The organism is Phycisphaeraceae bacterium, from assembly GCA_020851465.1.
Lineage (GTDB): Bacteria > Planctomycetota > Phycisphaerae > Phycisphaerales > Phycisphaeraceae > JADZCR01.
The window spans coordinates 115,344-173,014 of the sequence record JADZCR010000006.1 but is presented as its reverse complement, the minus strand read 5'-3'; the positions used below and the strand labels follow the sequence as shown (position 1 = coordinate 173,014).

The following is a 57,671-nucleotide window of genomic DNA, read 5'->3' as shown; positions in this document are numbered from 1 at the left end:
GTCCGACTCTCTGAGTCAGCTTTGACCGGCGACGCAGACCGTTATACTCACAGTGACGAACCCATCGGAAGGGCTGGCTCGCCCTGCCGCGTGACCTCGGCTGTTGTTGCGTATCGGAATCCACACAGACGGAGGCAGTCATGGCCAAAGTGAATGACAAGCGTCCCTTCGTCGGTATAGATCTAGGCGGGACCAATATCCAGGTCGGCGTTCTGGGAAAAAACCACAAACTCCTGGCCACCACGCGCAGCAAGACAAAAGCGGATGAAGGCTCCGAATCTGTCGTCAAACGCATCGCCAGAACGGCACGTGATGCGCTGGATGAAGCGGGAGTAAAAACGAATGAAGTCGGCGGCATCGGCATCGGTGCTCCGGGTGTCGTGGACATACGCAAAGGTGTGGTCCTTACGGCTGTCAACCTGCGATGGAATGAGTTCCCGCTCGCCAAACTCTTGAGTCGTGAACTCGATCAGTTGCCGGTCACTCTGGACAACGATGTGAATGTTGGCACTTGGGGTGAATACAAAGCTGGAGCTGCGAAAGGATATGACGACGTGCTGGGCGTCTTCGTCGGCACAGGTATCGGCGGAGGACTCGTGCTGGACGGCAAGCTCTACCACGGCCACTTTCTGACTGCGGGGGAAATTGGACACACGGTGCTGATCGCTGACGGACAGCGCGGACGGAGAACGCTTGAAAACCTCGCGAGTCGGACAGCGATCACTTCGTTAATTGTTCAACTAATCCAGTCCAACCACGCGAGCAAAGTACCCCAGATCGCAGGAGGCGACTTGGCCAACGTCCGATCAAAGGTTCTTGCGGAGGCGATGTCCAAGGATGACAAGCTGACCGTCGAAGTGATCCAGAAAGCGGCGCATTATGTGGGAGTGGCAATCGCTAACCTTGTAACGGTCATGAGCTTACCCTGTGTCGTCCTGGGGGGCGGGGTCACCGAAGCATTGGACAAACGATGGGTGGAATGGGTCCGGCAGAGCTTCGAGGCGACAGTTTTTCCACCGGATTTAACTCAATGCCGGATTTTACCCAGCAAACTCGGAGATCATGCTGGTTGCATCGGAGCAGCGTTATTAGCACGGGAAAGGCTGGCTTAAACGACCTCGGAATGCACCGGTATCAAAAAAAATGTTAACTTAGTGAAAAAAGGACTTGAAACCTTGCCTAGAATGGTCAGAATAATTGGAGTTTTTAAGTCGAGGATTCCGATTCTCTAACTACTACCTTGCTTTCTCCCCTCCGCCCCGTTGTCGCTTCGGCGGCAGCGGGGTTTTTTATTTTGCCTAAACCTCCCACTCGTTGCCATTATCGCAACCGGCTAAGTCGGTTTACATTCGTATTGCTTCCACAGTCTGGCCGGCACGCAGCGAGATAATCCAGTCACTTCCCTGGCGAGCTACGCCGCGCTGACTCCATTTCACTTTGTTTCCCACAAACGGATCACGAAGCCGCAGCGTCGTATCTGCGTGTGCTGTTACTCGCACCGAGGAAGTCTTACCATCGCGTCGTACGGCTGACACTCGCATGGCACCTTCCGCGCAAAGATTGTCGAATGAAACATCACGCCAACTTTCCGAGACACACGGAAATACGCGAACCGTTCCACCCCAGCTTTGAAGCAGCATCTCATGAACCGCCTGCGCTGCAGCAAAGTTTCCTTCCAGCGTGAATGGGCGATACTTGAACGCGGACACGCCGAGATTTTTGTAATCACCGTTGAGATGAAACCCATTCCTCGAAGTGCAGGCCTTGAGGTAGGTTTCCAGCATGGTTCGTGACTTTTCCGCTTGTTCGGCACGGGCGGCGATACATGACATCCACGAAAAGCTGTAACCGCACCAGTAGCCGCTGCCGAGCCTGTCGATCTGCGTGAGTGACCCCTTGATGACCGCGCGGTCGTGATCGCTGCCCTCGATGTGCAACGTCCCCAGCGGATGAATCGGCATGAGTTGCGAGAAGTGCCGATGCGACTCAGTCAGGGACTCATCAACTGCCAACCGCAGGGCCGGCCCGCCCCAATCCTCAGCCACAGCAAAGTCATCTAACTGCGCAAGCAGGTTGCTCCAGTGTGTCGCAGCAGCATCGTCCTCAATCTCCCGCGCCATTTCCACCAAGGCTCCAAAAAGCCAGCGCAGCAGGGACAAGTCATACGTGGTGTTAGGTGTCATCCATGCCTTGAGCGTGTTGTCGTGTACTTCCGGTGAAGCGGAGAGCGGTAGTTTGAGTTTTTCGTTTGCGTCGGGTTCGAGCATGGCAGCCAGTGCGGTACCAACCTCCGCACACCATGGATAAGCACGGCTGCGGAGAAACTCCTGGTCCATCGTGTAACGCCAGTGCAGATAAAAGGCGTGCGCCAGCCATGCGGAGTTGATCGGGACCACCGTGTACTGCGCCCAGCCACCCAGCGGCTGTCCGTCCAGAGCTGCGACCCCGGGCAAAATAGCTCCGGGGGTGCCGTAAAATTCCTTCGCAAACTTTCGGCCTCGCGGCAAGAGATCCCACAGAAAATCGAGGAAGCACAACCCCTCCTCCCAGTGCCCGGATTGCAGATACGCCCAATAGGTCAATTGCGTGTTGAGATCGTGGTGATAATCCCCCTTCCAAGGCGGGAGCTTGCCTTCGTCGGCAGTCCACACACCTTGCAGCGGCATCGGTGGAGCACCACGACGCGACGCACTGCCATAGAAATACTGCACGATCTCGTAGTGCTGCTGGATCGCCTTGTCAGGAAGCTTGACGCGGGATTGCGACCAGAATTTTTTCCACCACGCAACGTGAGGACGGAGCATTTTCGAGAAGCCGGCTGCAACTGCGTCCGCTACGCGCGCCTTGCCGATGGCGACGGGATCAGGTCCGTCATTTGTGCAGGTAACGGTGTACGCCACAAGAAGGCCGCCGACAACATTGCGCGTTGCGACCACGATGGCGAACGCGAACGAATCCACGCTGCGCTGAAGTGACCACTGAACGGTCCCTGAGCGACCGACAACCGGCGGCGGGTATCCGAGTACCGCCAGATCGCCGGTCTGTAGCGAACTTTTCTGTGCCACGGTGACATTGCCGCCAAAGGCAGCCGGTACCACCCGCACTTTCGCGGCTGCAGCACCCTTTCCCGTCAGCAACACCATCCCTACCGAGGCGGTTGCGCTGCAAAAAACTTGCGCAGCACCACCCTTCCATCTCGATGATCCGATTGCCCGTGCCAAATCCAGGTTGAAGGATTCCAGCCCAACGCCTCTGCCGAGTGTAATCTCGATTCGGCCCGCGGGAATCTTCGTCGGATAGGGACCGTTGTAAGGCTCATCGAACCGGCGCACGATCTCCGCGTGATTTTTCTCCTTGACGAGCCGCTTGAGCGTCGCCCAGTTCCAATCCGGCTCCTCAAACGTGGGGATTGGACGCAGATCCCACATATCGCCGCGGTCGAGCGAAAGTTTGATTTGATTTTTCGCTCCCCAGAGCAGCGTGCCCATCAGACCGTTACCCAGCGGAATCGCTTCATCCCACCGATCGATCGGAGCAGTCAGGTGCAGGTCTAGCATGTGCTTTCCTTAATCGCGATTTGCCGTGACAAATGACTAAGTTTACCGAATCGACGATCACGATTTGAAGATGCAGCTCAATCGTAAAGTCGGCAATGTCAGGCGAGGACAGGCTTCGTATTTCAATGTCACAGCTGAAATTTGCACTGTACCATGACGCCGCCGCTGGGACTCGGTAAGATTTCTCACCTTTAGAGGAGTCTCTCATGAAAGTAGCCACCTTCGACACCGCCAAGGGAAAAATCCGCGTCAAGCTTCACGCTGACAAGGTTCCCAAGACCGTCGCCAACTTTGAAAAACTAGCTGGCGAGGGTTTTTACGATGACTTGGTCTTCCACCGCGTCATCGCGAACTTCATGATTCAAGGCGGTTGCCCCGAAGGTACGGGACGAGGCGGGCCGGGTTATAAGTTTGCGGATGAGTTCCATCCATCGCTCAAGCATGACAAACCCGGCATCCTTTCGATGGCCAATGCCGGCCCCAACACCAACGGCAGCCAGTTTTTCATCACGCACGAACCAACGCCGTGGCTGGATAATAAACACAGCGTGTTTGGTGAAGTGATCGAAGGTCAGGACGTGGTCAATAAAATCAAACAGGGTGACAAGATCAACAGCATTCAGATCAGCGACGAAAAGTAGCGTCAGCCACGGATGACGGGAGTCACCCTTGCCTCGCGGCTGACTCGTGGCATAGACGTGTTGTTGATCTGAATGAGCGTTCCACGTTCCGCGGTGGCCAGCAACTCATTGTTCGGCGTGCGATCCCTATCCAACAGACGCAGCGGCACTAACCGCCCCCCGCTGTCGCAGAGGGTGCGTTCCATTTTGCCCTTGCTGTTAAGCGCATCACTCACGAGACGACCTGACAGCTCTTCCCACGGATGGAGCGGAGGGGAATTCTGACGGGGCACCATCACGATGAAGGAGTATTTGGTTCGTTCATCGCGCCGTCGTGTGAGAGCCTGAACCTTGGCCACGCGAGGCGTTGGATTCCATTGTCGCATCTCGTGGCACCAGTCACGGTCACCCGCTGCGAGCATCGGGCAACGTTCCTGATGAAGACACGGAGCCAGAACGACAGCACGGCCATCGGCGAGAATCCTGTCGCGTGCGGCGTGAAGTTTCCTCGTAGTCTCTCGGAGGGCTGGCTCAATCACGATGGTCGGGCCTCGTGTCGCCCAATTCAGTATCCAGTCCGTTCGAAGCCGATCCGCCTCCGCTGCGGCGAACGGCAACTCATTGACCACAGCCTGAGCCAGACACAGATCAAATGACCATGTTGTTGAAACTTCCGAGGATTGGGTCAAGTCTGTCACCTGCGATTCACTCTCCAGAGCGATACCGGCTAATTTCGCAACTTCACGAACGATCACCTTCCACATTCGCAAAGCCCGCTCGTCGGCATCGAATCCATGAAGACGAACTGCCTGAACCTTCGTAGGGTCCAGAGAGAGAAGCAGCCCTGCCGACGTAGCTCCTACACCCGCGCCAACATCGACAACACGCAGTAAGTCGTAAGGTTTGCTGCCGTAGCGTTCGTAAAGCTCGCGCAGAATCAGAAACACTTTCGACGCGTCAGAAATCAGGAAATACATGACCTTGGCTACGAGGTGGGCGGGATCATCTATCGCGCCAAGCATGGTGTCGCGGCCGGTTGTGTAAAGATCGGATAAGGCCTCTACCCGCTCAGCGACTCTCTGAGGTGTGGGTTCCGCCCGCGCCAGGCCGAGCTTGCTCGCCCCTTCACACCAGAGCCACTCCTCCAGCAATATGAGTCGATGACGAAATTGATCGAGTGATACCACCGGCAGCATGTGTGGTTCCGTCAGCGCGCTGTTGAAAAATCAACGGGTGTCCTTGTCGGTCCGAACCCATACCTCGCGCGTGCGTGGGCCATCGAACTCGCAGAACCAGATACCCTGCCAGCGGCCGAGTTGAAGTCGGCCTGCTTCGATCAATACCGTCACGCTTGACCCCATCATCGACGCCTTCACGTGAGCTGCACTGTTTCCTTCACCATGACGATAAAAAGGCTGCTCCCAGGGCACCATCGCATCCAGTTGCTTCAGGAAATCATGGACGACATCTGGATCAGCATTTTCGTTGATGGTGATGCCCGCGGTGGTGTGCGGGACGTACACAGTTGCTAAGCCGGTATGTAGCTGGGTGCCGGACACCAGCGACTGCACGCTCTGGGTGATCTCGACCATCTGGCTGCGCGATTGTGTTTTGACTTCGAGACGGTGCATGGCCAAATGACCGGAAAAGTAACGGGATCGTCAATGGAAAACCGTCGAATGCGGTTCTGATGGACCGCCGCAACTGGAAAATATCTTTGGCTCAGGGCGATTGTCGTCACATCCCGCATGAGCCGCGAGGGTCTCCGCATCTGCCGCAACCCGGTCCCGTATGGACATGCTCTCCTGAACCGCCGACCGTGGTGGCGACGAGACTTTTGGCACGCTTGGTTTTTTCGCTGCCGCAGTGTTCGCATGCCTGCGGTTTATCCGCATCACGCATGGCGCGGATGACCTCAGTGACCTTCTTGCAATTCTGACATTCGTATTCGTAAACAGGCATGGGAATCTCCTCGATTACCAATGGCGGCGTGTATGGGTAAAGCTTGCAACTTCCTCATCGGCAAACAATGCTAGATTCTATGTCCCACACCCTCAACGAGAAAACTATGCCTCATCGCACCTCTCCCTCGCGCTTCGATACCTCCAAGTTTGAGTACGTCCACCAGATCGGCGGAATACGTACCGCGACACTCGACGGCCCCGGCGTCGGTTCGCCGCATGGCGGACGGGTTGCCCTTGTGGACACTGGCAGCGGATTGCGCTTCACTGTGGCACTCGACCGAGGCGGAGATATTGTCGATGCCAAATTCAACCAGCACAGCCTCGTCTATCTCTCGCCTAATGGACTGGTCGCGCCGAATCACGCATATCACTTCGGCTTGGCATGGTTGCGAGGTTGGGCAGGCGGACTGGTCACGACTTGCGGTCCGGAGCACATGGGCGGCCCGCGAGTGGAAGACGGGATCGAGACCACGTTGCACGGTCGATTTTCCAACATGCCCGCTGCCATCGAAATGATGATTAATCCCGACCCGCATCGAGGCATCGAGGACATGATGCTTTCGCTCATCATCCGTGATGCACAGGTATTTGGGCCGGTATTGGAAATACGGCGACTCATCCGCGCCCGTCTCGGCGAGTCGGAGATCTTCATTGACGATGAAGTGCTCAACCGCGGTGATGTGCGCACCGCTCACCACTACCTCTATCACTGCAACTTCGGCTATCCGCTGCTGGATCGCGGTACGCGCCTGATTTTTGCCGGGAAAGGTGAATACTGGCAGGTGCCCGGCAGCGGGGATTCCATCATCCGCAAAATCAGCGATGCTCAGATGAATGCCCTCAAACGTGTGCCCGATGTATTACCCGAACACGCGGGAAGCGGCGAACGTGGTGTTATTCTCGATGTTAAACCGCAGCGCGGAGGTGCAGCCCGGATCGGCTTGATCAATGAAAATCTGGGATTGGGTGTTGAGCTCCAATTCCCGACCAAGGCTATGCCTCGTCTGGCCTGCTGGCAGCATTACGGGCCGGCTGGAGCGTATGTCTGCGGCCTCGAACCTTTTTCAGGGTCTCTCTTAGGTAAAGCCAAGGATAACCACCCGACGGCAGAGCAGTACCTCGAGCCGGGAGAGTCGAGAAAATACAGCTTGCGAATCCGTGCCCTGACGACCTCTCAGGAGTTGAAAAGCCTCGCTGCCGCGGACGGCCCGGTGGGTAATCGATAAACACAGAGGTGACCGCTGACCAACAGAGCGGCTGATTGCTTTCCGCTGTCCTACTTTTGCAGATTGCCTTTGTCGTGAGTCAGCGTCCACATGGTCAGCAGGATGTAGTTCGCGCCGCGATAGGTTGTCACTTCACCTGAAGCAACGAAGGGGGTATTGTCGCCTCGCTCCTGAAGCACGTCTTCAAGGTTTTCAAGAGTTTGGCTGGGCAAGACGATCAGCGGGCTTTCGGGTGAGCTTTTGTTTTCCGATTCAAAAACAATCGTGACCTGCGACCCGTTCGCTGCGCGGACGAGCCTTGCTGTACGGTTGACGATGAACTCCCCTTCTCGACGGAGCTTCGCGGTTGAACCGCCTGCACCCGACAAGCTCGGCGCTACACCGACAACGGCCGGATCGAGATTAACCTTGGTACTGGGTGGTGTGCCCTCACCCGAACGATTATCCCGCGCACGGCGAGTCGGTTCGATGATCGGATTGCTCTTGAGCTGAGCATCCAGCTCATTCTTCACATCATCCGCTGAACGAGAGTCACTGGATGAGGAATTTTCGGGTTGTGTGGCCGCATCATTGTCGGCGGGAGCCGTGTCCTGCGCAACAAAGGCCAGCGGTGAAAGGGCTGTTACGGAGAGAGCGAACATCAAAACAAACCGAGACGGCAACGGTTTCATGGGCAAACTCCCTGATCGAACGAGTAACGCACGAGTCCCCATATTATCGAACACTTGCCTGGAGCGACTGAAGAAGGCATAAGCCGTTTCCCGACGGAAGTCAGCCCTAATCATCGCCGCGTAGCTGCTGGAGAATTAAACAACCGGTGCTTTAATCTGCCCAAGGATCAGCTTGGCTGCCTCCGCGGCCAGGTTCCAGACATCGGCAGGAGTCATTTCGGAATATTTGCGATTAGCCTGACCGCTTGGGCCGGTGGCTATGACCGCTGCGGAATGCTGAAGATGCGGCTCAAGGCTGAGCGGTCCATGCCATTGACGCGAAAGCGCATCGGCCAGAATTTCGCGCACTCGCCCCACGCCTGCTCCAACCGGAACATGCTGGCCGCTTACATCGCTGTCTTTCAAGTGGAATGCGTCCGTGTAGTCACGCAGCTCCTGCCAGATTGTCCATGCATCCTTACCCGTACGGTTGAAGTTATCGAAATCGAAAATCATCCGAAATGCGCCAGCCTCGCCGGGCTTTGCATCTCCGCGAATTTCACGGGCGATGACTCGGACATTTTTCGACGTGTCACCAAAGATGTGGCTTTCATTCTCGTGATAGAGCACCAAACCGAGTTCTTCCGCAAGCTCTCGCAACATTTTGAGCCGCGTCAAACTTTCACTCTGCCATTCGGCTAACGGCCGGTTGGTTTTATTGAAGTAGCTGAATATCCGTACCGCTTTACAGCTGAATATCTCGGAAAGCTTTCCCAGATGGGTGAGCTTTGCAAGATCCATTTGCATGTCATCCGTGATGTCGATTTTTCCAATCGGAGAGCCAAACATCGCCACACTGATATTGGCAGCGGCGAGTTTCCGTTGAATATCTTCCGCCTTGTTCAGCGGAAGCTGTGAGATGTTGTGGCCATCGATCCCGCGGAGATCAATATGCCTGAACCCCGCCCGCTTGATAACAGTGATCTGGACATCCGAAGCTTCTCCTGCCTCGTCCGCAAAGCCGCTGAGCGGCCAGGATGTCGTGCAGGATTTGAGTGCTATGGTGGTCATAAAGAAAGATCAATGACTATTTCCGTCAAAAATCCCAGTGCTTTGGGCACATCCGCTGATGACAGGGATTGATGAGTAAGACGAGTTCTAGCGTTGAATTTCGACAGGTCCGTTCGGGCGTTTCTGCAACGCCTTCTCCACGCTTGTATGCCACGACACCACGCGCTTGACCTGCCACTTAGATACCGGATCCCACCCCATATCTACGGTCATGAGTTGGCGTCCCGACTCCGGCACCTTGTAATCCCATGGCCGAATGACATCTACCGCAGCCTGCGACCCGCGAATGCGGATTTCCTTTACTTCCACGACGGTCATGCCCTCGGATATACCACGGCTTGACCACATGGCTGACGGGCTGATGCGCGGCAAAATCGTGTCATAGGTGAGAGGTAACGTACCCGGTGGAAGGACGATCTGAACATCCTGATCGGCAGGCTTATCCGCCAGCGCAGCACGAAGAGCGGCAACTTCAACATGACGCACAGTTTCTTCATTTGGATCGTGGATTGCTGCATCACCCGCATGAGGCGGGATATTCACCCACGTGGCGCAACCAGACAACGAGGTCGCAGTAAATAGACCGATCAACAACACGACAACGCGATGTAGCATGACGATTCCCCTGTGTGCTGTGGCATTGTAACAGCGGGTTTGAGGGAAGGATGAAATATCCGCCGTGTTTGCAAAGTAAAAATAAGTGAACTGTCGGTCGCGGATATTTTGAGCCACAGACGAGCAGTGAATCATTCGACCGTAACGCTCTTGGCCAGGTTGCGCGGTTTATCCACGTCGTGACCGCGCAAAACTGCCGCGTGGTAAGCGACCAGTTGCAACGGTATCACACTGACAAGAGGCTGAAGTGCTTCGGGTACTGCGGGGATGTGAACCACTGAATCCGCATACCTCTCGATGTGTGTGTCACCCTCGGTTGCGACGGCAATCACTTTCCCGCCACGGGCGCGAACCTCTTCGATATTCGACACAACCTTGTCGTACTGGCTACCCTGCGGAGCGATAAAGACCACCGGCATGCCGTCGTCGATTAGTGCAATCGGGCCATGTTTCATCTCGGCGGCAGGCATCCCCTCGGCATGGATGTAGGAGATCTCCTTGAGTTTAAGCGCGCCTTCGAGAGCTACGGGATAGTTGTAGCCGCGACCAAGGAACAGCCAGTTGTCACGGTGGACATGACGCTCGACGCACTTTTTGATGTGGTCACTCTGCTCCAATACACGCGAGATATGTTCCGGGAGTTTTTCAAGATCAGCGAGATAGGTTTTGACCACCTCATCGGCCAGATATCGCCTCTTGCCAATATACAACGCCAGCAGCGTCAGAACGGCAACCTGTCCTACGAAAGCCTTGGTGGATGCGACGCCGATTTCCGGCCCGACGTGCAGGTACACGCCTGCATCTGTTTCGCGTGAGATCGTCGAGCCAACGACATTTACCGCGCCCAGTGCCAGCGCTCCGCGTTCCTTGGCTTCACGAAGGGCAGCCAATGTGTCGGCAGTTTCGCCGGACTGACTTACCGCAATCACAACGGAGCCGTCTTCGATGATCGGGTTGCGATAACGAAACTCGCTGGCATATTCCGCACGGGCGGGAACCTTTGCGAGGTCTTCAAACAAATACTCTCCGATCCGGGCAGCGTGATAGGCGGTGCCCTGACCGGTGAGGAGAAACCGCTTGGCGCGAACGAGATCGCGCGTGAACTTGTTCAACCCACCGAGCACCACACGCGATTCACGTCGGTCAATCCTGCCGCGCAGACAGTTGCGCATTGATTCCGGCTGCTCCATGATTTCCTTGAGCATGTAGTGCGGGTAAATGCCCAATTCGATCTGCTGGAGATCAAGCTCAAGCTCCTGAATCTGTCGGGTAACCCTTACATTGTCGATCGTTGTTGTCTTGAACTCGACTGACCAAGGCCCTCCACTGGGACTGTGTTTGTCCGTCGGGCCGGCGCAGAGTTTCGCTACCTGGTAATCATCGAGCGTAATGACCTGCGTCGTGTGTGAAACGATGGCTGAAGCATCGGAAGCCACGACATAGCTCTGCTCTGCGATGCCGATAATCAATGGTGAACCTTTGCGTGCGCAGATCAGCGTATGTGGTTCGTTATCAGTGATTACCGCTATCGCGTAAGCGCCTGTAATCTCCCGCAGTGCCGCTTGTGTCGCTTTTTCCAGATCACCTTCGTAAAGCTCAGCGATGAGTTTTGATATGACTTCGGTATCGGTCTGCGAGGTGAATACGTGCCCCTTCTCGGTGAGATACTTTTTCAGGGTTGCGTAGTTTTCGATGATGCCGTTGTGAACGACCGCGACCGTGTGATTTTGTTTAGTACGGCCGGTGTGGGGATGGGCGTTCGCCTCTGTTGGCGGGCCATGCGTCGCCCAGCGAGTGTGGGCGATGCCAAGGTGTCCCGCAAATGTCGATTCCCCGCCAGTGCGTTCGAGCAACTCTTCAAGGACACTGACCCGCCCTACCGCTTTACCAATCTGGATGCCGTCCCTGGTCATGATCGCCACACCTGACGAGTCATACCCGCGGTATTCCAGTCGCTTCAAACCTTCAATCAAAAGTGGACCGACATTCCGATTACCGACGTATGCCACAATGCCGCACATGTGATTGTCCCTCCGGCCTGTCTATCCGTCCCTGTTCCGAGTCGAGTTTACGTACCTCCTAGTTATCGACCAGATCGAATAGTGATTTGACCCCCAAAATTCCATGTGCTTTCGACTCCGGCGGAGTCAGCGCGGCCTCCAATCGGCTCGACGGGTACCGTATCCCACAAAATCGGCGGCAAGGGATCACTGCTCACATATCTCGACTCAGGTGATACCCGCTCCGGCGGCTGTGGGATGTGATGAATGAATGTCACTCCGTCGGCTCGTGTCGATGGCGATACCAGATTAATTTCCCAGAAGCCCTGACCGAACGGGAATTCACTGCCGACCTGACACGGTGCTCCAGCATTGAGGTCCATCACATGTCTCAGCAATGGCTCAAGCCGGTGCCAGAGCCAGGGACGATGAACGTGACCATGGACAAAAATTATGCGACTGGGACACTCCGCGAGAATGTTGAGCAATTCCTCCTCATCTTCCAGCCGGTGCCTGCTGGGAGATTCCGGCAGTCCCGGAGGCTTCCCCAGTGTGTAGTGACACAGGATGAGTAAACCATCCAGCGGATCGATTGCGGCGAATATCTCTCGCACCTTCCGCAACTGGCGCGTCCCGACACGCCCCCGTGAGTTAACCACGCGAGGAACGGCAGAATCAATGCAGAGCAGTTTCCATCGGTCGGTAAGCGGGCGCAGATCGGGAAAGGCCGCGGGAACAAGTCCGGGGAAAACGCGCTCCATCCGACGAGTCAACATCGCGGTGAACGTGTACCGATCGTGGTTACCGGGGATGCCGATGACTCGGTAGCGATCCCGTAATGGTTTCAAAAACGTCGCAACGTGTTCAAACTCGCGGCGTGATGCGATCGACGTAAGATCTCCGCTGAGCAGAATGAGATCCGGCTGTATCTGCTCAATCCGCTCGGTCACCGGTCCCATGAGACGAAGATCGAAAACCCGACGGCGTCGCAGCCAGACGTTTGTTTGTCCCGCGATCGCTTTCCCAGCCAAATCCCATGGAGCGTGCATGAGGCGGAACGCGTGGATGTCGCCGATGAGCACGATCCTCATGCGCGCATTGTAGGATCAGCGGCATGGCAGGAAAGAAAGTGATCAAAGTCGCACTCAATCCGATAGACTCAAATCATGGATGAACCCTCGCGAAACATTCTGTGTATCCTCGCGGGCGGCCAAAGCAGCCGGTTTGGCTCATCAAAACTCCGCATTCACATCGACGGGGAACCGATTCTGGCGTGGCAGGTTCGCAGGCTCATTGGTGCGGTGGGCAGGGTAATTCCCGGCAAGGCGGAAGCGTGGATCAGCCTTTCGCCGGATGAGCGTATTCTGCTTCCCGGCATCGCGTGTTTTGATCACCGCATCGTAGATCCTGTCAGGCATCTTGGACCTCTCAACGGAATGTATGCCGTTCTGAGCCGTGCCCGTCCGCAGGACATCGTCACCTTTGTCCCTGCGGACATGCCCCTGCTTGAACCACAGCACCTGCAAGGTTATGCCGCCTTGTTAGCGGAAGATAAGGATCGCACCGCGGTAATGGGCGAATGGACCAGCGGGCCATCGGATGGCTACGTCGAGCCGCTCCCTTCCATTTGGCGCGGCTGGCCGGGCAAACTTCTGATCGAAGCGGCTGTTCGTGCGGGACTCGGACCGCGTGCGCTATCCGACAGGCCGGGAGTGGTTTGTGCCAATCTGAATCATGAAACCCACGCTAAGGCATGGACGAGCATCAACCGTCGCGAAGACATGCTGATCGTCGAACGTGAACTGGGCCTAACGGTAGAGCCGGATGCTCCCGCAGCGTGAGGTGATGGAACACCTTACCTACAAGGTTCTATTACAGAACACCTTTGGTGCTGGGAATGTCAGTACCCGTCACCGCGACCGCCTGACGCAAGGCACGTCCCAACGCCTTAAAGATCGCTTCCGCGACATGGTGGAGATTGCTGCCGTATGGGACTTCGACATGGCAATTGAACTTGCCGCTGTTGGACAAAGCAGTGAGGAACTCACGCACAAGCTGCACATCAAACGTGCCGATTTTTCCACTGCCGGTCAATCCATCGAAAACCAACGCGGCGCGGCCTGACAGATCGATGGTGACGCGAGCCAGCGTTTCGTCCATAGGTACGCTGGCGAATCCGTAGCGTTCAATGCCTTTCTTATCTCCCAGAGCTTGATCCAATGCCTGTCCCAGTGCGATGCCGACATCTTCCACCGTGTGATGGTCGTCGATGTGGTAATCCCCTTTGGCTGTGATTTTCAAACCCAATCGCCCGTGACGGGCGATGTGGTCAAGCATGTGGTCGAAGAAGCCCACACCCGTCTTGTTGGAATAATCTCCCGCGGACTTGGGATCGAGGTTAAGCGAGACTGAGATTTCCGTCTCTTTGGTCTTGCGTGAGATTTCGGCAGTACGGGGCATGAGATAATCGAAAGTTAAGGTTTCGAGGTCGAATACAAATCAAGACGCATTTACATTGAGTCCAACGCCTTCAGCAGAGCGTCATTCTCCGCGGGCGTACCGATGGTAACCCGCAATTTGTCTTGCAAACGGTCCTGGTCAAAATATCGCACTAAGATCGCTCTGCGCTTGAGGGATTCGTAGGTGTCACCAGCTCTGAGATGCGCTGGAGGGACGACAAGGATGAAATTCGACTCGCTTGGATAGACCCGATAACCACGCCGAGTCAGCTCCCCAGTCATCCGAGAGCGTTCCGAGATTACAGCCTGCCACGTTTTTTTCGCCGCAGCCTGCTCGCCTAAAGCTGCGACAGCAGCCGCCTGAGCTAACACATCGGTTGGATAGCTGTCTTTGACCTTGTTGATCGCAGCGACGAGCTTTGCGGAACCAAGTCCATAGCCGAATCGCAACCCCGCCAAGGAGTAACCCTTGCTCAGCGTACGCAGCAGCAGGACGTTATCCAAGCCGCGAGCCGGGTCGAGCAAAGGCAGCGCATCGCGTGTCGAAAAGTTTACATACGCTTCATCGACCAGCAGTACACCCTGAAACGTTCTGGCGATGGATTCGATTTTTTCAAGTGGCTCGAGATATCCCGATGGCGCGTGCGGGTTCACTACCATCGCCAATCGGCAACCTGCTGCATTAAGTCGATCTGCGAAATCCGCAGACAGTGACCAGTCATCGTTGAGCGGCACACGTGTCAACGGCGTGTCTTGAATCGCTGCAAGCACCTGATATAGCGAGTAACTCGGCTCTGCAACACCGACACCTCCACGTGAAGCAGCCGCGTTTCCCTGTCGTGAAGGCGATACCTCCGTGTCGCGGACGGAAGCGGGTACTCCTTCGCTTTCTCCTTTTGGAACACAGAACGCAGTCACCATGAGACGCAGTAGTTCATCGCCGCCGTTGGTAGCGACGACTTGCTCCTCGCTGACTCCGTGGAGCGATGCCGCTGCTTTACGGAAGCGATCCGCATTCGGCGGCGGATAGCGTCGCAGCGATTCCCCGGTGACAGATCGGATAGCCTCCAGCACAGCCGGCGCAGGAGGATAGGGGTTCTCGTTGGTGTTGAGCTTCACCACGTGAAGATCGGTCGGCTGCTCGCCGGGGGTGTACGCAGCCAAGCGGTGGATATTGGTACGTTCGTAAGGCATCGAGCCGAGTATGGTCGCATCCATGAGGCTGAGGGTCAAAACGTCAACACATGAGTACGTCTCATCAGTACGGGTAATGCTGCAGCGACCATCATTTGCTGATCGAAACTTATTCTCCATTAAAACCCTGAGATTTATGTCACCAAGACTCAACACCTCTGGTAAACTGCGCTTCTTATGAGAACTAAATTTCCGCGGTTTTCTCTCCTACTGCTCACGCTGATCTTTCCGCTCTTGAACGGAAATGTTTTTGCTGACACATCTAAGACCGAGGCGGCTGAGACACTTGATTCCGCCGTCTTTTTGCTCAAAGAAAGCATGATGGTCACACGCGACGGCCGACACAACGATTTACTCCGTGCATTGCGCCAACTGGCTGATCCCGAACTCGAACCATTCTTCAGTGAACTGAGTCAATCCGAACATCCCACGCTGAAAATCCACGGGTTACTCGGCCTCGCTGAATGCAGTGAAAATAAGGAACTCGACCTGGTCCGCGTATCAGACATTAAAAATCCGGCGCTTCAGGCTGAGGTCATCAGTGCTGCGATGGACAGCGAAATCCTGTCTGACGAGCAGGCGAAAAAACTCGTTGAGTGGCCCGGCCTCGATAACGGCGTGAAGGTCGTCGTCGCCCAACAACTCGTACAGAAAAAGCTGATCAGCAACACCGACTTTCTCCAGGAAGCAGCTAAGTCCGACAATATCGGCCGCAAAGGAATGGCGCTGCTGCTGCTCACGCAGTTGGGTGATACAAATGCTGCCAACGAGCTGATGAATATTGACAGCTCAACTGATTCTCGCCGTGATGCGGTACGCGAGATGCTTCTCCAGGCAGCCTTGCGGTATGAGTATGACCGCATCGCGCCTTGGGCGATGCGTGTAGCCAACGAACCCAATGTCGGCGCTAAGCTTGGGCTTATTGCCCTCCGAACCGCGATGCGATTCAAATCACCGGGTGCGGACGATCTATGGCGACGACAGTTTCAATCAACCGATAGCGCCGCTCAAAAAGTCCGACTCGCTGTCATTGCCCTGCAACTTTCCACGTGGATTGATGCCTCTGTATTCAACACGCTGACCACCAGTGATGATGTACTCATCAAACAGATGGGTTTGGTCGGACGTGCAATCGCAAGTAAGCAGTCGGTCGTCGAGCCGACTATTGCACTGATAAAACTGGGGCATTCATTAAGCAATATCTGGATCATTTCTCATCTGCGCCGGTTCGCCAGCAAGGAAGACGCTCTGGCAATTCTGCCCGCAATCGTGCAGGCTGCGGGGCCGGAGCCGGCACGCGGTCGAGCGGAGCGGCTGGATGAAGCCGTCATGGCGACACGCCTTCTCGTCGAGTTGGACACTCCAGCAGCGGTAAAAGCACTACGGCCAATCCTTGAAGATCCTCATACCGACTCCGTTCTGGCACAGGTCATTCTGGTGGGGTTGGTTCGCTCGGATAAAGGCACGCCGGCTGACGTCATCGCGGGGCTGCCGCCGTTTTCCGATCTCAACACCAACAATCTTGCTCTGGTGGTACTGGCTAAAGGCGGGGCCAAACTCACACCCGATCAATTACAAGGCCTCTCGCTGGTCGTGCGCGGCGGCGGGATCCGGCAGGATTCCGTACGGCTCCAGGCTGCATGGACGTACCTCAAGATCACTAAACAGACGCGAACCGCCTTGGCGTCAATTAAATCCTGAGCCAGTGAGCGGCATTTCCCAAGTCGTTTTACCGGGCTGGCCGAAAATGATCATGGAAGATCACGAATCGCATTGCCCGCGGAGTACTCACGGATGAGCTCGATTCCCCTTAGTCAGCCCGATATCACCAGCACCGAAATCGATGCAGTGGTTAATACTTTACGTTCAGGTCGGTTGAGCATCGGCCCACGGCAGGCTCGTTTTGAGGAACTGCTGGCTGACCGAACCAAACGCCGCCACGCTATCGCTGTCAGTTCGGGTACTGCGGGCCTCCACCTGGCGTTGCTGTCTCTGGGAATCGGACCCGGTGACGAAGTCATCACCACGCCGTTCTCCTTCGTTGCCTCTGCCAACTGCATCCTCTTCGTTGGCGCCAAGCCGGTATTTGTTGATATCGACCCGCGCAGCCTGAACATGGATCCCACCAAGGTTGAAGCAGCCATCACGCCTCAGACTAAGGCCATCATCGGGGTCGAAGTCTTCGGCAATCCAACACACATGGACCGACTGGCGCAGATTGCGGGCAAACACGAGATTCCGTTAATCGAAGACTGCTGCGAAGGACTTGGCGGGATGCACATGGGCCGTCCGATCGGATCATTCGGCCGTGTGGGAGTGTTTGGCTTTTACCCCAACAAGCAAATCACCACCGGTGAAGGTGGCATGATCGTCACTGATGATGACAAGATTGCCGACCTCTGCCGCAGCTACCGCAATCAGGGGCGAGGAGACATGCTTGGGCCGAGTAAATCTACAAGCGCTAATCCGCATGACACCCGCACGGGGTCATGGCTTGCCCATGAACGACTGGGTTACAACTATCGCCTGAGCGAGATCAACTGTGCACTGGGTATCGCACAGATGGAGCGTCTCGATCAGATGCTTGCTGCGCGTTGCCGTGTCGCGGGGCTTTATATGCAGCGGCTCATGGATTTTCCTGAGCTGATACTGCCGAATATGGGTATCGACCCTAATTGCGAGGGATCAAGCTGGTTTGTGTTTGTTGTGCGGCTGTTTGATTTGTACGGCCAGGTTGAGCGGGATCGCATTATCGACGGACTTCGACGTCACGACATCGGCGCAGCTAATTACTTCCCCTGCATCCACCTCCAACCGTTCTACCGTCAGCAGTTTGGTTTTACTCCCGGCATGTTCCCCATTGCTGAGTCGATCAGCCAGCGAACGATCGCATTGCCTTTTTACAACAACCTTGATGAAACGCAGATCGAACTAATCACACTGACTCTCAAGGTCATGCTGGACCGGGAAAAACTACTCAAACGGTGATTGCTTTCAAAAAATAAAGCAGCAACGTCGCATCACGTCAGACGTTAAACAGGAAGTGACATACATCACCATCGCGCATGACATAAGCCTTACCTTCCACCCGCAGCTTGCCCGCAGCTTTGATTGCTGCCTCACTCTTGTATTGTTCCAGATCACTGACGCTATAAATTTCCGCACGGATAAATCCCCGCTCAAAGTCGGTGTGAATCACACCCGCAGCCTGCGGAGCTGTCGCGCCGACGGGGATCGTCCACGCCCGAATCTCTTTTGGTCCTGCGGTGAAATAACTTTGAAGACCCAGCAGCTTGTATGCTTCGCGGGCCAGCGACGATAGAGCAGGCTCCGTCAATCCCACGCTTTCAAGCATTTCCTGACGGTCTTTGGCGTCCAACTCCGCCAGCTCACTTTCGAGTTTCGCACAAACGGGAACCACGTGGCCGCCCTCGGCTTTGGCGCGTTCACGAACCTTCATGACCAGGGGGCCTTCGCCATGCAGATCGGTCTCATCCACATTTGCAACATAGAGCACCGATTTACTCGTAATTAAGCCCAGGGATTTGAGCATTTTTGCCGCGTCATCATCTTTGCCTTTTTCGACAATGGTGCGGATTGGTTTTCCTTCGGAAAGAGTCGTGAAGCATCGTTCCAGAACGTCCGCTCGTAGCTTCGCCTCTTTATCACCCGACTTCGCAAGTCGTTTGGCTTTATCAAGAGAACCCTCAACACTCTGAAGGTCCGCGAGCATCAATTCGATATCAATCGTTTCGATATCACGGATCGGATCAACACTGCCTTCAACATGGGTGATATCACCCGCGGCGGTACCTGGAGCACCCTCAAAACAGCGGACCACGTGAAGGATTGCGTCCACATTACGAATATGCGAGAGGAACTTGTTTCCCAAGCCTTCACCCTTGCTTGCACCGCGGACGATACCTGCGATGTCAATGAGCCGCAGCGCAGCAGGAATCACCTTTTCGGTTGCCATCAAACTGTTAATCGTGGCCAGCCGTGCATCGGGTACCGGCACGACGCCGACATTCGGCTCGATCGTGGCAAAGGGATAGTTCGCAGCCAGCGCCCCTGCCGCGGTCAGCGCGTTAAAGAGCGTGGACTTACCGACGTTTGGGAGACCGACGATGCCTGCTTCCATGGTTCCACTTCAGAATTAGAGTTAAGGCGTGGGTGTGGGGGAAGCATGATATCGACGCGGCGGCCACCCTGCTCAAGACCCCACACTGATACCCCCAAATGCCGGAGAAATTCGAGGTTTTACGGTTCCAGAACATCTCGCTTACAGACGGTAAATCAGCTATAATTTACGACTCAAAACCCCCTGTTGAAAACCTTGAAATTCCGGCGGCAGGAGGCCGCATTCGCTATGGCTGAAAATACATCTGATAACGCTCCCGTGCCTCCAGCAGGTGATTCAAAAAATCCTTCCGCAGCGGTCAACGGCGACGATGCCCTGCCGCCTGTCGGTCGCATTGTGGATCTGGCTATCGATCAGGAACTCGCTGAGAGTTACCTCACTTATGCCATGAGCACGATCGTGGATCGTGCCCTACCCGACGCTCGCGACGGATTAAAGCCTTCACAGCGACGCATCCTCGTTGCGATGAACGATCTCAACCTTCGCCCCGGTCGCAAGCACATCAAGTGTGCCAAAATCTGTGGCGATACTTCGGGTAACTATCACCCACACGGTGAAGCTGTCATCTATCCCACGCTTGTCGGCATGGCGCAGCCATGGAAAATGCGCCACCCGCTTATTGACCCGCAAGGCAACTTCGGCTCAATCGATCCTGATCCGCCCGCCGCGATGCGTTACACCGAGGCACGCATGGCCGGTCCCGCGGCCGACATGCTCGACGACCTTGATCTCGACACCGTTGACTTCAAGGAAAACTATGACGGCCGGCTTCAGGAGCCAACCGTACTGCCGAGTAAGTTTCCTAACCTGCTGGTTAACGGCGGCATGGGCATTGCCGTCGGTATGGCTGCGAGTCTGCCTCCGCACAACCTTGGCGAAATCTGCGATGCCATCGTCGCCGTGATTGATAACCCCGAAATTCATCTTGCCGACTTGATCAAAATCGTACCCGGCCCGGATTTCCCCACCGGCGGCACGATACACGGTCGGCGCGGAATCATCGAGGCATACGACACCGGACGAGGCCGTGTCACCATCCGAGCCAAAATCCATCACGAAGAATCTCGAAACGGACGCAATCTCATCGTCGTCACACAGCTTCCCTACCAGGTAAGCAAAAACGATGCGGTTATCCAGAAGATCAAGGAGTGTGTCCGTGAAGATCGCATCACCGACATCGCCAACGTGGTGGATGAGTCATCCAATCGCAGTGGTATGCGGCTGGTCATCGAGCTGAAAAAGGGAGCGGATCCCATCGTCGTTGAAAACCAGCTTTATGAACTTACTCCGCTCCAAAGCAATTTCAGCATCATCAATATCGCACTGGTTCGCGGCCAGCCACGCACACTGGGACTCAAAGCCCTCATCCAGCTCTACATCGACCACCGCATTGAGATTATTCGGAGACGGACAGCCTATCGTCTGCGACAGGCGCAGCAGGAGGCACACCGCATCGAAGGGTTGATCTACGCGGTGTGTGATATCGACGCTGTCATTAAACTGATCCGCGAAAGTCGGACTCGCGATGAAGCCATTGAAAAACTGATGGCGCGAGGATTTCGTATTCCTCCCAATCATGCGTATGCCCCGCAGATCCCTGAGCGGTTCAAGGCACTTTCCGCCTCACAGGATGCACGGCTCTCGCGTGTGCAGGCGGAAGGTATCGGTCGCCTCCAGCTCATCCAACTCGTCGGGCTGGCGATCGAAACGCTGGTCGCTGACTATACGAAATTACTGGCCCAGATTGAGGAGTACGAATCCATCCTCGCCGATCCCGCCAAGGTGCTCGCGATCATTCGTCAGGAGGTCACCGATCTGCGTGCCAAATATGCCGACCCTCGCCGCACACAATTCGGCGAGGAGATCGAAGAGTTCGATATGGCTGCCCTCACGCCTGTCGAGCGTGTCGTCGTAACGATTACCCACCAGGGCTATGTGAAGCGACTGCCCGCCGACCAGTACCGCACGCAAGGACGCGGCGGTAAAGGGGTCATCGGTGCAGATGCGAAAGATGGAGACTTCACCGAACAAGTCTTCGTTGCTTCAACACACGACGATCTCCTCTGCTTCACCGACACCGGCAGAGTTTTCAAAATCAAGGTGTATGACATTCCGGAGGGTGCTCGGACCAGTCGCGGCCGCTCTATCGTCAACCTGCTGGAAATCAAGGAAGGCGAACAAGTCCGGAAATTCATGCCTATCGAGGATTTTGAGCGGGAGGAAAGCTTCCTGCTCTTTGCCACAGCCAACGGCACGGTCAAACGAACCGCCCTGAAGGATTACCGTAACGTCAATCGCAGCGGCATCATTGCCATCACCCTGCGCGAGGGCGACTCCATCGTCGGGGTCACGCACACCAGCGGACAGGACCACATTCTTCTGGGTACCAGACACGGGGTGGCGATTCGGTTTCATGAGGATGACGCACGAGCGATGGGCCGCAGTGCCAGCGGCGTAAGAGGTATTGATCTGGCGGAAAACGATGCCGTTGTCGGACTGGTGTGCTGCAATGCGCAGGATTCCCGTGATCTGCTTGCTGTCACAACCAAAGGCTTCGGTAAACGCACCCCTCTCCTGGAGTACCTCGTACAGCAGGAAGACGGCACAACCCGCGTCCAAAGTCGTGGAGGCAAGGGACGCAAAGGAATCGACCTTACCGACAAGAACGGCGAACTCGTCGCACTGCTGGCTGTCGAACCATCAGACGATCTCATGCTGATCAGTACGGGCGGCATGATCGTTCGTATCAACGCAAACACTGTGCGACAGACCGGACGCGCTGCACAAGGAGTCAAAGTCATCAATCTCGATGCTGGTGATTCCCTGACAGGCGTAGCGCGAATTACGGACGACGGCTCCGATTCGGAAGGCGAAGCTGCCGCGGCTGATCCCTCTCCCACGTCATGAAAAATTATAGATAGGACGAATTACTGAGCTGCATGTTATCCTGTTATCGCACTTAACCCACCGGGCAAAAGGGGTCGCATGCCGATTCAGCAATGGTCCGATCGTATATGGGTAGTCAAACTCTCCGACGAGCCGGCACTATCCGAAGACCTTTCAATGGCGATCACACAAAGCCGCGCCTCAGCCCGTATGCCCGATATTGTGCTCGATCTGTCGAGCGTCAAGCAGGTCAACAGTACCAATCTCTCGCAACTGCTTCGCTTGCGAAAATTGACCCTCGACCGTGATGCGCAACTTCGGATGGCTGCACCAAGCGATACGATCTGGGCTGTTTTCCTGACCACCGGTCTGGACAAAATTTTCGAATTTGCTCAGGACGTACCAACCGCACTGGCGAGCATTCAGATGCGCCATTAACGCAAACGTGATCTGGCTCACCCGCGGTACGCAGTAGGTCGTAACTTACTGATCAATCACCCTTTTTCGCAGGGGTGCGGAGTTGATTGACCAACTGTGAGGCCCGATCGAGCAGGTCACGCTGCGTCTGGGCAGCGATGAGGATGGGATCGTCGGCAGCGGCATCGGCGGGCATCAGTTGTGCGGCCAGTCCCGAACCACCGCTGATGGCGTTGATGGCCTCGTCAAATACCTCGTCACGCTGTTTGGTGATCCGTTCCTTCACTGTACCGATCGTCGCCCGGCCGGGCATCAATCGTTCCGATTGACTGGCGAGGATTTCGATCACATTCGCATAACCCGACGCAGCTACAGCGTGCTGAGCCTGGATATTGGCCAGCGTCGTGTATTTTGAAAGCAGGTCGAGTTGAAGTTGTTTCTGTTCTGTTCCAGATGCAGCTTTAGCCACCGGATCGATCAGCGCAATCGCCTGCTTCACCTGCTCTGCAGCAGCTCCAAACTTTGACTCTACATCTCGCACGTAAGATTCTTCGATCTTGCCTAGCTCTTTCTCCAAATCCTCGATTGTCTGCTTCTGCTGGCTGATCGCATCATCCTGAAGTTTACGGACTCCGCTCTGACGATTCTCCGCAGCCTGAATCTGCTCGCTATAAGCCTGACCGGTCTTCGTCCGCATATCCCGCTGCTTATTGGCGATCGCTAGCTCGGCTGAAACAAGCTCAAGCTGCACAGCAAGTGTGCGCCGCTTCGCTTCGGCAGCCGTACTTTCACGCTGCGCATTGGCGGACGCCTCGTAAAGTTTGAACTGCTCATCCCCCTTGGCGGTGAACCCCTGGTCGTAAAGCTCACGTGACTTTGCGAGTGATTGATCACTGGCGGCCTGAAGTTTGGCAATCTGATCTTTGAGTTTGTCAACCTGCGGCCCCAGCTCTGCCGCGGACTTGTCGAAATCCTGAAGGGTCCGGTCGTTCTCGCTTTTATCCTTTTCAAGCGAGGCCAGCAGTGGCGCGATATTGTCGCCTGAGAGTTCACCAGCGCGAGAGTTCGCCCGATCAACAGAGGTCAACATCGCAAGCAGCTTGCTCGAGTCGTTAGCGAGTTTGCTCCAATTCGCGATAGCGTGACGAGTGAAATAACGAGCCTTAGATGTATAAGTGTCGGCAAGCAGACGACAAGCGATATCACGATCCGATGGTGACGCGGTCGGATCATCTGTGATTTTCGTGAGATCGACTGCTGCTTCGTCGAGCTTGCCCTGACGATAGTCCTGATAGTTCGGCGTCTGAGCTATCGACGCCTGGGGGACAAAGCCCATATCCGCCATCTGGAGCTTGGCCAGCGCCGCATCAAATTTCTTACGGTCTTCCGCCCGTCGTACCGCATCCTGATCGGAGCAACCAATCAGCGGCAATGTAAACGTCGCGGTAACAAGCGCCAGAGGCGCGAGGGTAGTCAGCCATGTCGATCGCACGCGCTATCCCCTTTAAGTCGTGGTATGACGAGAGTTTTCCGTGAACAGTCGGAATCGAAAAGATACACGAAGCAAGGCTCCGAGGGAAGGCGCGGTTGTGGGAAAGCCAGCCATACTCCCTTGATGATTCCTGTATTTACCTGAAAAGCTGGATACCCATTCGTCCAAATCGAGAATTTCGTTATTTTTTCGGGGACGGAGTCGAACTACGCTGACCCGGAGTCGAAGATTTCGCAGCATCCGGCTGCGTTGCTGGAGTTCCCGCCTTCTTAAATTTGGGGGGAGTGTATTGAAACGGGTACTTACGCCGCGTACCCCCGAAGCTGTTAATCCAGTTGTAAACCGTACGGTAACGCGCATCGTCGCGGTTTCTAAATGCCGGCTTCCAACCGGGAACCTCTGGATGGCGATAGGCCGCTGCGTCCTGCGGTAACCCGTATTGAAGCAGATAAGAAGACTCTGGTTTGAAGAAATCCAGAACGTATCCGCGATCGTCATTCCAGCTATGGAGAATGTAGTAATTGGTGTACAGCGTAGCGGTGTCATCCATCCGCTTACGGAATAGAAACATTTCACCCGTCTTGTCACTGCCATGGCACGTTGGAGCGCCGCAATAGGTCATGACATAGGGCTTGTAAACGTCTTTGCGAAAGTCCTGAATCAGCTGTGGATCTTTTTCGATTTTGATTTTGTCATAAAGCGGCTTGGCATCAGCCTCGAATATGACGTGGAGCTGTTGCCAGCCCTTGAGATTGCGGAACTTGACCTGATCCTCACGCCCTCTGGGGACGCCATCCACATCGGAATAATCGCGAAGGAACTGATCAATCACTTCTCTGGGAATAGTCACTGGAGGTTTTTCACGGACCTCATCGACCTCCATGATTCGTATCCAGTTGACTTGATCGTCATTGAGGAGTTTTGAATCCTCTTCCTTTTGACCGCTGGGACGTGATGCTGATTTTCCTGCGGAGACAGTACCGGCAGCCGCGGCTGAACTGTTCGCGGCCAGCTTGAGCTGCTCATCGATGTAACGGTTGAGCAGGTTGATCTTGCGCTTCTGATCCTCATTGGGTGAATGCTTCGGAAGGTCAGCCAATTCTGATTTAGCCAACTCGTAGGCCTGCTGCTCCACCAGCCAGTCCGCCAGAGCAAGGCGATCAATCACGTTGTCGTCGGCAATTGCCTTGCGGCGCTGCTGGTATTGCTCAGCAACGCTGGCTTTGTACTCCACTCGGTCTATCTGGTCTCGTGGAATGGGGGTCTCGATACCGGCAATCATAATTGTCACACCGCCAGCGTCGTCCTTGATGACCTCACCTTCGAGCGGGTTGCCGTCCTTACGGTAAACGACAGCGCGTCGCGCAAAGAGCTCTCCAGCAAGCGAAATTAAAAGAAGCGTAGCCAGTAAAAAAATCCGGGCCCGGCGTGCAGTCGGCATAGTCGTGGCTCCGTTAGTTATCGCCGCACTCCATCTCTGCCCCTCCGCGGCATTTCCTCAGTATATGAAGCACAGCCGAGGATGGAAACTTCGATGATCGGCAAGACCACGAATTTAACAAAGATATTTCTCAGTCATTCACAAAGCGGTGAAACATGTTCGGCGACAGATGTTTTCGTCCGAACTGATATTCACCGTCATGTCGAGTCATGTGCTTACTGCCGATTGTGAAGCGATCTGACGAATCGTGTCGGGTGACAGTGCCCCATCGTAAAGCCTTGCGTCACGGATGCAGCCATGGAATGAATCGGTCTGCCCCATACCGATCCTCAGGGGACACTCGTTCGTCAGATCAAACTCATTTGATGAAAATACGGAAGATTTCGCAGCAAGTTTGCCGTCAAGATAAACCTCTAACCGCTGATCTCGACGGACGGCTGTCAGATGTTTCCAACCTGGACCAATATCTTTTCCATAGGATGCGCACCGACCTGCCTCCATGCTGAATACACGACCGCGAACATCGCAAGGAGCATCGAGTGCTGAACTGGTGCAACTGGCGACCCCCGCAAAAAGTTTGCCGTCATGTACGGTCAAGCACGTTACTCGAGTCCACTCGTTGAGTTCCGCACGACTGGGGCCGGCGTCAGTCAAGGCGCGGGGAGGCGGCGATGGAATCCATCCCTCAGGCGAGTACAACCTGACAAGCGAGGTCCACTCCGCCTTGCCGTCGTATCGACAAACCTCGGCACGCGGGATGGAACCGCCGTATAGCATTCCGTTGTAAACCACCAGCGCGCAAACTTCCGTACCGTCGATACCGACACGACCTATTTCCTCCCACTTTTCTCCGCCGTGATGCACAGCCACTTTGCCATCGGGCCATGTACCTGCACAGAGTCTTCCCTGATGAACATGCAGCGCGTGTGTTTGAAATATTTCATGGGCACCACCCGCGGGGAATCCGACAAATTCCCATTTGTCGGAATCAAATGCGTACACGCCGGGATAGCCAACATAAAGTCGGCCGTTGAATCGAGTCATCGCATGCGGATAACAACGACGCGGGCCTTCATGGCTGAAGTTGATGCTGGCGCGCCAGGCGCCATCACGATCGCGCACATACACGCCAGGCTTTAACGGCCCCCCACCTACGTAAATTTGTCCAACAAAGCTGACGGCACAGGTATTGGTAAGGTTGCTGCCGGCCTCGCCGCAGTCAGTCCAGCGTTCACCGCCCTCGTAGCGATACAGCCGTCCAGGGGTGTAGTCACCTGAACGAACACGAGTCCAATCATATGTCCACGTGACAGCGTAAAGAGAGCCTTCGTGAACGAGTAACGGGCCAACCCCCGTGGCCTTGCCTGAACCGACTTGCCCACAGTCAATCCAGTTCTGACCTCCCGCATATCGATAAACACGACGACGATGAGCGTCGTCCGTCGCATCAGTCGTGGCGGCATAGAGATCGCCATCAAAAACCGTGAGCGAGTTGCTTATGTAATTACTGGACGGGTTCGGCCTGCCGCAATCGCGCCATTCACCTGACTTCGCATCATCAATTCCAAAGTGAACCTGACGATCACTGCCGGGACCTTGGTAACCGCCTGAGCTGGCTCCGATTGAAAACGTCAACCCTCGTCGCCGCGCTGGATCAAACTTATCAAACACATCACCCACGATGTCATCTGGGTGTTCGTGGGTCCAAACCCATGCAGCCAAGGTGAAATCTCGCTTCCCAAGATTCAGCTGGTTGACATGAGATATTTCGATATGCGCTCCGCGTCCGTCAAACACGCTGGAATCAAGCTGAACTCCACGGTTAATTCCATGCAAGCTGTTCCCCGAATGATCACGGCAATCGCCTTTCAGGGGCCAGTGTCCAAGCAATGTGCTGCCATCTTGAGAATGATTCATCGAAAATGCCTTAGCAATCTGTTTTCAATACATTTCGAAACCGTTGCGGCCATCGTACTGATTTCTCTCCTTTGTTTTCAGCAGGTTTTCCCGTATCGCATATTGATTGACGAGTTTTTGCGTCAACGGGTGAAAAAAACTTTTATCGAATCTCGCTACTGGAATTGAGCACCCCTCATCGCCTGCACAGAGCTTGATGCTGCGAGGAATCGTCCCACTGATTTCACGCCACACGCCAGATACGGTCCTCGACTCTAGTTGGCACAATAGCACAACAAAAGTCACCGCCGGGTCGTGAACCGCTCGGACGCAGCGTCACCACCGCCCTGGTTATCCCAAGACAGACTGACAGCATGGCGGCATTCGGCTACAGGTGGTTTTTCCTTACGGACACAGCGATTCACATCGGCTTGTCTTGAATCGTCTGGTCGTACACCGTGAGCAGTTTCTCTTTATCGAAAATCATTTCCGATCGGGTGAGGCCGACGATGTCATAGACAGGAGTCAGCTCGATCGCATCGACCGGGCAAGCCATCTCACACATGCCGCAGTAGATACATCGCAGTTCATCAAGGTCAAACTTAACCGGATACTTTTCCCGATCATCCCAGGGAGATTCCGCACCCTCGATATGGATGCAGTGCGCGGGGCAGGCGGTCTGGCACATGAAGCAGGCGACACACTTGACTCGGCCATCCTCATCCCGGTTAAGCCGATGGACTCCTCGATAATTTCCACGATAGAGACCGCCTTCTTCGACAGAGATGTTCTCCCGCCGCTCCTCGGGGTATTCCATCACTTTGTTGCGCTTGCCACGACCAATCGAACCCATCATGTGTTTGAGCGTGGTACCCAGGCCAGCGATCACTTCGGGAAGGAAGGATGACTCCGACGCCCTAATGGGGGCGGGGTTGAGGACAATAATATCTTCGTTGCGGATAGGCATAGCGAGGTTCCGAATTTCATCAAGCATCTTCAGGATACACATGAAAACGTCAAGTGTAACTGCTTCCGCAAAACAACGAATTGGATGAGAGTAACAAAGACAGAGAATGGCTGAGGTTGGGGTACTGAAAGGTTGCACGTACGGTTCGATTTGCAACCATGACGATTTTAGGTGACAATACTCCGTTCGAATAAGCCCTGAAACCCTACGAGACTGTTCGCAATGCCCAACACACTTTCTGCCAAGAAACGAGTTCGCCAGAACGCCAAACGCCAAGCTATCAATCGTTGGCGCACCAACCGCATCAAAACCGCGATCAAGTCCTTCCGCGCCACGGTCCAGCATGGCGACGTAAGCAAGGCCGACGCCGAACTCAAGGCCATTTACAAATTGCTTGATCAGATCGCGTCCACTGGCACGTTGCACAAGAATACCGCTTCGCGTTACAAGAGCAGGCTCACTACGCGATTCAATGCTCTGAAAAAAGTAAAGGCCGCATAAAGCGACTAAAACTCACTGATCGATTTGGAAACCCGCTGATCCAGGCGGGTTTTTTATTCGATGAGTAATCCCCTGACTTCGAAAGTAACTGAAAAACAGCAGCCTCATAGACTGAAATCAACCGACATCTCAATCCGTCATATCTCAAGTCAATTTCCCACAAAAAATACATCAATCGCTGTAATGATTCCGTTGACGGTTAACTAAATATTTTTCGCTAATGCTAGGTTGTTAATTACTTTATTAACCAGCGGACTCGCCGCAGGGTGGTTATTTATTTTTTTGTCTTAGTTTTTTGGTATCTCGCTCTGCTCAAACCCCTGATATGTCGATATTATTCGGTGGTCTCTTTGTTCCACGTCACAGCGTCAAGTCGGACTTCGGACATGTCACGCTTTCGACGAAACATCGCATTCACACTCGTTGAACTTCTCGTGGTGATTTCAATTATCGCACTGCTGGTGGCGTTGCTGCTTCCAGCACTTGCTGCTGCACGGGACAATGCCCGATTCGTGATCTGCAGAAGTAATCAACGGCAGGTCTATACCCTCGCGGGTTCTTTTCGTGCGGATGAGAACGCATTACTCCCGGCATGGTGGTACAACCATCGACCTACCGGCCCGACTCCCGGTGAATATGTAGATGTTGGGAATCCCTGGTTCGGTTGGAACTATGAGCATTGGGGTCACATGCTGATTGATAAAAATTATCTTAGCAGCGGCTTCCGCCTCAATACGACCGGGCTACCCAATATCTACACCTCGCTGGAGAAACACTCCCGTTCTTCAATTCTTCGCTGTCCTGAAGGCTACGCACCGCAAAACAGTACGGAAGCAAATCGGCCCGCAAATCTGGATCCTGCCACTCGCCGCCGACTGTTGTGGCTCTGGCAAGACACTACTCCTAATGCTGCAGGAACCAACGTCACTTATCCGCCGGTGTATTACTTGAGCAACTATCACATCAACATGAACGCTGGCTCTTTCGTGTGGTATCACAATGCCAGCGTTAATCAGGGTTTTTACCCCCGTCGAGAGTGGACGCGAAAATCAAACGAATCCAAAATTTTTTATATCGGTGAAAATGTAAACTTCGGTATGAACGAGAACCATACCGACACCGCCTGGAAGCATGGCGGCGTATGGGGCACCTCAGGCTTAACCTACAACCCGGCTGCACCACACAGCTCCCTCACACGTGCCAACATCATTTACGCCGATGGCCATGGATCAGTAATGAAAGATAATTACAACGATCCGCCGGTCGCACCCGAGAAATTTCCGTTTGTCTGGTATTGATATCTACAACCCTACGAGATCGTACAGCTACCCATTTTGTTTGGCGTCTATCCTCTGGACTGAAGAGGCCATGGCTCCAGTGGTTGTTATTGGGTTATCGCAGCAATGATCGCATTGAGATCGTCGGGCACCGGAATGGGGCGGCAGGCCATTTTTCCTTTGGGGTCATGACGTGGAGCTGTTTCCTGCACGCTTTTTACATCGATGCCTGTGTGATATTTGACGGTGGCGTCGGGATCCTTCAGAACGTGTCCTGTGAGAATGCAGACGACGCGATCAGTCTTGCCGATGATTCCTTCCTCAATCAGCAGGTGCGCACCAGCGACTGAGGCTGCACTGGCGGGTTCACAGCCGAATCCAAACCGCCCCACCATCGCTTTGTGTTCCAAAATTGTTTCATCATCAACCTGGCGCACAACACCGTTCATCTCATCCAGTGCCCGCAACGCCTTGGGCAGATTCACCGGTCGGCCAATTTCAATGGCACTGGCGATCGTGTGCGCGTGCATGTCCGAGGAGTCCATTCGGGCATAAAAATCTCGGACCATCTGTTGGTCGTACCGTCCGCCGTTCCATCGAAGTCCGCGATTGGTGTAAAGCTCGTAAAGAGTATTGGCACCAGCCGCGTTAATAACCGCTAACCGCGGAATGCGTTTTACCAACCCGAGTTTCTTGAGTTCAGAAAACGCTTTCCCGAACGCGGAACAATTTCCCAAATTACCGCCGGGAACGACGATCCAATCCGGCACTTCCCAGTTCAACGCTTCGAGGACGCGGTACATGATGCTTTTTTGTCCTTCGAGACGGAACGGATTTACGCTGTTCATCAGGTAGATGCCCAGGTCTGTTCGTTCGACAGTGATTTGTCGGACGCGACGGAGACATGCGTCGAAGTCGCCCTGGATCTGAAGAGTCCGCGCACCATATTCCAAAGCCTGCGACAGTTTGCCGTAGGCAATTTTTCCCGAGCCGATAAAGACGATGCCGGTCATTTTCGAAAGCGAAGCAAACATGGCAAGACTGGCCGAGGTGTTGCCAGTGGATGCACAGGCAACTCGAGTGGCACCGACCATGCGGGCATGAGTAAAGGCAGCCGTCATGCCATTGTCTTTGAATGACCCCGAAGGATTAAGCCCCTCATATTGGAGGAAGACCTTACCTCCACGAGCGTAATCCAGCCCAATATGCGGTGCCAAGAGTACCGCATCCTGGAGATTTGTCCGTCCCTCTCCGACGGTCACGATGTCCTGTTCATGGCGAAAAAACGGCATGAGTTCACGAAAACGCCACACGCCGGAGAAATCGAGCGCGCCTTCGCCGCTCTCACCTTTGGTGGACCAGCGATGTTCGAAAAACCCGAAATTCCTGGGTCGGGAGAGATGCTCCCAGTCATACTGAATATCAAGGAGCGACTGCTTACCCGACTTGGAGCAGACAGGGCATGAGACGTGGATCTCATCCACACCAAAAGTCGCACGGCAGTCGGGATCAATGCACTGTTGGAAGGCTAATGGCATGCTGTATCCAGCGTCAAGGAAAGTGCGGCATTGTAGCGATGAGATACGGCACGGATGGGGTATCGTTGCGACGGCGACGCGGCCCTGTTGAGAAAACCATCCTGGGTGCTGGACCTATACCATCGCGCGTCGACGGGTACCGGCAAGCTCATCGCGTTGGAGTTGCGCCAGTGCCAGCCCCAGACGGTCGTGGACCAGCGGCATGCTTTCAGGTCTCATGCGAGGATCGGTCTCCAGACAATTCATCACCAACATGGATAGCGCGGGGGTAACGTCGGGATTGATTTCCTTAGGCGGGATCAATTTTTGTTCCTCGACGAGTTTGATCGCGCCGGGTGAACCTTTGGGTATCAAAGTGGGAATATGTTTGCCAGTGAACAGCCAATAGAGTGTTGCACCGAGATTAAAGACATCCGTCTGAGGCGTGATCGGTCGTCGCATAACCTGCTCAGGTGCGATGTAGTCAGGCGTGCCCTGAATACGCTTTTTGACAGTTCCGATCTCGCAGCTCTGACCAAAGTCAATGATTTTGATGGACTGCCGATCAGTTACCAAAATATTATTCGGTTTGATATCCGCATGAACTACCCCTGCCTTGTGCATTTCACCTAGCCCCACAGCAACCTGCTGGCAGAGTTGGACCAATTCAACCATGCTCAGCGTCTTGTGCTGCTCCATGGTGAATCCATCAACCATTTCCATCAGCACGTAAATTTCACTGACGCGCAGAATTGCTCGTTGACGAATGAGTTTAAAACTCTTGCGAAGGGTGTGATGACTGAACTTCTGCGCGATCTCGTGCTCGGAGATCGCTTGATCTAAAAATCGCTGGTCACTGGGCGAGGTTCGCACGACCTTTTTGAGCGCATAGACACTATTATCGCGGTCTTTAACCGCATAAATGGTACTGCGCGCGCCGTGACCAAGCGTGCCCAGAACCTCGTATCCAAGGATCTCGTGGAGCCGCGACATTGACAAAGGCAAACTTTCTCTCAGACAACTCTTGCGATAACGGGGCCGGGCAAGCACCGGCATGTATGCCGCTATATTAACCGCCTCATCGCACGGTAACAATCATCGACAGCGGAAAATTATCGGCTGGTCACCGCTGCGACTGAATCTGAATCAATCAACAGGGTACTCGGTATTCTGGAAATGTAAGAGAAGTAATAACCTGAACCGGTCAGGGAGCAGACGTTGTGTAGAGTTGCTGCCGAAATGCCGCCGAAGGAAATGCCGAGCCATCATTGGAGCCGGAGATAGTACGTGGTGTCAGTACGTGGTCAGCAGAGATACCGAACTTGGCCTGTAGCTGTTGGACCAACCAGACAAGCTGGCGGAGTTGCATAGGTGTCGGGGGAGATTTGGCCTCTCCAATGAGGCAGATCGAGATGGTACGGCGACCAAGCGGGTCCACCGATCCGCCGGGGAAGGCTCCTCGCTGCTGGCTTGTCCAGCGGAATCCCGCCACGATCTGGCCATCCGGAGCCCCGTGGCCGTTACCCAGCACAAAGTGGTATCCCAACCCACCGAGTCCGAGTTTTTGATGAGTCTGACCCAGTGTCTCAGCCGATCCCCCTGCTGCGCCACTCTGATGGATGACGATCGCTGTCCAGGCATGTGGATCAGGTGACGGGGTGGTGTCGAAGAGACCGTTTGCCAAGTCAGTCTGACGATCCACCACATTGAGTGAGATCGGATAGACACCGGTAGCTGGACGGGGTTCCAGGACCAGTAGCGCACCACTGGCAATGGTCATAGAAACGACCAGCAACGCGAGCACGAGGACGGTACGACGGTTGGACACAGCCATGATTAAAACTCGATGCACAGGTGGCCGGGAATGGCGGATGAAACGGCGACGAACCAAGCCGTGTCACCGGGACTTTTTATCGGCCGCGCTTCACACGCGACTTTGAAACTCTGACCAGAATTTTCTGCGCAAGGCGTTTTCGTTGCCCGTACGCTCGTCATGGACTGCCCAGAGGACGCAGACGGTCACGGATAGAAGGAACCTCACCACCATAGGCATTTTCCACGGTTTGTGACCGCTGCTGGCCTCGAAGCATCAGATAACGATCATAGGGCGAACGCGGGGCTTCCTTGGGGAAAAGAGGCTTTTCGCACCCAGCGGCTGCGCCCAGCACCACCAATACAGCCAGAACAGGTAAAACCCGCGTGATTTGCATGGGAGTGATTCTAGCACCTCTGCTGACTTGTGGGCTACTGATGGAATCTGCCGTCAAAGGCGGGATCACGCTAAACTGCTCCGCTCGATACTTTAAGGACTACCCCGTATGGCCACTCGCTGGACACAAACGCTCATCCCTACCGCTCGCCAGATTCCCGCAGAGGCCGAGGTCCCTTCGCATCAACTCATGCTCCGCGCGGGATTGATCCGCAAACTTGGATCGGGTGTTTACGACTACCTGCCCCTGGGTCTTCGCAGTCTGCAAAAGGCGATGTCCATCATCCGTGAGGAAATGGAGACTGCCGGTGCCGTCGAGCTACTGATGCCGACGCTCATTCCACTCGATCTGTTCCGATCTACCGGCAGGGATGTCGCCTATGGCGACAACCTGTTTCGTTTCAAAGACCGACACGGACGCGAACAGGCACTAGGGCCAACCCACGAGGAAGTCGTCACTGAGATCGTCGGCGCACATATCGAAAGCTACAAGCAACTCCCGCTGACTCTATACCAGATTCAGACCAAGTTCCGCGATGAGTTCCGCCCTCGATTCGGGGTGCTGCGTTCTCGTGAATTTCAGATGAAGGACGCATATTCATTCCACACCTCTGTGGATGGACCGGGCGGCCTTAACGAGGTTTACGAAAAGCAGTACGCTGCCTACGAAAGAATCTTCAAGCGCTGCGGCCTGCCCTACCGGGTTGTTGAAGCCGAGAGCGGACCGATCGGCGGCAGCGCATCACATGAATTCATGGTTCCCAGTCCGACGGGTGAAGACACGATTCTTGAGAGCGATAAGGGAAACTATGCAGCCAATGTTGAGAAAGCGGAAATCGGCCGGCGGGGTGTTTCGGCATCACTAATGAGCAGCATTGCTGGGGATCAGTTTGTCAGCACACCGGCTGCCCCACCTTCGGGTGACCTTGAAAAAATTCATACTCCAAACTGCGCGACTATTGAAGACGTGGGTAAGTTCCTGAAGGTTAAAGCAAAAAATATGCTCAAAACGCTGCTGCGCATCGCGGCGGTAGGTGATACCTCTAATTTGGAAGAGTTCAGCCGCAAGGTTGCCTATGGTGAAGGCCGAATCACCCCCCCGCGTACCCCGTCGGACCTCGCGCCTTCAACATCCTTGCAATGGTGGGTCGTCTGCTGTGTCGTGCGAGGCGACCACGAGTTGAACGAGGGAAAAATTCAACAACATATCAACCGTGAATCAGGGCAAAGGGTCACACTATGGGATACTCGATCACTCTTTGAAAGCCTTAACTTCCCTGTCGGCTTTGTCGGCCCTCAACTGGCGGTATCCAATTCTTTTACTCAACTAGTTATTGATCCCGATGCCGCAGTGGACCAATTCTGGGCTACCGGCGGGAACAAGGTTGACCATCACGTCAAACACTTTCATTGGAAGCGAGATGTTCTGGATCCACTAGGAGAAGATTCATGGCGGATGAAAATTGCTGACATTCGCAACGCCGTCGCCGGCGACCCGTCGCCTCGGAATGACGGCGGCGTACTCAAGACGACCAAGGGCATCGAGATTGGTCACGTTTTCAAGCTCGGTGACAAGTACACCCGTGCTATGAATGTGACCACACTTCTGCCAGACAACACCCGTATTCACCTGATTATGGGCTGCTACGGTATTGGCGTAAATCGTATTCTCGCCAGTGCCATCGAACGCGAGGGCGGCAATGATGAGAACGGGATCGTCTGGCCGTCATCCATCGCACCCTTCCAGATCTGCATCACGCCGATCCGTTACGAGGGACAAGCAAAAGAGGTTGCCGAGCGGATCGCTGCTCAACTGGCACATGAACGATCGCCCACGCAACCACGGGCGTTTTTTCACCCTGACGTAATCATCGATGACCGAGACGAACGGCCGGGGGTCAAGTTCAAGGACGCTGATCTAATCGGGTTCCCCGTACGAATCACATTGGGCGAGAAAACGCTTGCCAACGGTCAGGTTGAGATCAAAGCTCGAACCCAGCCGAAGGCGGAACTGGTCCCCATCGATCAGGCAGCCAAGCGAGCACTTGAACTGCTGGCGACACTCTGATGGCCGAGTTGTCTCCGTAATGCTGAGCACGCTTTAGCCACGGTGGATTTACAATCACACCCATGACTTCTCCTGCCTGCGATGCTGCCACATCAGTCGTCCGCGTACTCCGCGATGCGGGGCACACGGCCTACTTCGCTGGCGGATGCGTGCGTGATCGTCTGCTCGGACTCGATCCGAAAGACTATGACGTTGCGTCCGATGCCCGTCCGCAGCAAGTCAGGGAATTGTTCCGCAAGTCGCGTTATGTGGGTGAGGCTTTCGGTGTGGTTCTCGTACACTTGCGCGGTCACGATATAGAAGTAGCTACGTTTCGCGGAGAAGGCGCATACGAAGACGGACGACGACCAAACGAAGTCTTTTTCACTGATGCTCGACACGATGCTCAGCGGAGAGATTTCACAATCAACGGCCTGTTTGAAGATCCATTCGCAGAAGATCCTGCACAAGCGATTATTGATTACGTCGGCGGTCAGGCAGACCTGCGCAATAAGATCCTCCGCGCCATTGGAGATGCTGATGCGCGATTCTCCGAGGACTACCTGCGCATGCTCCGTGCGATCCGGTTCACAGCAAGGCTGGGATTGACCATAGACCCTGATTCCGAAAATGCCATTCGTCGCTCCGCTGACAAACTTGCACTGATCAGCCGAGAGCGTATCGGTCAGGAATGTCGCTGGATGCTCGCACCCGGAACGCCTGAGCGACCAACGATGCCCGCACGAGCTATTGGTTTGATAGAAGCTCTGTCGCTGGACGCCGCCGTTCTAACCGAACCGCACTTACCCGCTACAAAATTGACTACCGTCGCGGAGTTGCAAGATTCGCCGTACCCCGTTGTCCTGGCGGCGTGGAAGATTGATCGCCATGTAACAGCAACTCACCCAACGACATCAGTCACCCTGGCTGATTTCTGTCAGACGAGAGCAAATAGCATTATCCAGCGATGGCGTAACGCTTTGTGTCTGAGCAACGATGATCGAGATGCGTTGATAGCGATATTTCGGTACTTACCAACAGCACTTCAATGGGAAACGTCAACCATTGCCCAGAAAAAGAGACTTCTGGCTCATCCAGCTTGGTCGCCTATTCACACCCTGATAAAAGCAGCAGCGACAAAATTCGACCTACACAGCTTATTGAGCCGTATCAATGATGAGATACCTGCTTTGAAGCAGTCCGGTATTGCCCCGCCGCCATGGATTACCGGAGACGAACTGGTAGCCTTGGGATTTCGACCGGGACCATCGTTTAAGACATTGTTGGATCGCGTGTACGATCGACAATTGGAAGGAGAGCTGACCTCTCGTGAGGCAGCTTTGGAGTGGGTTAAGCGACACGCTTGAGTTGGCCGACGATTCAAGATGACTCGGCTGCGTGGCCGCGTCCGATACATGCTTTGATTTCGCTACAATTTCCTCCCCCATGGACCTGCTCTTCCAGTACCTGACGAATCCTGCCGTAGCGCACTCCATGGCAATCGCGCTGCTGGCGTTGCTTCTTATCAGCGGTTTGGGGCTTCCAATCCCGGAAGACATTCCGCTGCTCGCTGCTGGTTATCTCTGCTATCTGGGTGATCTTCCTGAGTCACACGGTGCCGGCGTGGACCTCTGGTACATGCTGCCAGCGACCTTCATTGCGGTGCTTGGTGCGGATTGTCTGATTTACTACATGGGACGAAAATACGGCCACCATTTACCACGTCTTAAACTCCTGCGCCGCTACCTCACACAAGACCGACTCCAGAAAGCACAACTCGCTTTCCACAATCACGGAGGTAAGACGCTTTTTGTCGCACGTTTCCTTCCGGGGCTGCGTGCTCCTGTATTTTTTTCAGCAGGGGTTTTCAAGATTCCATTCTGGAAAATGCTCACCTTCGACGGCACTGCTGCCATCATCAGCGTGCCGGCTCTGGTATTGGTCGCCTATTTCGGCGGTCACCAGATAGCAAAGGTAAAACACCTCGCGGGTCAGGCACAATTACTCGTGGGAGCGGTGGCCATTGCGCTGGTCATTTCGTTTGTCGTCTGGAAGATCCGCAAGCGTAAACGCCTCGCCTCCACCCCCGGTACCTGACGGGGTAACAGAAAACATCCTGCCTCCGCCCCTTGCACTTTCCTACTGCCCTCCTATCCTGAATTCATGGCACCAATCAGGATCTCCGGACCCGCTCAGCTCAAGGATGCCTATCGCAAGGTGATGGACAACATCGCCCGCGCGGCAGAACGCTCCGGGCGGCGACCCAGCGATGTCGCTCTCGTGGCGGTGACTAAGACAGCCAGCCCCGATCAAATTCGCACACTTGTCGAGATGGGGCACGTGGACCTGGGTGAGAATCGAGTGCAGCATCTTCAACAGCGTGTTGCTACGCTTGATGAGTTTCTCGCACGCCGGCGCACACTTGGGACACCCTCAGCCCGTGGCGAGAAATCGGATGCAGTACCCGCCAAAGTTCGCTGGCACATGATCGGCCACCTGCAGCGCAACAAGGTCAAGCAGGTCGTCCCCTTGGTGCATCTGATTCATAGCGTTGACAGTCTGCGTCTGGCTGAGGAATTACATAATCTCGGCGCCCGCGGTGAACGAACCATCGAGATTCTCATTCAGGTCAACATCAGCGGCGAAGCGAGCAAATCGGGCGTCGCGGCCCCGGCTGTGATTCATCTGGCGGAGCAGATCGACACGATGATGCACCTCAAACTCCGCGGCCTGATGACGATGGCTCCTCATTTGGACAATCCTGAGGAAGCTCGGCCGATCTTCGCCCGAACTGCTGAGCTCTTTCACGAGATTCGCTCCGCGAAGGTGGGTGGGCCGGAGTTCAACATCCTGTCGATGGGTATGACGGGCGATTATGAAGTCGCCATTCAGGAAGGGGCCAATATCGTCCGGGTTGGGCGGGCGATTTTCGGTGATGAGGAGCAGCCTGAGATTCCCGGATGAGCTGCCGGCGCAGCACATACATGCAATAGCTTCTGCCAGGACAAAAGACGAACGCATCGCCGCATCCGGCCTCCTCTTTCACAGCAGCGAAACGGGATCAACATCCACCGCCATTTTATTGTCGGATCGCAGTGCCTTGGCATTGCGCACCGCTGTAAGAAGCCGCTGCATCGTCGCAGCATCAGGAGCAAACAGCTCAATCTGCTGACGGAAATGGTCGGCTATCCTCGCAATCGGACAAGGCATCGGACCACGAATGCGAACGTGATTTCCCTGGGCTTGATTGGCGGCAGCAAGCTGGTCGGCGAGTTTCTTTACCTCAGCGTGACAGGTTACTTGATTGGTATTACGGACGACGATCCTCGCCATGCGTGAACAAGGAGGAAGGTTGACTTCTTTTCGGAGTGCAATCTCTCGTTTCGCAAACCCAACGTAATCGTGACGACTCGCCAATCCGATCACCGCGTCATCAGGTTTGAATGTCTGCACGATGACCAGGCCGGGGGTGGCGGCATCACCACGTCCAGCTCGACCTGCGACCTGAGCGATCAGTTGAAAGGTTCGTTCGCTTGCACGGAAGTCCGGCAGATGCAGGGACGTGTCTCCGCTGATGACGCCGACGAGTCGGACGTTTGGGAAATCAAGCCCCTTGGCAATCATCTGAGTGCCCAGCAGCACATCCACTTTCTGATTCCGAAATGCCTCAAGACTGCGTTGATAATCCTTTCCGGTGCGCATCGCGTCCGAATCCATTCGGATGAATCGCACACTGGGGAGTTTTCGTTGTAATTCCTCTTCGACGCGCTGAGTTCCCAGACCGAAAGTTGTAACCCTTCTGCCGCAATTTGGACAGGTTGGCGGCAGGAGTTGTTCCGCTTCACAGTGGTGACAGCGAACCAGTCCGCCAACTGGAAGGCGGGCGTCCTTGTGATACACCATCATCGCATCACAGTATTTGCATCCCATCATCCAACCGCATCGGTGGTCGGGGCATGCGAGGTAATTCGCATAGCCGCGCCGATTCAGCATCAGCATCGCCTGACCGCCTTCATCGATTGTCGTCTGAAGGGCCTGTTCGAGGCGCAAACTCATCAGGTGGACACCCTGCCGCTTTCTCCGCTCCTGCCCCATGTCGATGATTTCGACTGCAGGAAGTTTCAACCCCGCCACCCGATCGGGCAGTTCGAGCAGGTGATAGCTTCCACGAACGGTGACGTTGTAATAACTCTCCAGACTTGGAGTGGCGGAACCCAGGACAACTGGAATGTTCAGCAGTTGACCGCGTTTGACCGCCACGTCGCGCGCGTGATACCGGGGCAACTGGTCCTGTTTGAATGAGCTTTCATGTTCTTCATCAACGATGATGACACCCAGGTTCGGCAGTGGTGCGAAAATAGCTGATCGCGCACCAACGACGATGCGGGCACGACCTTCACGGATTCGTCGCCATTCCTCATGACGTTGCGCGCCGCTGAGGCCCGAATGAAGTACCGCCACATCTGGAAATCGCCCCACAAACCGATCTGCGGTCTGCGGTGTCAGCGCAATCTCCGGCACCAGTACGATCGCTCCCGGTTGTGAATTTTCAGAGTCCTTCCTACCTGCACTATTCGCCTTGCCGTATTCCTGAAGGAGATGCTCGATCACACGGAGATATACCTCCGTCTTGCCGCTACCCGTAGCCCCGTGGAGCAGGTGAACAGAAAAGCCCTGATGCACGCTGGCAGCGAGCTTCTGAATGGCGTGAGCCTGGGACGACGTCAACACGTGATTCGGTCTCGCGCTCTCCAGACGAGGTGCTTCCTCGCCCCAATCCGCATGAATCTCCCGTGTCTGCCTGGACTCAAGGTACCCCTTGGCGATGAGTTGCTTAACCGGCGCAACGCTCCGCGCACCAGCCAGATCGGCTACTCGCTTGATTTCACCCCACGTCCTGCCTTCCTTCTCCATCGTGTCGAGCACAGCCAGAACCGCGATCTGAAGTTTGGAATGGCCAGCCTTTTTGCTAGTTATTTCCGCTGGAATATCCGGCTTTCTGCGAACCCATAATTGAGTGATCAGGCCCGTGCCGCGTTTCACCGCTGCGGGCAGCATGGTGGAAAAAACCATCCCCAGCGGACAGCAGTAGTAATTGCTGATCCACCGCGCCAGTTCCACCAGGTCAGGTGTTAAGGAAATGCTGTGAGTGTCACGTCCAACGATGGACTTTACGTGGGCAATATCGGAGTGATGGGTCAGTTCAACAACAAATCCGCTGACCTGTTCATTCCTACGTCCCAGCGGAACGATGACCCGGTCGCCGACAGCGATATCAGACAGGGATTCCGGGATCGAGTAGGTAAGTCCTGTTGAGGAGGAATCAATACCCTGCTCCAGCGCGACTTGTGCATACCGCTGGCTGGATGTCGAGCCAGACATCGCGATGGTATCAAACAACTGAGTCACGACCACGATTATAGACTTCGCGGTTTCAACTCCCTCTACATGTCAAGCCCAACGTGGTGAATACGGCAGGCTTTCATTCATCTTCACGATGCAAACGGTAACCCACTGCAACACGGATCGGTTAGAGTTTCCTCCACAATGGCTGATTCCAGTAAAGCCAACACAAGTCCGTCAGACGGCAATACGCCTGCGATGCGGCAGTATCACGCATTCAAAAAGCAGCATCCTCAATGCGTTCTTTTTTTCCGCATGGGGGATTTTTATGAAATGTTCTTCGATGACGCTTTGCTGGCCCATCGAGTTCTGGGCATTACGCTCACAAGCAGAACCGAAGGCGTTCCCATGGCGGGCGTACCCTTTCACGCTGTTGAGGGCTACCTGCGACGGATGATTCAGGCTGGTCATCGCGTGGCGGTCTGCGAACAAATGGAAGATGCCGCACTGGCCAAGGGTGTGGTGAAACGGGAAGTCACACGGGTCATCACTCCCGGCACTCTGACCGATGAAGCACTGCTCGAAGAGGGCAAAGAAAATCCGCTGGCAGCGATCACGTTCCACCCTGGCGATGACGGCCCGGCGGTCTCAATCGCCTGGGCGGAGTTGAGTACCGGATCATTCACCCTGACGACGATCAATGTCGAGGAAATCGCAGATGAGTTAGCACGCATCCACCCTCGTGAGCTGCTTTACGTCGAGTCTGCCGATGGTCAGCCGCCCACACGGATCAGGAACCTGGTCGAACGAGTCGGTTGTGCCGCGACAGGTCGGCCCGGATGGCATTTTCGTCAGCGCGAAGCGGCAGAGATACTCCGTCAACAATTTCAGGTGGCATCCCTGGCGGGCTTTGGTCTTGATGATGACGATCCAGTGCTTGGGCCGGCGTCGGCGATCATTCATTACCTGCTCGAAACGCAACGAACCCCCGGTACTTCCAGCAGTCAGTCTTCCAGACGCATTGCACACCTTCAACCTCCTAAACGATTCACGCGCACGGATCATCTCATCATTGACCAGACATCGTTGCGCAGTCTGGAGGTCGAACAAACACTCCGCAGCGGAGGAACTGAGGGGAGTCTCCTCGGAGTGTTGCAGGATTGCACGACACCAATGGGCAAGCGGTTACTGCGGCAATGGCTGTGCTACCCACTTGCGAAACAATCTCTCATTGAGGAAAGACAGCGGGTTGTCGCGACACTGGTTGAGGATGAGCGGTTTCTTACAGACCTGCGACAAGCACTCGAAACGGTGCAGGATGTGGAACGAATTCTCGGAAGAATCGCTGTCGGACGAGCAACGCCGCGCGATCTGGTTGCGCTGGGCTCAAGTGTCAAACCGGCCAGTAAAATCGCGGAACTTCTTGCAGATCGACCCTCTGTGCGAGGTTATTACGGACGAGTAGCCAGTGTGTCAGGGCCTCTTGTTCGGTTAACGGAGCTCATCGCCACGGCTTGTATCGATTCCCCGCCTCACCACATGCGAGAAGGCGGCTTGATCCGTGATGGCTATGATGCACAACTCGACGAATATCGCGTCCTCCAACGCGACAGCCACACCTGGCTGGCGGGGTATCAGAAACAGCTTATTGAAGCGACCGGCATCTCGTCATTGAAAGTCGGATTCAACAAGGTTTTTGGTTACTACATCGAATTAATAGCCAGCAATCGTGATAAGGCTCCGCCCGAATGGTCTCGCAAACAGACACTCAAGAATGCGGAACGCTTCATTACTCCCGATCTGAAAGACTTCGAGGGCAAAGTGTTGTCAGCGGAGCAGCGGGCCATCGCACGTGAAGGCGAACTTTTCTTCGGTTTGTGTACCAAGACAGCGGATCACCTCACTGAGTTGCAGTCCTTTGCCGCTGTGGTGGCGGAATTGGATGTCTTGGTCTGCTTTGCTCGACGGGCACGCCGTTATCGTTACGTCAAACCAGCCATCACCAACGAACCGGTGCTGTCCATTCGGGCAGGCAGGCATCCCGTACTGGATGAATTACTGGGTGATCGATTTGTACCTAACGATGTTGAACTTGGCAGCGGAAGCGATAGTGCAAGTCGAATTCCAAACGGCTCCGAGGAATCCTCCTCTCTTAATACGTCATCTTTATCCTCCGCTCGATGGCATTCACTGGCACTGATCACCGGGCCTAACATGGCTGGCAAGTCCACCTACATCCGTCAGACCGCGTTGATCACGTTACTGGCCCAGACTGGTTCCTTCGTCCCTGCGGAGGAAGCGACCATCGGCTTGTGCGACCGCATCTTTACCCGTATCGGCGCCAGCGATGAACTACATGCCGGACAGTCCACTTTCATGGTTGAAATGACGGAGACTTCCAACATCTGCCATCATGCTTCACCGCGCAGCCTGGTGATCCTCGATGAAATAGGACGCGGCACGAGTACGCTCGACGGCCTGTCCCTGGCGTGGGCGATCACCGAACATCTGGCTAGTCGCTCCTGCCGCACCCTTTTTGCGACGCACTACCACGAATTAACCGCGCTGGCAGAGCGTCTGCCGAATGTGACCAACCTGCACGTCACTGTCAGGGAGTGGCAGGACCAGATTGTTTTTCTCCACCGTATCGCCGCAGGCAGCACCGACCGCAGCTACGGCATCCACGTTGCGAAGATTGCTGGCCTACCCCGCACGGTGGTCGATCGCGCCAACGAGGTTCTCGGTCAACTATCGATTAGTCACAGTGCTCCCCAAGTAGTTCCATCACCCGCAAATCCGTATCAAGCAGCGCACTCTCCGGACTCGCAACGCAAAGATGCGCAGCTTTCATTGTTCACCGAATACCTCGATCACCCGGTGATCGAAGACCTGCGCAAAATCGATGTAAACCATCTAAGTCCTCTCGAAGCTTTCGAGCGCCTGCGTAAGTTCATCGAGCGGGTCCAAAATGGGGCCTGACCGCATGAAAATCTGCCTCAGTAACCTTTGCTACACCGCCCGTCATCCATTGCAATAGCTAGCTCTCCAAACGCGGTACTGCTCGATTAGGCTGTTTGCCTTACAATAACCACATGAGCGAACAGGTACTGGGAAACCCGCCTCTCATCGAAACCACACTTATTGAGGGACCGGTTGATGCGCGTTCGTTGGCGTGGCCAACAGATTGCGGAGCCGAGGCGGTTTTTTTAGGTCGTACACGTCACGAGACCCACGCAGAATATGGCGAATTGATTCGTTTGGAATATGAGGTTTATGCGCCGATGGCCGAGCGATTGCTGGAAGCAATGGCACAGGAAGCGGTGCGGCGATGGGATTGTCGTATCGTTCGCATCGCCCATGCTCAAGGAGCTGTTTCACCGGGGCAGGCCAGTGTGGTGATACAGGTCGGCACACCTCATCGCAGCGAAGCGTTTACTGCGTGTCGGTATCTGATCGATCGCATAAAGCATGAGTTACCGATATGGAAACGTGAAATCTGGGAACGAGGAACTACCTTTGTCGAAGGGTGCTGTGCCCACCGTGAATCCGATCATTCTCACTCCGGGGAGGGCCGCCAATGACCGGCCAGACCGCGTTGCGTGCTACTCAGGGGATCTATTGGTTATTTCTAGGACTCTGGCTTGGCTGCATGATTATGCTCGCTGTCGGAGCGGCAATTACCTTCAAGACCGTCAAGAGCTACGAGCCGACAATAGGTCTGGCTCGCTACAATCATCCTGATCTGCGTGATCGCGCGTCGGGGATTCTCGCCGGGGGAATCACGGGAAACATTCTCAAAGCGCTGACGGTCATCCAGGGCCTCTGTATCGCGGTTTTGATGATTTGCATTATCGTCCAATGCACGGTTTTTGCCGATTATCTAGCAGGCGGTGTACGTAGTGCGGCCAATCTCCTTCGCATCGCACTGATCGCACTGCCGATTCTGATTTTCGGAGTTGATACGCTCGTGCTCAGCCATCGAATATGGACTTACCGTGAAACAATGTACGACCCAGCTCAAACCGTCGCTCAGCGGGACGAAGCTAAGTCGCACTTTGATCGCCTGCACTCGATCAATGTTCGCATGGGAGGGATGGCGACGGTGTGCCTGATCGCAGCGGTATTGGTATCACCCTTTGCTTTCACTTGTACCCCGTCAACCGCCACGCCTTCGGGAAGGGAACTTTCGCGTGGATGAGATGGTACTCCGACAACAAGTTTGTGAAGCTGCACGGCAGCTCTGGCTCAAGGGTCTAATCGTCGGTGACGGCGGATTTGTCTGCGCTGAGGTACACCGCCGGCGATTCCTGGTCACTCCACCCGGCCGGCGCCGCGGTGATCTGCAAGAATCAGACCTGCGTATCGTGGACATCGGCGGCATGGAACTCGGTGAAAACCGCGTGCTCGATGAGTCGCTCTGGCGTGCCCACCGCATCGCCCTTCAGATCGGCGTCGAACGGCAAGCCGTCGGCACCGAGCAGGAACTGGGCGCCGTTCGTGCATCGATTCACGCCACACCTCCCATGACGCTCGCACTTCTCCGAATGACCAACGGCACATCATCCATCGCGCTGCACGGCTTGCCCGCACTGGCAATCGTTAATCCCGACGATGAGGTGACACTCAAAACCGAACTCAATCAGTCTGCCGTGGTGTCGCTTGGTAAAGATGGCGGGATTATTTGCGCGGCTGGTGATGTATGGGAAGCTGTCAACCTGATCGAGCGGATCGAACATGCCGCCACGATCGAGATAGCTTGCCGGTGAACTATGCCCAAGCGTTCCAAGTCATCTCGTAAAACCGTTGCGTTAACCGTCAGCCAAACCGCCGGACCGCCGCCAGGGCAGCCTCTCATCAAACCCGCCAAAGCACGAAAACCTTTGCTGGCTGACCGCCTTCGTTCAACACGTATCTATGACAAGCTCTTGGATCTGTATCCCGATGCAGCCTGTGCGCTGCATTATCACAGTCCTTTTGAATTACTCGTCGCGACGATCCTGTCCGCACAATGCACCGATGAACGGGTCAACAAGGTAACTCCGGAGCTTTTTCGTAAGTTTCCCACGATCGCTTCGCTTGCGTCTGCCGACATTGCCGAAATCGAAAAAACAATCCATAGCACAGGTTTTTACCGGAACAAAGCAAAATCCATCAAAGGTGTTGCGCAGCTCATTCTGAAAAAACACGCAGGGCGCGTTCCGCAAACCATGGATGAACTCCTGGAATTGCCCGGTGTAGCGCGCAAAACCGCCAATGTTGTTTTAGGCAATGCCTTCGGCAAGTGTGAAGGCGTCGTGGTCGATACACATATCAACCGACTAAGCGGTCGGCTCGGATTCACACGTCACACTGATCCGGTCAAAATCGAACGTGACCTGATGCGTGAATTCCCGCCGGAGCGATGGACGATGCTGGCTCACCTGCTCATTTTTCATGGGCGACGTGTTTGCGTGGCGAGGCGTCCTCGATGCGGTACCTGTGCTCTCTGGAATGACTGCCCGCAACTCGGTGTGGTTAACCCCGCGCCGATGTCAGACGATGAGACAACATGAGGCTTGCCCGACGTGAACCAATATCCAATACTCTGCCCCAGCGCGATACGCGGCTGGTGCTGCGAGTTTTTCTACCTCTGGTGCTCGTGGCGATCGCGTTCGGACTCTATCACAACGCCATCAATAATCCCTTTGTCATCGATGATATTCCCGGCATTCTGCTCAACCCCAACGTCACTCAGCCTCGCGGACTGACGCAGCTCTGGACACAGGATGTCTGGGCCGGTCATGGCGATGCCGCGACTCTTTACCGGCCGATCACCGTGCTGAGTTATCACCTCAATGCGCGGCTGGGTAATCTGAATCCGACAACATTCCGCGTGGTGAATATCGCGATCTTGGGGATTGCGGGATGGCTCGGTGCCCTATGGATGAGCCGTTATGTGCGTCGAACCGCAGCATGGCTTGCTGCCGCGATGTTTGTTGCTCACCCACTCCATGCCGAATCGATTAATCACATCATCGGACGGGCGGATCTGCTCTCGCTCATCGGCGTCCTAGGGGTGCTTTACCTGCAAAAACGTGCCATCGAAAAAGGTAAATGGGACTGGCTGCGTGCGATTGAAACTCTGCTCTTTGCTGTCATTGCCGTTGGGTCCAAGGAAACCGGCATAGTTCTCTTGCCGTTAGTCCTGGCGCAGGCATGGTTCAACCGTCACGCAGCAGTCGGCCCCGCGCCTATGGTTCCGCCTCGTACAGCCGTACTGGGTGCAGTGGTCTTGCTCGTGCCGCTGGGTGCGTTTCTTGTTGTACGGTTGATCCTCGGAGGTTTACCCGCAGTAAACAAAGCTGCTTCCACTTTTTCACTGAATCCGCTTACCGGAATGCCCATCACACAACGATGGCCGGCTGCAATGGCAACCGTATGGCAATATTTCCGTCAGCTTTTCTGGCCGGAAATGACCTACAACCATATTCCGCCCTTCCCGCCAACTCTTGCTCATCAAGACGCGCTTCTGGGTATCGTCGTCGTCGTCACTTTGCTGGTTGTACTGGTCATCCTGTGGAAACGCCGTAGCTGGCTCGCCCTCGCGTTGATACTGGCGTTGAGTCATCTCGCGATCGTCTGCAATTATTTCGTGCCAACTCGCGCATACATGACGCATCGTTTTGCCGCTCCCTTAGTATTGGCTGCCGTCTGCTTTATTGCTGCATGGATTGACCGCTTCATCCGTAGCTCATCCCGTCGGCGTGCTGCCGCGGTGCTGCCCTGTACGATTTTGATGGTAGCCATGGGCTGGATGATCTACCACGCCAATCTCGCCTGGGCTAGCGAAATCACCCGTTTTGAGACGGACCTTGCGTACCAGCCGAATAATCCTGTCGCAACTTATAACTTTGGTCGGGCTTTAACCCGGAGCGATGACGAGGAGCAGACAGGTCGCGGCATCGTCATGCTCGAAGATCTGGTGAAGCGTCAACCACAGATGACCCAGGCTCGCATGGCCTTGGGTCGAGCCTACCAGAAGCTCGGCGAGACAACAGAAGCAGCCAATCAGTTCCGTGTAATCATCGATCAGTTTCCTAACGATTGGCAGGCACGACTGGCGATCGTGGATGACGATATCCACCAAGGCAATCTCGAAGAGGCATCACTGCAACTGCATGCCGCGCAACTTACCGCACCACTGGAGATTGAAGTCTGTCTCCGTGCCGCGTCTCTGGCCCGCGCGGAAGGCAGGCCAACCGAAGCCCTGGCCATTTACCAGGGAATTCTGCTCCGCTCACCCAATCATGAAGCTGCGCGACAAGGCTACGAAGAGATTAAAGGGCAAAATATCGATGGCATCAGATAGCAGATCACCCCGTAGCAGTTTCACACTTATGGAACGATTTCCAAACGCGCTACTCGATAGTGGCTTCTTTCGCTAATCGAAATGGGATGACTCAAAGCAGACCTGTTGTTTCATCCAGCTCAAATACCAAATTCATATTCTGAATCGCCTGACCGCTGGCACCTTTAATCATGTTGTCGATCGCACTGAATGCAACGATCTTCCGCTGATCGGGTGGCCCCGCCAGCCGTATGGTGAGGTCGCAGAAATTGGTATCCCGGACGTTTTTGACGTTGGGCAGATCCTTGCGGATCCGAACAAACGTATCCTCGGAATACTCCTGACGGTAAGCATCGAAGAGGTCTTCCTGAGTCACATCTGCATTGACCGGGTCGAGATAGATTGTTTCGTGGATCCCTCGATCAAGCGGCAAAAGGTGGGGAACAAAAAGCGTATTGATAGGCTGGCCCGCCACAATCGTCAGCGTCTGCTCTAACTCCGGCTGATGACGATGCCCGCCGATGTTTCCGTAGGCAAGGAACGACTCGTTCTGTTCAGCAAAGTGCAGGTGTGGAGCGGGAGATTTTCCAGCACCAGTAACACCTGAGGCAGCATTAATGATGATGCCCTCAGTCTGGGCGACACCGTGCTTAAGCAACGGGGCGATCGCCAAGGCCGCAGCAGTCGGATAGCAGCCTGGATTGGCGATCAGCATCGCACCGGGAAGATCATCCCGAAATAGTTCGGGTAATCCGTAAACCGCATCCTTAAGGTTTTTGCGATCGTCGTGCGTATGGCCGTAAACCTTCGCGTACAACTCGGCATCACTGAGTCGGTAATCCGCTGACAGGTCGATCACTCGCAAACCGGCGTCCAGAAGTCCCGGAACATACGCCATCGCTGCGCGATGCGGCAGTCCAAGAAAAACTACGTCTGCTGCTTTGGCAATCGCTTCCGGATCAATCGGTCGGCACATTGCTACCGACGGATCGACGCGACCAAGCAACTGCGGAAACACCTGGGTGATATCCGGCAGTTCTTCACGATGACTCGCCAAGTATGTAATTCTTGCCGAAGGGTGATGTGACAAGAGTTGAATCAGAAACAGTCCTGTATAGCCGGTCGGTCCGAGGATGGCAGCACGTATCGTCATAAGGAGAGGTATTGTCGCGGCATTGTGGTGAATATCAACCGAGGCGCAACAAAATTAGCCGCACACAATCGCCGTGAGATAAAGATTGTTAATTGATTACTGATCTTCAAATACCCTCAATACAGCTGCGCTGTCTAACGTGAAATCTTCTCTGCCGGGAATACCAGTTTCTATCAGGCTCATCTTAGCAGACATCGCAACGAGTAACTGCTAATACGGCAGTCGTCGGCAAGAATAGAATTGTTTAACTATTTATAATTACTGATTTTACCGAATATCATCGATGGACTTGGAATTGCATCTCTTAAAGAGGTAAGGCCAAACACACGCGGATCCATGTGTTTGGCTGGTGATCTATCACTGTTACTCATGAAAGGAGAAATATCATGCTACCGATCACGATTCGACGCGGCTACCGTACCGAGAGTCCACTCGACAACCTACAGGACGAGTTCAATCGGACTTTGTCTCGCTGGTGGAGTGATGGAGATCGCTCCGTAACCGGCATTTATCCCGTGGATATTCGCGAGGACAACGATCACATCTATGTCGAAGCTGAATTGCCCGGGTTCAAGAAAGAGGATGTCGAAATAACACTCGAAAACGGTCTGCTCCACATTGTCGCGCAACGCAAGGTGGAAGAGAAAAAAGGTGAAAGCCATCTGGCGGAGCGTCGTTTCACTCGTGTGGCGCGCAGTTTTACCCTCCCCAACACGGTAGATGAAACCAAAGTCGATGCCCGTCTCGACAGCGGCGTGCTTCACCTGACGCTCAACAAACGCGAAGAGGTCAAGCCTCGCAAAATTGAAGTCAAGTGACTTTCGAGGGTACCGAATTTTCGTACGAAAATAATGCCCATCCGAAGCGGGACGGCGAAAGCTGTCCCACTTTTTTATGCGGGAATCATGATCCGATTTCAGATGTTCGTAGCTTAAATCACTATCGTGACAGGGCTGCACTAAGGGCAAGCTGCTTTATCGTTTATCGAAAACGACTTCAATCCAGTACGTAGCGTTTAAGCGCAAAGGCAACGCCGTCTTCGTCATTGGCTGGCACAATGACATCAGCCGCGTTACGGGTTTCCTGCCAAGCGTTTTCGACCGCAACACCTAGTCCTGCCCATGCGATCATGCCGACATCGTTTGGAGCATCGCCAATCGCCATGACACGCTCTGCCGGAATGTCATATCCCTTAGCCACCCGCGCCAGCGCGATAGCTTTGTCCACCTGGGGATGAACAATTTGCAACAGGTGTGCATCACTAACCGCGATACCCACCTGATTACGGCATTTTCTGAGTACTGCGGCTCGAATCTCAGGCATCCACTTCGGCTGGCCCAGCAGCATGACCTTGGTGACCGGCACATGCAGAAACGCATCCAGCGGACCAACAAAATCAGGAGTGAATGCTCGAGATGTCTCCGTCGGGAGCGACTCGTCCACGTGGTCGGTGTACCACTTATCGAGAATTTCAACACTCACGACTGTCTGGGGATAGAGCGACCGAGCAATACGGATTACCTTTTGGGCTACCGTCGAGGAAAGCGGTTGATGGTGAACATGCCGCTTGCGTATCGGGTCATGAATCAGCGCACCGTTGTAGTTAACCTGAAGCGTATCGAGGCCGAGGTATCCGTAGAGCTCCCGCATGGAGCGCGGCGGGCGAGCCGAAGCCAGCACAACGCGCACGCCAGACTTTACAGCGGCTCGGACTGCCTCAATGTTGCGCACACTTACGCGCTTGTCATCGGTAAGCAATGTCCCATCCACATCGATAGCCACCATTTCGATGGCGGGTCTCTCACGAACGGCTGAGCTTTGAATAGATTGATTGTGCCGGGCAGTCATCTGCATGAAATCCACCGGAAACCGTTAGCGGACATCCACAAGCGGCTGCCCATGTTATCGACTAAACGATCCGTCTAACCGAAAAACACGTCAGACTGGAAGCTTAGGCTCGATTAAAGCCCCGTAGGGGCATAATGATCGAATTAAACGATTGACTCCCCTCTTTGTGAAATTACCAGCAGAACGCCTCAAGAATCTAATCTATCGCCCGATTGACGAAAGATTTTGCAATCTGTGCTGGGGGATTCCCTGACACTCCAACACAATGACCAAGACTGGAGCTTTAATAATCGGAGGCTGTACCATCGCAATAATTTAGAACTTGAATACCAAGCGGAGTTATCTGACCGTTTATCTCTTTTTCTTTGCCGCTTGGCGCACTGGATCACAATCCCTAACATCGCTTTTTCGCTTGTTACTTTCACAAATCAAGGAGCCTCATCATGCCTCACGGAAAGTTTTACAACAGCGTCATCGAAACCACTTTCAACACTCCGCTGGTCAAGTTAAACCGCGTTATCCCCGCGGGCGGTGCGACCGTGCTGGTTAAATGCGAGTTCTTCAATCCGCTCGCCAGTGTCAAGGACCGTATCGGTCGTGCCATGATCGAGTCCGCTGAAAAAGCAGGAACGATCAATAAAAACACTCACATCATTGAACCCACCAGTGGAAACACCGGTATCGCGCTGGCATTTGTCTGCGCTGCCAAGGGCTACAAGCTAACCCTGACCATGCCTGAGTCGATGAGTCTCGAACGCCGCGCTTTGCTCCGCATGCTCGGTGCTGACCTCGTGTTGACCCCTGCCGCCAACGGCATGAAGGGGGCCATCGCCAAGGCAGCAGAACTCGTCGGCACCACGGAAAACGCCTGGATGCCTCAGCAATTTGAAAATCCCGCCAATCCCGCGGTTCACGAGGCGACTACAGGTCTTGAAATCTGGGAAGACACCGCAGGCAAGGCGGACATTCTCATCAGCGGTGTCGGCACCGGCGGCACTATCACCGGCGTCGGCAGATACATCAAGCCGCGAAAGCCTTCCTTCAAGTGCATCGCTGTCGAGCCGGTGGATTCACCCGTCATCGCACAACAGATGCGAGGTGAGCCGCTCAAACCCGGCCCGCACAAGATCCAGGGACTAGGTGCCGGTTTTATTCCACGCAATCTCGATATGAGCATTGTCGATGGCGTGGAACTGGTGACCAATGATGAAGCCATCGAGTGGTCACGCCGAACCGCCAAGGAGGAAGGCCTGCTGGTGGGTATCAGCTCCGGTGCAGCTGTGATTGCCGCGGCACGCCAAGCTGCCAAACCTGAAAACAAGGGCAAACTCATCGTTGCGATTCTTCCAAGCTTTGGTGAGCGCTACCTCTCAACGGCTCTCTTCGCGGGATTGGCGTCGTAAGGCCAGTCACTCCGCAGGTAGCCTGCATCAAGCCTCGAGACCTCAACCAACCTCAGGTCTTCGTTATCCTGTGGGTAAATTTCATCAATCGCCCCCAACCACTACGAACAAGCCGGCAACATAGAGCGTTCGGGCATGAGGCCTGATGAGTTAGGCCGTTGCACGGAGGCCCCACTGCTGCGAGTCGAAGGATTTTGATCATAATTGCATAGGTCAAACCAATGCAGAACTACGGAAATAACCAAAATATTCGTGTATCAAATTGCAGTGAAGGCCATCACTGATGGGCGCGAATACCTCTCAATTTGCCAACCTGACCAGCAACACTCGCTTGCCTCGACTGCTGGGTTTATTTGACCGGATCAGCCGCATCAACGATCCACGCCAGATTCAGGTGGTTTTCGTGGACACGATGCGCGAACTGTATGGATCAAAGGGATTCATGTCAGTACGGACGGATGGTTGCAATCCCGGAGAATATCGAATTGATCGGTTGCTCGCCGCTGACTCCGGACCGCAACCGCTGCCGGATGATTTCCGTGAAGGCGATAAACCTCGCTGCTTTCGTGGCGGGTTTATCGGTGAAGTAATCGCGGATGGACTACCCAAACTCATTCGCCGACTTTACGTCCCTGATGATGTGGTGCTTGGCGACCAACTCGCCCGCTATCGCTCGCTGATCGCAGCACCGCTTTTTCTACATGGTCAGACGAACGACTGGGTATTCATTTTTGATACGCAGCCGGATTTCTTTAACGAGACCAATCTGGAAGATCTGCTTTTGCGAGCCAATCTCATCGGAGTCATGGCCCAGAATCTCAGCGTAACACATCAACTTCGTGATGCGAACGCACGAATTCATGCTGAGCTGGACCGCATCGCCCGGATCCAGCGAGCTTTACTACCTGATTCTCTGCCGGAAGTTCCGGGCTTGCTGATGGCATCGAGTTACCAAACCTATGACCGTGCTGGTGGTGATATGTATGACATCGCGCCGCTGGTTCACGAGCAGTCATCCGGCAGCTTCGATCCCAACGGCCGGTGGGCCCTCTTAATAGCCGATGTCTCAGGCCATGGCCCTTCTGCAGCTGTTGTGATGGCAATGGTTCATGCCATCCTGCACGCTTACCCTCATGAACCGCGTGGACCGGCTGAAGTCCTCACTCATCTAAACCACCATCTTTACGCGAAGCGGATCGAAGCCACCTTTGTCACTGCGTTCCTGGCGTTTTACAACCCTCAGGATCGCTCCTTTTCCTACGCTCGAGCTGGTCACAATCCACCTCTGATCAAGCCCAAGGGTTACGGAAAGACTCTTCGGCCGCTTGATGCTGTCGGACATCTACCGCTGGGCATTATGGACGCGGTCGAATATGACGAAGCGAAATTGACGCTGGCCCCCGGCGAAACACTTGTGCTCTATACCGATGGCATCATTGAAGCCGAAGGACCAAACGGATCCATGTTCGGCATTCGGGGACTGGAACATGCTTTGACAAATTGCGCGGGTGATCCTGACTGCGTAATCGCCAGTGTCAATACGGTATTGCGGGAACACGAAGCAGGTATGCAGCAGAAAGATGATCAGACCATGCTGGCTATTCAGGTCAGAGATGAAGCTGCCTCCTGAACACAATTTCTGCTCACTTGGGTTGCGGTTGCGTAGATGGCACTGTGTGCAACCGTTCCACCCACTTCGGCAATTCAACTTTTTCCGATTCACGCCAAGCCGTTAGAAATAGACTGGCTGTGAATGCACTACCTGCACACATCCGCTCCACGCCAAACGCTGTTACACGTTCAGATATTTTTTCGCCCTCCTCAGTAAGGAACTCTCCCTCCATCTCATAACAGGCATCCACCAACCTATGGCTGCACTGGATTTCTTCCACAATGTCGTCAAACAACGACTCAAATACACGCACCTGCCCCGCAGTTAACCGAACCTCGATCGGCTGTCTCAAATAACCGGGTAAAGCATCGACCTTTTCATGGATACCACTGCGCGGTGACTTATTTTTCTTATCCGCTCGGCCATCAAAATGAACGGTCGTGTGCAACGGCATGACTGCATCACCGCTGTAATGCGATAGCAACCCCGCGTAAACCAGACACTTGATCTGAACCGCGCGATCTTCCGGCCAACGGCGATGCTCCGCGAAAGCAACCGTCAATCGTTGCGTCCATTCTGTAATCGCATAAGGCAACATACCCACTCGCGAGGGATTGAGTTTCTTCTGATCGCAAATCTGAACAAACGCATACCGTGTCGGTGGCAGTTTCGTACCGCGCAGATATTCGAGGTCGATGTAATGCTCAGGACTTTCCGCAACATCCAGGGTTCGGAGCGAACACTCCTTGAACAGATCCGGGTCGTTTGCGCAGGATGCAATTACCTCTCGGCCTTCACGGAAAAAGGCGGGAACATCATCAGGTAATACTTTTGTAGCGGAGTCAGCGATATACCAGTGCCCCTGGGCATGCCAGGCACGAAGATCGCTGGAAATGGTGAGTATCAAGACCGCTATAAACGCAGGCCAGATTCGCATATGCCGACTCCTATCGTTACCAGGGGGTCATTGCTTCACCTGGTACGGCTCTTTGGAAGCAGTCACCTAGAATACCTGAGCCATGACCACAAGCTCGCAACAACCCTTAAAAAGCCACTCGGTCAGCTCCGAGGAGCAGTATCGCGGTTTTGTTGAGTACATCTATGCTTTTGACATCGCCTATGACATGAAAGAGGAGCGGATTTTCACTCTGCTGGGGCGGGAGCTAACTCAGTTCGAGATGGAACCCGGCCGACGTAATCCGCGTGACGCATTCTTTTTTCGACCGCAAATGGTAAAGCTCTCTCCCGTGGAGAGAATTGGCCCAAGGGGCGCAGTTCGTGTCGAGAGATCTATCAAGCTATTTCCCGTTGGAGCTATCAGCCTGACTCTGCGGGTACCGTTCGATGGCTTGTCGTTAGAGGAACTGGTGTACTACCACGAGTTGAGCTTCCAGAGCGGACCTCTGCGTGACGAGGCACGCACATTGGCGGAGGAAGTGCGGCGTGAACTTGAAGCTCACACCATTCGACCGCACGACAGAGCACGTTATGAGGAAACCTATACCGTATTCTGCCTTGACGCCCGCGCTTCTCTGATCGACGGCCAGACTGCTGAAGAATGGCTGAGACAACATCGTGTCATGGTTGCACTGCTTTTAACCCAGGAACGACTTCCACTCTCAGAACAGGAAACCGAGGACACCACAAGCCGATACATCAGCTATTACGAGCGTGACATAGTGGTCACTGACTGGAACGCAGCTCTGATCCTTGATGATCCGAAGCACTTCGACGAGTCACTGCACATCATTGAGTTAGCCAACGTCCAGTTGGCGGAACTTCAGGCCTACGATCGGCTGCTAGATGATTCGATTAGTCGCTCTTATGCTGACGTCGCTGCAAGAAGCGTGCGTCGTAAAAATCGTATGCTTGCCAGTCTCCGGGAAATTCGGATCGATCTGACACGGCTTAGCGATGAACTGTCCAACACGACAAAGTTTTTTGGCGACTGGCACCTTGCCCGTCTCTATCAGCAGTTTGCCGGTCGGTTCCATCTGGCGGACTGGCACGCGACTATCGACTCCAAGCTCAAAACGCTCGACGACTTATACCAACTTCTCAAACAGGACCAGATCAACCGCTGGATGATTACACTCGAAGTTACCATCGTGCTGCTCTTTGTGATCGATGTCATTATTATCGCGCTGGAGTGGTCGCGATAAATATCGTCAACCACCAAACGGCACGAGCTTGTACTTGATCGCAGCGTCTTCAACATTAGGCTTGGTTTTATCATCTCGCGGGCCGAGAGGTGTCTCGGCAATGAGCTGGATCATCACTGTGTCACCAGCTCCACGCTTGATCTTCATAGGTTTCTCCAGCTCGATCCGTACGCCATAACCTCCACGGTCGATTACGACCGTCTGGCCTTCAATAAGCGTCTCAGTAAGCACACCCGCTTCAACACCGCCGGCATTTAATACCTTGACGGTCGCGCCCTTGGCGACAAACGGAATCATTTCCCATGCCTGGGCAATTTGGCCACGGAACGGACTCTTGAACCAGAAATTCAATGATTCGTCGTCGTCAGTCATGTGCAGGCTCGCCTGAACCAGTACATGATCCGCGTTATAGGTGTATGAACGCGAGGCATGTACAGAGGAATCACGCACCTCTCCCGAGCCGGACGCAGTATTACCAATGAGTTTGGCGTCAGGATGCTCGCAGTCAGCCCCAATTAGGGGTTTCCCGTCCGCTGTTTCGCCGACAATTGAGTTAATCCGAAACGTCCGCCACTGCGACGGGTGCATATTGGTGCCATAGCCGGGAGGATCGATGGTTGACGCCAGAACCGTTCCTTTGCCGGGCACAACGAACTGACAAAGAACGCCCCCGCTC

50 protein-coding genes (2 of these 50 cut by a window edge) are annotated in these 57,671 nt (G+C 54.6%); 25 read left to right on the top strand and 25 right to left on the bottom strand.

The window, feature by feature from the left end:
• Together gatA and IT444_07205 are read left to right on the top strand one after the other, a co-directional pair.
• Nucleotides 1-14, top strand: the final stretch of a protein-coding gene (gene gatA / locus IT444_07210) for an Asp-tRNA(Asn)/Glu-tRNA(Gln) amidotransferase subunit GatA (GenBank protein MCC7192557.1). It extends 1,450 nt beyond the left edge of the window; 14 of the gene's 1,464 nt are visible here — the last part of the coding sequence; its start codon lies off the left edge, out of view; it ends in the stop codon at nucleotides 12-14.
• Nucleotides 15-140: 126 nt separating this feature from the next.
• On the top strand, nucleotides 141-1,112 hold the full coding sequence (locus IT444_07205) for an ROK family protein (protein ID MCC7192556.1): 972 nt from the start codon (nucleotides 141-143) through the stop codon (nucleotides 1,110-1,112).
• 231 nt (nucleotides 1,113-1,343) lie between these two features.
• Here IT444_07205 and IT444_07200 read toward each other — a convergent pair whose 3' ends face one another.
• Nucleotides 1,344-3,557: a glycoside hydrolase N-terminal domain-containing protein gene (locus tag IT444_07200; protein ID MCC7192555.1), complete on the bottom strand. Its 2,214-nt coding sequence runs from the start codon at nucleotides 3,555-3,557 to the stop codon at nucleotides 1,344-1,346.
• A gap of 206 nt (nucleotides 3,558-3,763) precedes the next feature.
• Here IT444_07200 and IT444_07195 point away from each other — a divergent pair, with 206 nt between their 5' ends.
• The gene (locus IT444_07195) at nucleotides 3,764-4,198 is read left to right on the top strand and encodes a peptidylprolyl isomerase (GenBank protein MCC7192554.1); all 435 of its coding nucleotides are present in this window, start codon (nucleotides 3,764-3,766) and stop codon (nucleotides 4,196-4,198) included.
• A 2-nt stretch (nucleotides 4,199-4,200) separates the two neighbouring features.
• Here the strand turns inward: IT444_07195 and IT444_07190 are convergent, their stop codons facing one another.
• The 3 genes from IT444_07190 to IT444_07180 form a co-directional block, all read right to left on the bottom strand.
• Nucleotides 4,201-5,373: a hypothetical protein gene (locus IT444_07190; protein ID MCC7192553.1), complete on the bottom strand. Its 1,173-nt coding sequence runs from the start codon at nucleotides 5,371-5,373 to the stop codon at nucleotides 4,201-4,203.
• A gap of 30 nt (nucleotides 5,374-5,403) precedes the next feature.
• A complete protein-coding gene (locus IT444_07185) occupies nucleotides 5,404-5,808 on the bottom strand; it encodes a YjbQ family protein (protein MCC7192552.1) in 405 nt (134 codons plus the stop codon).
• A gap of 106 nt (nucleotides 5,809-5,914) precedes the next feature.
• Nucleotides 5,915-6,139: a zinc ribbon domain-containing protein gene (locus IT444_07180; protein MCC7192551.1), complete on the bottom strand. Its 225-nt coding sequence runs from the start codon at nucleotides 6,137-6,139 to the stop codon at nucleotides 5,915-5,917.
• A gap of 106 nt (nucleotides 6,140-6,245) precedes the next feature.
• Here IT444_07180 and IT444_07175 point away from each other — a divergent pair, with 106 nt between their 5' ends.
• Nucleotides 6,246-7,367 (top strand): DUF4432 family protein, encoded by a 1,122-nt coding sequence (locus IT444_07175; GenBank protein MCC7192550.1) that lies wholly within the window; start codon nucleotides 6,246-6,248, stop codon nucleotides 7,365-7,367.
• Between the two features lie 50 nt (nucleotides 7,368-7,417).
• On the opposite strand, the gene IT444_07170 is transcribed toward IT444_07175, so the two are convergent.
• From IT444_07170 to IT444_07150, 5 genes are all read right to left on the bottom strand, one after another.
• The gene (locus tag IT444_07170) at nucleotides 7,418-8,038 is read right to left on the bottom strand and encodes a hypothetical protein (protein MCC7192549.1); all 621 of its coding nucleotides are present in this window, start codon (nucleotides 8,036-8,038) and stop codon (nucleotides 7,418-7,420) included.
• A 135-nt stretch (nucleotides 8,039-8,173) separates the two neighbouring features.
• Nucleotides 8,174-9,088, bottom strand: coding sequence for a TIM barrel protein (locus tag IT444_07165; GenBank protein MCC7192548.1), 915 nt, complete (start codon nucleotides 9,086-9,088; stop codon nucleotides 8,174-8,176).
• 87 nt (nucleotides 9,089-9,175) lie between these two features.
• Nucleotides 9,176-9,703 carry a hypothetical protein gene (locus IT444_07160; GenBank protein MCC7192547.1) on the bottom strand — a complete coding sequence of 176 codons (528 nt, stop codon included), beginning with the start codon at nucleotides 9,701-9,703 and terminating at the stop codon, nucleotides 9,176-9,178.
• A gap of 131 nt (nucleotides 9,704-9,834) precedes the next feature.
• Entirely contained in the window at nucleotides 9,835-11,724 is a 1,890-nt protein-coding gene (gene glmS / locus IT444_07155) for a glutamine--fructose-6-phosphate transaminase (isomerizing) (GenBank protein ID MCC7192546.1), read from the bottom strand.
• 62 nt (nucleotides 11,725-11,786) lie between these two features.
• The gene (locus IT444_07150; protein MCC7192545.1) at nucleotides 11,787-12,794 is read right to left on the bottom strand and encodes a metallophosphoesterase; all 1,008 of its coding nucleotides are present in this window, start codon (nucleotides 12,792-12,794) and stop codon (nucleotides 11,787-11,789) included.
• Nucleotides 12,795-12,869: 75 nt separating this feature from the next.
• On the opposite strand from IT444_07150, the gene IT444_07145 reads away from it, so the two are divergent.
• Nucleotides 12,870-13,544, top strand: coding sequence for an NTP transferase domain-containing protein (locus tag IT444_07145; protein MCC7192544.1), 675 nt, complete (start codon nucleotides 12,870-12,872; stop codon nucleotides 13,542-13,544).
• A 31-nt stretch (nucleotides 13,545-13,575) separates the two neighbouring features.
• Here IT444_07145 and hisB read toward each other — a convergent pair whose 3' ends face one another.
• Together hisB and IT444_07135 are read right to left on the bottom strand one after the other, a co-directional pair.
• Complete coding sequence (hisB, locus tag IT444_07140; GenBank protein ID MCC7192543.1) at nucleotides 13,576-14,163, bottom strand: imidazoleglycerol-phosphate dehydratase HisB; 588 nt, start codon at nucleotides 14,161-14,163, stop codon at nucleotides 13,576-13,578.
• Between the two features lie 50 nt (nucleotides 14,164-14,213).
• A complete protein-coding gene (locus IT444_07135) occupies nucleotides 14,214-15,380 on the bottom strand; it encodes an aminotransferase class I/II-fold pyridoxal phosphate-dependent enzyme (protein ID MCC7192542.1) in 1,167 nt (388 codons plus the stop codon).
• 153 nt (nucleotides 15,381-15,533) lie between these two features.
• Between IT444_07135 and IT444_07130 the strand changes: the two genes are divergently transcribed.
• Together IT444_07130 and IT444_07125 are read left to right on the top strand one after the other, a co-directional pair.
• Complete coding sequence (locus tag IT444_07130; protein MCC7192541.1) at nucleotides 15,534-17,057, top strand: hypothetical protein; 1,524 nt, start codon at nucleotides 15,534-15,536, stop codon at nucleotides 17,055-17,057.
• A 93-nt stretch (nucleotides 17,058-17,150) separates the two neighbouring features.
• The gene (locus tag IT444_07125) at nucleotides 17,151-18,344 is read left to right on the top strand and encodes a DegT/DnrJ/EryC1/StrS family aminotransferase (GenBank protein ID MCC7192540.1); all 1,194 of its coding nucleotides are present in this window, start codon (nucleotides 17,151-17,153) and stop codon (nucleotides 18,342-18,344) included.
• Nucleotides 18,345-18,381: 37 nt separating this feature from the next.
• Here the strand turns inward: IT444_07125 and ychF are convergent, their stop codons facing one another.
• Complete coding sequence (ychF, locus tag IT444_07120; GenBank protein MCC7192539.1) at nucleotides 18,382-19,497, bottom strand: redox-regulated ATPase YchF; 1,116 nt, start codon at nucleotides 19,495-19,497, stop codon at nucleotides 18,382-18,384.
• Nucleotides 19,498-19,725: 228 nt separating this feature from the next.
• On the opposite strand from ychF, the gene gyrA reads away from it, so the two are divergent.
• The gene (gyrA, locus tag IT444_07115) at nucleotides 19,726-22,404 is read left to right on the top strand and encodes a DNA gyrase subunit A (protein ID MCC7192538.1); all 2,679 of its coding nucleotides are present in this window, start codon (nucleotides 19,726-19,728) and stop codon (nucleotides 22,402-22,404) included.
• A gap of 78 nt (nucleotides 22,405-22,482) precedes the next feature.
• Nucleotides 22,483-22,821, top strand: a complete 339-nt coding sequence (locus tag IT444_07110) for an STAS domain-containing protein (GenBank protein ID MCC7192537.1) — start codon at nucleotides 22,483-22,485, stop codon at nucleotides 22,819-22,821.
• A gap of 52 nt (nucleotides 22,822-22,873) precedes the next feature.
• On the opposite strand, the gene IT444_07105 is transcribed toward IT444_07110, so the two are convergent.
• The 4 genes from IT444_07105 to IT444_07090 form a co-directional block, all read right to left on the bottom strand.
• Complete coding sequence (locus IT444_07105; protein MCC7192536.1) at nucleotides 22,874-24,292, bottom strand: hypothetical protein; 1,419 nt, start codon at nucleotides 24,290-24,292, stop codon at nucleotides 22,874-22,876.
• A gap of 181 nt (nucleotides 24,293-24,473) precedes the next feature.
• The gene (locus IT444_07100; protein MCC7192535.1) at nucleotides 24,474-25,733 is read right to left on the bottom strand and encodes a hypothetical protein; all 1,260 of its coding nucleotides are present in this window, start codon (nucleotides 25,731-25,733) and stop codon (nucleotides 24,474-24,476) included.
• 207 nt (nucleotides 25,734-25,940) lie between these two features.
• Nucleotides 25,941-27,455, bottom strand: coding sequence for a hypothetical protein (locus tag IT444_07095; protein MCC7192534.1), 1,515 nt, complete (start codon nucleotides 27,453-27,455; stop codon nucleotides 25,941-25,943).
• 595 nt (nucleotides 27,456-28,050) lie between these two features.
• A complete protein-coding gene (locus IT444_07090) occupies nucleotides 28,051-28,596 on the bottom strand; it encodes an NADH-quinone oxidoreductase subunit I (protein MCC7192533.1) in 546 nt (181 codons plus the stop codon).
• A 222-nt stretch (nucleotides 28,597-28,818) separates the two neighbouring features.
• Here IT444_07090 and rpsT point away from each other — a divergent pair, with 222 nt between their 5' ends.
• Entirely contained in the window at nucleotides 28,819-29,097 is a 279-nt protein-coding gene (gene rpsT / locus IT444_07085; protein MCC7192532.1) for a 30S ribosomal protein S20, read from the top strand.
• A gap of 386 nt (nucleotides 29,098-29,483) precedes the next feature.
• Nucleotides 29,484-30,395 carry a type II secretion system protein gene (locus IT444_07080; protein ID MCC7192531.1) on the top strand — a complete coding sequence of 304 codons (912 nt, stop codon included), beginning with the start codon at nucleotides 29,484-29,486 and terminating at the stop codon, nucleotides 30,393-30,395.
• An 86-nt stretch (nucleotides 30,396-30,481) separates the two neighbouring features.
• Here the strand turns inward: IT444_07080 and thrC are convergent, their stop codons facing one another.
• From thrC to IT444_07060, 4 genes are all read right to left on the bottom strand, one after another.
• Nucleotides 30,482-31,912 carry a threonine synthase gene (gene thrC / locus IT444_07075; protein ID MCC7192530.1) on the bottom strand — a complete coding sequence of 477 codons (1,431 nt, stop codon included), beginning with the start codon at nucleotides 31,910-31,912 and terminating at the stop codon, nucleotides 30,482-30,484.
• 114 nt (nucleotides 31,913-32,026) lie between these two features.
• On the bottom strand, nucleotides 32,027-32,884 hold the full coding sequence (locus IT444_07070; protein ID MCC7192529.1) for a serine/threonine protein kinase: 858 nt from the start codon (nucleotides 32,882-32,884) through the stop codon (nucleotides 32,027-32,029).
• A 211-nt stretch (nucleotides 32,885-33,095) separates the two neighbouring features.
• Complete coding sequence (locus IT444_07065; protein ID MCC7192528.1) at nucleotides 33,096-33,725, bottom strand: N-acetylmuramoyl-L-alanine amidase; 630 nt, start codon at nucleotides 33,723-33,725, stop codon at nucleotides 33,096-33,098.
• Between the two features lie 157 nt (nucleotides 33,726-33,882).
• Nucleotides 33,883-34,101 (bottom strand): hypothetical protein, encoded by a 219-nt coding sequence (locus IT444_07060; protein ID MCC7192527.1) that lies wholly within the window; start codon nucleotides 34,099-34,101, stop codon nucleotides 33,883-33,885.
• Nucleotides 34,102-34,209: 108 nt separating this feature from the next.
• Between IT444_07060 and IT444_07055 the strand changes: the two genes are divergently transcribed.
• The 4 genes from IT444_07055 (at nucleotide 34,210) to IT444_07040 (ending at nucleotide 39,111) form a co-directional block, all read left to right on the top strand.
• Nucleotides 34,210-36,168: a proline--tRNA ligase gene (locus IT444_07055; GenBank protein MCC7192526.1), complete on the top strand. Its 1,959-nt coding sequence runs from the start codon at nucleotides 34,210-34,212 to the stop codon at nucleotides 36,166-36,168.
• 62 nt (nucleotides 36,169-36,230) lie between these two features.
• Complete coding sequence (locus IT444_07050) at nucleotides 36,231-37,514, top strand: CCA tRNA nucleotidyltransferase (protein MCC7192525.1); 1,284 nt, start codon at nucleotides 36,231-36,233, stop codon at nucleotides 37,512-37,514.
• A 79-nt stretch (nucleotides 37,515-37,593) separates the two neighbouring features.
• Nucleotides 37,594-38,244, top strand: a complete 651-nt coding sequence (locus IT444_07045) for a DedA family protein (protein ID MCC7192524.1) — start codon at nucleotides 37,594-37,596, stop codon at nucleotides 38,242-38,244.
• A gap of 66 nt (nucleotides 38,245-38,310) precedes the next feature.
• Nucleotides 38,311-39,111, top strand: a complete 801-nt coding sequence (locus IT444_07040; GenBank protein ID MCC7192523.1) for a YggS family pyridoxal phosphate-dependent enzyme — start codon at nucleotides 38,311-38,313, stop codon at nucleotides 39,109-39,111.
• A 78-nt stretch (nucleotides 39,112-39,189) separates the two neighbouring features.
• Here IT444_07040 and priA read toward each other — a convergent pair whose 3' ends face one another.
• A complete protein-coding gene (gene priA / locus IT444_07035) occupies nucleotides 39,190-41,556 on the bottom strand; it encodes a primosomal protein N' (protein ID MCC7192522.1) in 2,367 nt (788 codons plus the stop codon).
• Between the two features lie 138 nt (nucleotides 41,557-41,694).
• On the opposite strand from priA, the gene mutS reads away from it, so the two are divergent.
• The 6 genes from mutS (at nucleotide 41,695) to IT444_07005 (ending at nucleotide 48,838) form a co-directional block, all read left to right on the top strand.
• On the top strand, nucleotides 41,695-44,469 hold the full coding sequence (mutS, locus tag IT444_07030; GenBank protein ID MCC7192521.1) for a DNA mismatch repair protein MutS: 2,775 nt from the start codon (nucleotides 41,695-41,697) through the stop codon (nucleotides 44,467-44,469).
• A gap of 113 nt (nucleotides 44,470-44,582) precedes the next feature.
• Complete coding sequence (locus IT444_07025; protein MCC7192520.1) at nucleotides 44,583-45,071, top strand: molybdenum cofactor biosynthesis protein MoaE; 489 nt, start codon at nucleotides 44,583-44,585, stop codon at nucleotides 45,069-45,071.
• Nucleotides 45,068-45,688: a hypothetical protein gene (locus IT444_07020; protein ID MCC7192519.1), complete on the top strand. Its 621-nt coding sequence runs from the start codon at nucleotides 45,068-45,070 to the stop codon at nucleotides 45,686-45,688. Before IT444_07025 ends, IT444_07020 begins: the two co-directional genes overlap by 4 nt.
• Nucleotides 45,681-46,256 carry a class II aldolase/adducin family protein gene (locus IT444_07015; GenBank protein MCC7192518.1) on the top strand — a complete coding sequence of 192 codons (576 nt, stop codon included), beginning with the start codon at nucleotides 45,681-45,683 and terminating at the stop codon, nucleotides 46,254-46,256. The genes IT444_07020 and IT444_07015 overlap by 8 nt, the downstream gene beginning before the upstream one ends.
• A gap of 3 nt (nucleotides 46,257-46,259) precedes the next feature.
• Nucleotides 46,260-47,042 (top strand): endonuclease III, encoded by a 783-nt coding sequence (gene nth / locus IT444_07010; protein MCC7192517.1) that lies wholly within the window; start codon nucleotides 46,260-46,262, stop codon nucleotides 47,040-47,042.
• Nucleotides 47,039-48,838: a tetratricopeptide repeat protein gene (locus IT444_07005; GenBank protein ID MCC7192516.1), complete on the top strand. Its 1,800-nt coding sequence runs from the start codon at nucleotides 47,039-47,041 to the stop codon at nucleotides 48,836-48,838. The genes nth and IT444_07005 overlap by 4 nt, the downstream gene beginning before the upstream one ends.
• Before the next feature lie 91 nt (nucleotides 48,839-48,929).
• Here the strand turns inward: IT444_07005 and IT444_07000 are convergent, their stop codons facing one another.
• Nucleotides 48,930-49,970 (bottom strand): N-acetyl-gamma-glutamyl-phosphate reductase, encoded by a 1,041-nt coding sequence (locus IT444_07000; GenBank protein ID MCC7192515.1) that lies wholly within the window; start codon nucleotides 49,968-49,970, stop codon nucleotides 48,930-48,932.
• A gap of 386 nt (nucleotides 49,971-50,356) precedes the next feature.
• Here IT444_07000 and IT444_06995 point away from each other — a divergent pair, with 386 nt between their 5' ends.
• A complete protein-coding gene (locus IT444_06995; GenBank protein MCC7192514.1) occupies nucleotides 50,357-50,788 on the top strand; it encodes an Hsp20/alpha crystallin family protein in 432 nt (143 codons plus the stop codon).
• Between the two features lie 178 nt (nucleotides 50,789-50,966).
• Here IT444_06995 and IT444_06990 read toward each other — a convergent pair whose 3' ends face one another.
• The gene (locus IT444_06990; GenBank protein ID MCC7192513.1) at nucleotides 50,967-51,824 is read right to left on the bottom strand and encodes an HAD family phosphatase; all 858 of its coding nucleotides are present in this window, start codon (nucleotides 51,822-51,824) and stop codon (nucleotides 50,967-50,969) included.
• Nucleotides 51,825-52,261: 437 nt separating this feature from the next.
• Between IT444_06990 and cysK the strand changes: the two genes are divergently transcribed.
• Both cysK and IT444_06980 read left to right on the top strand, forming a co-directional pair.
• The gene (cysK, locus tag IT444_06985) at nucleotides 52,262-53,221 is read left to right on the top strand and encodes a cysteine synthase A (GenBank protein MCC7192512.1); all 960 of its coding nucleotides are present in this window, start codon (nucleotides 52,262-52,264) and stop codon (nucleotides 53,219-53,221) included.
• A 283-nt stretch (nucleotides 53,222-53,504) separates the two neighbouring features.
• Nucleotides 53,505-54,851 carry a SpoIIE family protein phosphatase gene (locus tag IT444_06980; protein ID MCC7192511.1) on the top strand — a complete coding sequence of 449 codons (1,347 nt, stop codon included), beginning with the start codon at nucleotides 53,505-53,507 and terminating at the stop codon, nucleotides 54,849-54,851.
• A gap of 13 nt (nucleotides 54,852-54,864) precedes the next feature.
• On the opposite strand, the gene IT444_06975 is transcribed toward IT444_06980, so the two are convergent.
• A complete protein-coding gene (locus tag IT444_06975; GenBank protein ID MCC7192510.1) occupies nucleotides 54,865-55,770 on the bottom strand; it encodes a hypothetical protein in 906 nt (301 codons plus the stop codon).
• Between the two features lie 82 nt (nucleotides 55,771-55,852).
• Here IT444_06975 and IT444_06970 point away from each other — a divergent pair, with 82 nt between their 5' ends.
• A complete protein-coding gene (locus IT444_06970) occupies nucleotides 55,853-56,995 on the top strand; it encodes a hypothetical protein (protein MCC7192509.1) in 1,143 nt (380 codons plus the stop codon).
• 6 nt (nucleotides 56,996-57,001) lie between these two features.
• Here IT444_06970 and IT444_06965 read toward each other — a convergent pair whose 3' ends face one another.
• Nucleotides 57,002-57,671 carry the final stretch of a hypothetical protein gene (locus tag IT444_06965; protein ID MCC7192508.1) on the bottom strand. The gene runs 2,015 nt beyond the window's last position, so 670 of the gene's 2,685 nt are visible here — the last part of the coding sequence; the start codon falls outside the window, past its right edge; it ends in the stop codon at nucleotides 57,002-57,004.

Coding starts and splice junctions, on each gene's coding strand:
- IT444_07080 (MCC7192531.1), top strand. CDS start 29,484: ATGTCACGCTTTCGACGAAACATCGCATTCACACTCGTTGAACTTCTC.
- IT444_06970 (MCC7192509.1), top strand. CDS start 55,853: ATGACCACAAGCTCGCAACAACCCTTAAAAAGCCACTCGGTCAGCTCC.
- IT444_07195 (MCC7192554.1), top strand. CDS start 3,764: ATGAAAGTAGCCACCTTCGACACCGCCAAGGGAAAAATCCGCGTCAAG.
- IT444_06975 (MCC7192510.1), bottom strand. CDS start 55,770: ATGCGAATCTGGCCTGCGTTTATAGCGGTCTTGATACTCACCATTTCC.
- mutS (MCC7192521.1), top strand. CDS start 41,695: ATGGCTGATTCCAGTAAAGCCAACACAAGTCCGTCAGACGGCAATACG.
- IT444_07200 (MCC7192555.1), bottom strand. CDS start 3,557: ATGCTAGACCTGCACCTGACTGCTCCGATCGATCGGTGGGATGAAGCG.
- IT444_06990 (MCC7192513.1), bottom strand. CDS start 51,824: ATGCAGATGACTGCCCGGCACAATCAATCTATTCAAAGCTCAGCCGTT.
- IT444_07065 (MCC7192528.1), bottom strand. CDS start 33,725: ATGGCTGTGTCCAACCGTCGTACCGTCCTCGTGCTCGCGTTGCTGGTC.
- IT444_07185 (MCC7192552.1), bottom strand. CDS start 5,808: ATGCACCGTCTCGAAGTCAAAACACAATCGCGCAGCCAGATGGTCGAG.
- IT444_07170 (MCC7192549.1), bottom strand. CDS start 8,038: ATGAAACCGTTGCCGTCTCGGTTTGTTTTGATGTTCGCTCTCTCCGTA.
- IT444_07045 (MCC7192524.1), top strand. CDS start 37,594: ATGGACCTGCTCTTCCAGTACCTGACGAATCCTGCCGTAGCGCACTCC.
- IT444_07060 (MCC7192527.1), bottom strand. CDS start 34,101: ATGCAAATCACGCGGGTTTTACCTGTTCTGGCTGTATTGGTGGTGCTG.
- IT444_07165 (MCC7192548.1), bottom strand. CDS start 9,088: ATGACCACCATAGCACTCAAATCCTGCACGACATCCTGGCCGCTCAGC.
- IT444_07020 (MCC7192519.1), top strand. CDS start 45,068: ATGACCGGCCAGACCGCGTTGCGTGCTACTCAGGGGATCTATTGGTTA.
- IT444_07160 (MCC7192547.1), bottom strand. CDS start 9,703: ATGCTACATCGCGTTGTCGTGTTGTTGATCGGTCTATTTACTGCGACC.
- ychF (MCC7192539.1), bottom strand. CDS start 19,497: ATGGAAGCAGGCATCGTCGGTCTCCCAAACGTCGGTAAGTCCACGCTC.
- IT444_07000 (MCC7192515.1), bottom strand. CDS start 49,970: ATGACGATACGTGCTGCCATCCTCGGACCGACCGGCTATACAGGACTG.
- IT444_07090 (MCC7192533.1), bottom strand. CDS start 28,596: ATGCCTATCCGCAACGAAGATATTATTGTCCTCAACCCCGCCCCCATT.
- IT444_07180 (MCC7192551.1), bottom strand. CDS start 6,139: ATGCCTGTTTACGAATACGAATGTCAGAATTGCAAGAAGGTCACTGAG.
- IT444_07150 (MCC7192545.1), bottom strand. CDS start 12,794: ATGAGGATCGTGCTCATCGGCGACATCCACGCGTTCCGCCTCATGCAC.
- rpsT (MCC7192532.1), top strand. CDS start 28,819: ATGCCCAACACACTTTCTGCCAAGAAACGAGTTCGCCAGAACGCCAAA.
- IT444_06995 (MCC7192514.1), top strand. CDS start 50,357: ATGCTACCGATCACGATTCGACGCGGCTACCGTACCGAGAGTCCACTC.
- IT444_06980 (MCC7192511.1), top strand. CDS start 53,505: ATGGGCGCGAATACCTCTCAATTTGCCAACCTGACCAGCAACACTCGC.
- IT444_07025 (MCC7192520.1), top strand. CDS start 44,583: ATGAGCGAACAGGTACTGGGAAACCCGCCTCTCATCGAAACCACACTT.
- IT444_07040 (MCC7192523.1), top strand. CDS start 38,311: ATGGCACCAATCAGGATCTCCGGACCCGCTCAGCTCAAGGATGCCTAT.
- IT444_07175 (MCC7192550.1), top strand. CDS start 6,246: ATGCCTCATCGCACCTCTCCCTCGCGCTTCGATACCTCCAAGTTTGAG.
- IT444_07055 (MCC7192526.1), top strand. CDS start 34,210: ATGGCCACTCGCTGGACACAAACGCTCATCCCTACCGCTCGCCAGATT.
- IT444_07100 (MCC7192535.1), bottom strand. CDS start 25,733: ATGCCGACTGCACGCCGGGCCCGGATTTTTTTACTGGCTACGCTTCTT.
- nth (MCC7192517.1), top strand. CDS start 46,260: ATGCCCAAGCGTTCCAAGTCATCTCGTAAAACCGTTGCGTTAACCGTC.
- hisB (MCC7192543.1), bottom strand. CDS start 14,163: ATGCCCCGTACTGCCGAAATCTCACGCAAGACCAAAGAGACGGAAATC.
- IT444_07130 (MCC7192541.1), top strand. CDS start 15,534: ATGAGAACTAAATTTCCGCGGTTTTCTCTCCTACTGCTCACGCTGATC.
- IT444_07145 (MCC7192544.1), top strand. CDS start 12,870: ATGGATGAACCCTCGCGAAACATTCTGTGTATCCTCGCGGGCGGCCAA.
- IT444_07050 (MCC7192525.1), top strand. CDS start 36,231: ATGACTTCTCCTGCCTGCGATGCTGCCACATCAGTCGTCCGCGTACTC.
- IT444_07005 (MCC7192516.1), top strand. CDS start 47,039: ATGAGGCTTGCCCGACGTGAACCAATATCCAATACTCTGCCCCAGCGC.
- IT444_07135 (MCC7192542.1), bottom strand. CDS start 15,380: ATGGATGCGACCATACTCGGCTCGATGCCTTACGAACGTACCAATATC.
- glmS (MCC7192546.1), bottom strand. CDS start 11,724: ATGTGCGGCATTGTGGCATACGTCGGTAATCGGAATGTCGGTCCACTT.
- IT444_07205 (MCC7192556.1), top strand. CDS start 141: ATGGCCAAAGTGAATGACAAGCGTCCCTTCGTCGGTATAGATCTAGGC.
- IT444_07190 (MCC7192553.1), bottom strand. CDS start 5,373: ATGCTGCCGGTGGTATCACTCGATCAATTTCGTCATCGACTCATATTG.
- gyrA (MCC7192538.1), top strand. CDS start 19,726: ATGGCTGAAAATACATCTGATAACGCTCCCGTGCCTCCAGCAGGTGAT.
- thrC (MCC7192530.1), bottom strand. CDS start 31,912: ATGCCATTAGCCTTCCAACAGTGCATTGATCCCGACTGCCGTGCGACT.
- IT444_07070 (MCC7192529.1), bottom strand. CDS start 32,884: ATGTCGCGGCTCCACGAGATCCTTGGATACGAGGTTCTGGGCACGCTT.
- IT444_07125 (MCC7192540.1), top strand. CDS start 17,151: ATGAGCTCGATTCCCCTTAGTCAGCCCGATATCACCAGCACCGAAATC.
- IT444_07110 (MCC7192537.1), top strand. CDS start 22,483: ATGCCGATTCAGCAATGGTCCGATCGTATATGGGTAGTCAAACTCTCC.
- cysK (MCC7192512.1), top strand. CDS start 52,262: ATGCCTCACGGAAAGTTTTACAACAGCGTCATCGAAACCACTTTCAAC.